The sequence below is a fragment of the Cloacibacterium sp. Arc13 genome (assembly GCF_041431305.1).
Lineage (GTDB): Bacteria > Bacteroidota > Bacteroidia > Flavobacteriales > Weeksellaceae > Cloacibacterium > Cloacibacterium caeni_B.
In genome coordinates, this window is record NZ_JASMRM010000017.1 from 1 (window position 1) to 57,671 (window position 57,671).

52 protein-coding genes and 4 tRNA genes (1 of these 56 running past the window's edge) are annotated in these 57,671 nt (G+C 32.9%); 24 read left to right on the forward strand and 32 right to left on the reverse strand.

The genetic code is table 11. From position 1 onward, the window contains the following. Positions 1-322: 322 nt before the first annotated feature. Entirely contained in the window at positions 323-859 is a 537-nt protein-coding gene (locus tag QO190_RS11390) for a hypothetical protein (RefSeq protein ID WP_371463465.1), read from the forward strand. 63 nt (positions 860-922) lie between these two features. Next, complete coding sequence (recG, locus tag QO190_RS11395) at positions 923-3,034, forward strand: ATP-dependent DNA helicase RecG (protein WP_371463467.1); 2,112 nt, start codon at positions 923-925, stop codon at positions 3,032-3,034. Here the strand turns inward: recG and QO190_RS11400 are convergent. From QO190_RS11400 to dapA, 15 genes are all read right to left on the reverse strand, one after another. Further along, positions 3,031-3,738, reverse strand: coding sequence for a hypothetical protein (locus QO190_RS11400; RefSeq protein WP_371463463.1), 708 nt, complete (start codon positions 3,736-3,738; stop codon positions 3,031-3,033). The two genes, recG and QO190_RS11400, sit on opposite strands and share 4 nt — an antisense overlap. Before the next feature lie 116 nt (positions 3,739-3,854). Then, entirely contained in the window at positions 3,855-4,952 is a 1,098-nt protein-coding gene (locus QO190_RS11405; protein ID WP_371463462.1) for a VIT1/CCC1 transporter family protein, read from the reverse strand. A gap of 10 nt (positions 4,953-4,962) precedes the next feature. Then, positions 4,963-6,267, reverse strand: coding sequence for a DUF3570 domain-containing protein (locus QO190_RS11410; protein WP_371463460.1), 1,305 nt, complete (start codon positions 6,265-6,267; stop codon positions 4,963-4,965). 30 nt (positions 6,268-6,297) lie between these two features. After that, entirely contained in the window at positions 6,298-6,516 is a 219-nt protein-coding gene (locus tag QO190_RS11415) for a DUF4266 domain-containing protein (RefSeq protein WP_371463458.1), read from the reverse strand. Between the two features lie 2 nt (positions 6,517-6,518). After that, positions 6,519-7,439 (reverse strand): FAD:protein FMN transferase, encoded by a 921-nt coding sequence (locus QO190_RS11420; RefSeq protein WP_371463456.1) that lies wholly within the window; start codon positions 7,437-7,439, stop codon positions 6,519-6,521. A gap of 1 nt (position 7,440) precedes the next feature. Then, positions 7,441-7,884: a thioredoxin family protein gene (locus QO190_RS11425; RefSeq protein WP_371463454.1), complete on the reverse strand. Its 444-nt coding sequence runs from the start codon at positions 7,882-7,884 to the stop codon at positions 7,441-7,443. A gap of 66 nt (positions 7,885-7,950) precedes the next feature. Continuing rightward, positions 7,951-9,084 (reverse strand): efflux RND transporter periplasmic adaptor subunit, encoded by a 1,134-nt coding sequence (locus tag QO190_RS11430; RefSeq protein WP_371463452.1) that lies wholly within the window; start codon positions 9,082-9,084, stop codon positions 7,951-7,953. 51 nt (positions 9,085-9,135) lie between these two features. Next, complete coding sequence (locus tag QO190_RS11435; RefSeq protein WP_371463450.1) at positions 9,136-9,702, reverse strand: cytochrome b/b6 domain-containing protein; 567 nt, start codon at positions 9,700-9,702, stop codon at positions 9,136-9,138. 7 nt (positions 9,703-9,709) lie between these two features. Further along, positions 9,710-10,930, reverse strand: a complete 1,221-nt coding sequence (locus QO190_RS11440) for a TolC family protein (protein WP_371463449.1) — start codon at positions 10,928-10,930, stop codon at positions 9,710-9,712. A gap of 126 nt (positions 10,931-11,056) precedes the next feature. Beyond that, entirely contained in the window at positions 11,057-14,227 is a 3,171-nt protein-coding gene (locus QO190_RS11445; RefSeq protein ID WP_371463447.1) for an efflux RND transporter permease subunit, read from the reverse strand. A 66-nt stretch (positions 14,228-14,293) separates the two neighbouring features. Next, on the reverse strand, positions 14,294-14,683 hold the full coding sequence (locus tag QO190_RS11450) for a hypothetical protein (protein ID WP_371463445.1): 390 nt from the start codon (positions 14,681-14,683) through the stop codon (positions 14,294-14,296). 69 nt (positions 14,684-14,752) lie between these two features. Then, positions 14,753-15,241: a GNAT family N-acetyltransferase gene (locus QO190_RS11455; RefSeq protein WP_371463443.1), complete on the reverse strand. Its 489-nt coding sequence runs from the start codon at positions 15,239-15,241 to the stop codon at positions 14,753-14,755. Beyond that, positions 15,238-16,302 (reverse strand): M48 family metallopeptidase, encoded by a 1,065-nt coding sequence (locus QO190_RS11460; protein WP_371463441.1) that lies wholly within the window; start codon positions 16,300-16,302, stop codon positions 15,238-15,240. Before QO190_RS11460 ends, QO190_RS11455 begins: the two co-directional genes overlap by 4 nt. Beyond that, on the reverse strand, positions 16,303-17,265 hold the full coding sequence (locus QO190_RS11465) for a YjgN family protein (RefSeq protein WP_104793358.1): 963 nt from the start codon (positions 17,263-17,265) through the stop codon (positions 16,303-16,305). Positions 17,266-17,364: 99 nt separating this feature from the next. Further along, a complete protein-coding gene (gene dapA / locus QO190_RS11470) occupies positions 17,365-18,237 on the reverse strand; it encodes a 4-hydroxy-tetrahydrodipicolinate synthase (RefSeq protein ID WP_104793359.1) in 873 nt (290 codons plus the stop codon). 343 nt (positions 18,238-18,580) lie between these two features. On the opposite strand from dapA, the gene QO190_RS11475 reads away from it, so the two are divergent. The 4 genes from QO190_RS11475 to QO190_RS11490 are packed head-to-tail and all read left to right on the forward strand — an operon-like array spanning position 18,581 to position 23,210. After that, on the forward strand, positions 18,581-19,330 hold the full coding sequence (locus tag QO190_RS11475; RefSeq protein ID WP_104793361.1) for a 5'-nucleotidase C-terminal domain-containing protein: 750 nt from the start codon (positions 18,581-18,583) through the stop codon (positions 19,328-19,330). Then, a complete protein-coding gene (locus QO190_RS11480) occupies positions 19,330-20,280 on the forward strand; it encodes a bifunctional UDP-sugar hydrolase/5'-nucleotidase (protein ID WP_371463438.1) in 951 nt (316 codons plus the stop codon). Before QO190_RS11475 ends, QO190_RS11480 begins: the two co-directional genes overlap by 1 nt. Positions 20,281-20,286: 6 nt before the next feature. Beyond that, the gene (locus tag QO190_RS11485; RefSeq protein WP_371463436.1) at positions 20,287-22,527 is read left to right on the forward strand and encodes a hypothetical protein; all 2,241 of its coding nucleotides are present in this window, start codon (positions 20,287-20,289) and stop codon (positions 22,525-22,527) included. Further along, positions 22,527-23,210, forward strand: a complete 684-nt coding sequence (locus tag QO190_RS11490; RefSeq protein WP_371463434.1) for a DNA repair protein RecO — start codon at positions 22,527-22,529, stop codon at positions 23,208-23,210. Before QO190_RS11485 ends, QO190_RS11490 begins: the two co-directional genes overlap by 1 nt. Positions 23,211-23,241: 31 nt before the next feature. Here the strand turns inward: QO190_RS11490 and QO190_RS11495 are convergent, their stop codons facing one another. Further along, the gene (locus QO190_RS11495) at positions 23,242-23,982 is read right to left on the reverse strand and encodes a hypothetical protein (protein WP_371463432.1); all 741 of its coding nucleotides are present in this window, start codon (positions 23,980-23,982) and stop codon (positions 23,242-23,244) included. Positions 23,983-24,056: 74 nt separating this feature from the next. On the opposite strand from QO190_RS11495, the gene QO190_RS11500 reads away from it, so the two are divergent. Next, a complete protein-coding gene (locus tag QO190_RS11500; protein ID WP_371463430.1) occupies positions 24,057-24,488 on the forward strand; it encodes an RNA-binding S4 domain-containing protein in 432 nt (143 codons plus the stop codon). Here the strand turns inward: QO190_RS11500 and QO190_RS11505 are convergent. Continuing rightward, entirely contained in the window at positions 24,466-24,987 is a 522-nt protein-coding gene (locus QO190_RS11505) for a shikimate kinase (protein WP_104793367.1), read from the reverse strand. The genes QO190_RS11500 and QO190_RS11505 overlap by 23 nt on opposite strands. A gap of 89 nt (positions 24,988-25,076) precedes the next feature. Here QO190_RS11505 and QO190_RS11510 point away from each other — a divergent pair. The 3 genes from QO190_RS11510 to QO190_RS11520 all read left to right on the forward strand — a co-directional run bounded on the left by QO190_RS11510 (position 25,077) and on the right by QO190_RS11520 (position 25,386). Further along, positions 25,077-25,149 (forward strand) — tRNA-Lys (locus QO190_RS11510). 36 nt (positions 25,150-25,185) lie between these two features. Beyond that, positions 25,186-25,268 (forward strand) — tRNA-Leu (locus tag QO190_RS11515). Positions 25,269-25,313: 45 nt separating this feature from the next. Next, positions 25,314-25,386, forward strand: a tRNA-Lys gene (locus QO190_RS11520). Positions 25,387-25,478: 92 nt separating this feature from the next. Here QO190_RS11520 and panC read toward each other — a convergent pair. Continuing rightward, positions 25,479-26,321: a pantoate--beta-alanine ligase gene (gene panC, locus QO190_RS11525; protein ID WP_371463428.1), complete on the reverse strand. Its 843-nt coding sequence runs from the start codon at positions 26,319-26,321 to the stop codon at positions 25,479-25,481. A gap of 112 nt (positions 26,322-26,433) precedes the next feature. Between panC and QO190_RS11530 the strand changes: the two genes are divergently transcribed. From QO190_RS11530 to QO190_RS11565, 8 genes are all read left to right on the forward strand, one after another. Beyond that, positions 26,434-27,204 carry a glycogen/starch synthase gene (locus tag QO190_RS11530; RefSeq protein WP_371463426.1) on the forward strand — a complete coding sequence of 257 codons (771 nt, stop codon included), beginning with the start codon at positions 26,434-26,436 and terminating at the stop codon, positions 27,202-27,204. Positions 27,205-27,229: 25 nt separating this feature from the next. Then, the gene (locus QO190_RS11535) at positions 27,230-28,771 is read left to right on the forward strand and encodes a DUF4270 domain-containing protein (RefSeq protein WP_371463424.1); all 1,542 of its coding nucleotides are present in this window, start codon (positions 27,230-27,232) and stop codon (positions 28,769-28,771) included. A gap of 6 nt (positions 28,772-28,777) precedes the next feature. Next, positions 28,778-30,628 (forward strand): glutamine--fructose-6-phosphate transaminase (isomerizing), encoded by a 1,851-nt coding sequence (gene glmS / locus QO190_RS11540; protein ID WP_371463422.1) that lies wholly within the window; start codon positions 28,778-28,780, stop codon positions 30,626-30,628. A 109-nt stretch (positions 30,629-30,737) separates the two neighbouring features. Beyond that, positions 30,738-32,144 carry a gliding motility lipoprotein GldK gene (gene gldK / locus QO190_RS11545; RefSeq protein WP_371463420.1) on the forward strand — a complete coding sequence of 469 codons (1,407 nt, stop codon included), beginning with the start codon at positions 30,738-30,740 and terminating at the stop codon, positions 32,142-32,144. A 27-nt stretch (positions 32,145-32,171) separates the two neighbouring features. Next, positions 32,172-32,858, forward strand: coding sequence for a gliding motility protein GldL (gene gldL / locus QO190_RS11550; protein WP_371463418.1), 687 nt, complete (start codon positions 32,172-32,174; stop codon positions 32,856-32,858). Between the two features lie 47 nt (positions 32,859-32,905). Further along, entirely contained in the window at positions 32,906-34,474 is a 1,569-nt protein-coding gene (gldM, locus tag QO190_RS11555) for a gliding motility protein GldM (RefSeq protein WP_371463416.1), read from the forward strand. Positions 34,475-34,514: 40 nt separating this feature from the next. Further along, complete coding sequence (gene gldN, locus QO190_RS11560) at positions 34,515-35,603, forward strand: gliding motility protein GldN (RefSeq protein WP_371463414.1); 1,089 nt, start codon at positions 34,515-34,517, stop codon at positions 35,601-35,603. Positions 35,604-35,667: 64 nt separating this feature from the next. Continuing rightward, complete coding sequence (locus tag QO190_RS11565; RefSeq protein ID WP_371463413.1) at positions 35,668-36,705, forward strand: NAD(P)/FAD-dependent oxidoreductase; 1,038 nt, start codon at positions 35,668-35,670, stop codon at positions 36,703-36,705. A 30-nt stretch (positions 36,706-36,735) separates the two neighbouring features. On the opposite strand, the gene QO190_RS11570 is transcribed toward QO190_RS11565, so the two are convergent. Both QO190_RS11570 and QO190_RS11575 read right to left on the reverse strand, forming a co-directional pair. Beyond that, positions 36,736-36,822, reverse strand: a tRNA-Ser gene (locus tag QO190_RS11570). 23 nt (positions 36,823-36,845) lie between these two features. After that, positions 36,846-37,871: an asparaginase gene (locus QO190_RS11575; protein ID WP_371463412.1), complete on the reverse strand. Its 1,026-nt coding sequence runs from the start codon at positions 37,869-37,871 to the stop codon at positions 36,846-36,848. Between the two features lie 86 nt (positions 37,872-37,957). Between QO190_RS11575 and QO190_RS11580 the strand changes: the two genes are divergently transcribed. Continuing rightward, complete coding sequence (locus tag QO190_RS11580; RefSeq protein ID WP_069799428.1) at positions 37,958-38,623, forward strand: RNA methyltransferase; 666 nt, start codon at positions 37,958-37,960, stop codon at positions 38,621-38,623. 115 nt (positions 38,624-38,738) lie between these two features. On the opposite strand, the gene QO190_RS11585 is transcribed toward QO190_RS11580, so the two are convergent. The 4 genes from QO190_RS11585 to tsaD form a co-directional block, all read right to left on the reverse strand. Then, positions 38,739-39,437, reverse strand: a complete 699-nt coding sequence (locus tag QO190_RS11585; protein ID WP_371463410.1) for a 16S rRNA (uracil(1498)-N(3))-methyltransferase — start codon at positions 39,435-39,437, stop codon at positions 38,739-38,741. Between the two features lie 127 nt (positions 39,438-39,564). Continuing rightward, positions 39,565-40,017: an IS200/IS605 family transposase gene (tnpA, locus tag QO190_RS11590; RefSeq protein ID WP_371463408.1), complete on the reverse strand. Its 453-nt coding sequence runs from the start codon at positions 40,015-40,017 to the stop codon at positions 39,565-39,567. A 154-nt stretch (positions 40,018-40,171) separates the two neighbouring features. After that, positions 40,172-41,053 (reverse strand): DUF808 domain-containing protein, encoded by an 882-nt coding sequence (locus tag QO190_RS11595; protein WP_371463406.1) that lies wholly within the window; start codon positions 41,051-41,053, stop codon positions 40,172-40,174. Between the two features lie 86 nt (positions 41,054-41,139). Further along, entirely contained in the window at positions 41,140-42,156 is a 1,017-nt protein-coding gene (gene tsaD, locus QO190_RS11600; protein ID WP_371463404.1) for a tRNA (adenosine(37)-N6)-threonylcarbamoyltransferase complex transferase subunit TsaD, read from the reverse strand. Positions 42,157-42,161: 5 nt separating this feature from the next. Here tsaD and QO190_RS11605 point away from each other — a divergent pair, with 5 nt between their 5' ends. From QO190_RS11605 to ric, 5 genes are all read left to right on the forward strand, one after another. After that, positions 42,162-46,934 (forward strand): translocation/assembly module TamB, encoded by a 4,773-nt coding sequence (locus tag QO190_RS11605; protein ID WP_371463402.1) that lies wholly within the window; start codon positions 42,162-42,164, stop codon positions 46,932-46,934. Between the two features lie 134 nt (positions 46,935-47,068). Beyond that, a complete protein-coding gene (locus QO190_RS11610) occupies positions 47,069-47,539 on the forward strand; it encodes an Lrp/AsnC family transcriptional regulator (RefSeq protein WP_213188654.1) in 471 nt (156 codons plus the stop codon). Between the two features lie 69 nt (positions 47,540-47,608). Beyond that, the gene (locus QO190_RS11615; protein WP_371463400.1) at positions 47,609-47,983 is read left to right on the forward strand and encodes a hypothetical protein; all 375 of its coding nucleotides are present in this window, start codon (positions 47,609-47,611) and stop codon (positions 47,981-47,983) included. Positions 47,984-48,046: 63 nt separating this feature from the next. Further along, the gene (locus tag QO190_RS11620) at positions 48,047-48,481 is read left to right on the forward strand and encodes an Rrf2 family transcriptional regulator (RefSeq protein WP_371463398.1); all 435 of its coding nucleotides are present in this window, start codon (positions 48,047-48,049) and stop codon (positions 48,479-48,481) included. Positions 48,482-48,575: 94 nt separating this feature from the next. Beyond that, positions 48,576-49,295, forward strand: a complete 720-nt coding sequence (gene ric, locus QO190_RS11625) for an iron-sulfur cluster repair di-iron protein (RefSeq protein ID WP_371463396.1) — start codon at positions 48,576-48,578, stop codon at positions 49,293-49,295. Between the two features lie 79 nt (positions 49,296-49,374). Here ric and QO190_RS11630 read toward each other — a convergent pair whose 3' ends face one another. The 8 genes from QO190_RS11630 to asnB form a co-directional block, all read right to left on the reverse strand. Further along, on the reverse strand, positions 49,375-50,322 hold the full coding sequence (locus QO190_RS11630; protein ID WP_104792343.1) for a transketolase family protein: 948 nt from the start codon (positions 50,320-50,322) through the stop codon (positions 49,375-49,377). A gap of 20 nt (positions 50,323-50,342) precedes the next feature. Next, the gene (locus QO190_RS11635; RefSeq protein ID WP_371463394.1) at positions 50,343-51,194 is read right to left on the reverse strand and encodes a transketolase; all 852 of its coding nucleotides are present in this window, start codon (positions 51,192-51,194) and stop codon (positions 50,343-50,345) included. Positions 51,195-51,317: 123 nt separating this feature from the next. After that, the gene (locus tag QO190_RS11640) at positions 51,318-52,874 is read right to left on the reverse strand and encodes a sodium:solute symporter (RefSeq protein WP_371463392.1); all 1,557 of its coding nucleotides are present in this window, start codon (positions 52,872-52,874) and stop codon (positions 51,318-51,320) included. 70 nt (positions 52,875-52,944) lie between these two features. Further along, positions 52,945-54,345: an MFS transporter gene (locus tag QO190_RS11645; protein WP_371463390.1), complete on the reverse strand. Its 1,401-nt coding sequence runs from the start codon at positions 54,343-54,345 to the stop codon at positions 52,945-52,947. A gap of 51 nt (positions 54,346-54,396) precedes the next feature. Continuing rightward, on the reverse strand, positions 54,397-55,494 hold the full coding sequence (locus tag QO190_RS11650) for an agmatine/peptidylarginine deiminase (protein WP_371463388.1): 1,098 nt from the start codon (positions 55,492-55,494) through the stop codon (positions 54,397-54,399). Beyond that, positions 55,487-55,849, reverse strand: coding sequence for a four helix bundle protein (locus QO190_RS11655; protein ID WP_371463386.1), 363 nt, complete (start codon positions 55,847-55,849; stop codon positions 55,487-55,489). The genes QO190_RS11650 and QO190_RS11655 overlap by 8 nt, the downstream gene beginning before the upstream one ends. A gap of 141 nt (positions 55,850-55,990) precedes the next feature. Then, complete coding sequence (locus QO190_RS11660; protein ID WP_371463384.1) at positions 55,991-56,866, reverse strand: carbon-nitrogen hydrolase; 876 nt, start codon at positions 56,864-56,866, stop codon at positions 55,991-55,993. Between the two features lie 164 nt (positions 56,867-57,030). Next, positions 57,031-57,671 carry the final stretch of an asparagine synthase B gene (asnB, locus tag QO190_RS11665; RefSeq protein ID WP_371463382.1) on the reverse strand. Its footprint extends 1,030 nt past the window's final position, so the window shows 641 of its 1,671 coding nt (coding positions 1,031-1,671); its start codon lies beyond the right edge, outside the window; it ends in the stop codon at positions 57,031-57,033.

The following is a 57,671-nucleotide window of genomic DNA, read 5'->3' on the forward strand; positions in this document are numbered from 1 at the left end:
GTTTTTTTGTTGTACAACCTCAAAGATACTTTGAGTTACTTTAATTCCTTCTTATTTTTTTATTTAGGACGCTATTGTTTAAAATTCAATTTATTCTGACTCCCCAATTTGGATATAGCATAGGTGGTTCATAGATACTCCGTAGATAGCTCATGAAGAGTGCATGAAAAGTATATTTTAAATGCGAGTTACTTTCATGTAAAATTGAAACGGTTATTTTTCCGTTTAACAAATCATAAAAATCAATTTGGCTTTAGCCAAAACATAATAAAAAAGACTTTCATTATTGAAGGTCTTTTCTTAATTTTAGAAAAAATAAAAAGTGAAAAAGTTTGATGTAAAAAAAACTCTCGCCGTATTTTTAGTTTCTATAATGGCAGCATTATTGGCGGGAATTTATGGAATGATTCATGACCATATTTCATATTCTATTTCCAACGAATATTATACAAAATATAGATTTTTACAATATGGTCTTGTAAATGAGGATGGTGATAGAATTATACATCCAAGAGTCTTTGTATCATTAATTGCTTTTTTCTCAACATGGTGGCTTCCATTTATTTCAGGGGTGGTTTTTGGATTTTTTAATTTAATTCAAAGTTCTTGGAAGAAATTATTTCAAACTTCTTTTGTAGCAATTATGATTGCAGTTTTAATCACAATTATTTCTGAATTAATAGGATTATTTTTAGGCATTATATTTTTATCTAAACTTTCCAAATCTTTTTTTGTAGATTGGTGTTTCATTCCTGATAATTTACAACATTTTGAAAACTATATTGCGGTTGGGTCTATGGATATATTTAGTTTTATTGGTGGTATTATTGGATTGATACTTGGAATTTTTTATTCTTAAAAAAAGAAGAGCTAATAATTTCTTTAAATTTCATTAATTTCACATCGTAAAACTCACAGTTCACTGCAAAGCAAATTCACATTGACATTAGACACTTCCATAGAATTTTTAAAAGGAATTGGTACAGAACGTGCCAAACTGATTGCTAATGTCTTAGATATTAGAACGGTGGAAGATTTTTTGCATTTTTTTCCGATAAGATATTTAGATAAATCGAAAGTCTACAAAATTGCAGATATTAAGGAAGATAATGTAGAAATTCAACTGAAAGGTAGGATTACAGAATTGCAGGAAATTACTTATGCCAAAGGAAAAAAACGACTTTCGGGGAAATTTACAGACGGAACAGGAACACTAGATGTAGTTTGGTTTCAGTATTCTAATTGGATGAAAGAACAGATTCCCGTAAACCGAGAAATCTATATTTTTGGGAGAGTTCAGGAGTTTAACCATAGTTTTTCTATGCCGCATCCAGAAATTGAATTAGAAGATAAAAAATCGGCAGAAGAAAGACTCAGACCTATTTATCCAAGTTCAGAAAAATTGACGAAACGTGGACTAAACCAGAAATTTTTTCAAACGGTTCAAGCCAACATCATTTCGCAGATTCCTCAGTTGATAGAAGAAAATTTGCCAGTTTCCCTCATGAAATCTCTGAAACTCATGAGTCGTCAACAAGCGTATCTTAACATCCATTTTCCGCAAAATGCAGATTTTGCCAAACATGCAGACAGAAGATTGAAATTTGAAGAAGCGTTCTTTTTTCAGTTGGGTTACGGTCTCAAAAAAAATTACAACAAAAGTTTTACCATTGGGAATCCTTTTCCGATAGTAGGCGAAAATTTCAATAATTTCTACGAAAATTTCCTTCCTTTTGAATTGACCAATGCTCAAAAAAGAGTGCTGAAAGAAATCAGAAATGATTTGAAAAAGCCTATTCAGATGAACCGATTATTGCAAGGAGATGTAGGTTCTGGTAAAACGATGGTGGCACTTTTGGCGATGCTTTTAGCGATGGATAATGGTTTCCAAAGTTGTATGATGGCGCCTACAGAAATTTTGGCAACTCAACATTTTAATTCAATTGCAGATTTATTGAAGGAAACGGATGTTAAAGTAAGATTACTCACAGGCTCTACCAAAACCGCCGAAAGAAAAGTGATTCATGAAGAACTTTTAAACGGCGAACTTTCGATTTTAGTAGGAACTCACGCGGTTTTAGAAGACATTGTTCGGTTCAAAAATTTAGGATTGGCAATTATTGATGAACAGCATCGATTTGGAGTAGCACAACGTGCGAAACTTTGGGCTAAAAATAAAATTGCACCGCATATTTTGGTGATGACGGCAACTCCGATTCCTAGAACTCTAGCGATGAGTTATTATTCCGATTTAGATGTTTCGGTAATTGATGAAATGCCTGTTGGTAGAAAACCCATTATAACAGCTCATAGAAGAGAAAAAGATAGAAATTCTGTTTATGGTTTTGCCAAAGAAGAAATTGCCAAAGGCAGACAAGTGTATTTTGTATATCCATTAATTGAAGAATCTGAAACGCTAGATTATAAAAATTTGATGGAAGGCTTTGAGCATATTTCAGAAATTTTTCCGCTTCCAGATTATAATACAACCATGCTTCACGGGAAAATGAAACCCGATGAAAAAGATGCAGCCATGAATTATTTTGCCAAAGGAAAAGCAGATATTATGGTCGCAACTACCGTAATAGAAGTAGGCGTAAATGTTCCGAATGCTTCAGTAATGGTCATAGAAAGTGCCGAAAGATTTGGGCTTTCACAGTTGCACCAGCTTCGTGGTAGAGTAGGAAGAGGAGCAGAACAAAGCTATTGTATTCTGATGACGGGCGATAAACTTTCCGCAGAATCCAGAAAACGCATCAAAACCATGTGCGAAACCAATGACGGTTTTAAAATTTCTGAAGTCGACATGCAATTGCGCGGTCCTGGAGATATTCTGGGAACTCAACAAAGCGGAATGGTAGATTTTAAACGCCTAGATTTGGTAAATGATGGTAATATCATAAAAGCAGCAAAAGAAACTGTAGAACACTTACTAAAAATAGACGGAAATCTACAGCTTGCAGAGCATCAAAGCCTTAGAAATTACTATGTTAAGCAGTACAAAGGCAAAAATAAATGGGGGAAAATCTCTTAATTTTTACTTTTAATTTTTGCTGGAGGTGGTGATGTATATACTTCTACTGTTTGAGTGCCTTCTGCTTTTTTCACTTCTACCAAACCATTAATGTATTGATCTAATTCTTTTTTATATTGATCAAAATATTTTGAAAAAGAATAAGCTGTAATTGAGCAATAACCATTGTCTGTAACATATGCATATGTTTGATATTCAAAATCTAAACCTTTTGCATTTACTAAGTACCTAAGATAAAGCACTTTTAAGCCATTTACAGTTCTATATTCAGACTCTTTTAGTCTGAAATAATCTGCTCTGCTTTGGGTAGTTGTTACAAGTAATTCTTTTAGGTTTTTTAGTGTTCCAACTTCTACTGTTTCAGAAGTGAAAATTCCAAATAGATTTGAATTTAAATTATTAATAAATGCGTATTCTAAAACTGGTGTTTTAAAAGCGTCAGTAAATTTCCATATTTTAGGATTTACATAAACTCCTGCATTTACTTTTTTGCTTCGGTATAAAAATGTAGAGGTTTTATCTTTAGTAAATGGAGTTTCATTGGTAGTGATGGTTTCTAGAACTTTTGCGTCACTGTCGTTAGCAAATTTCCAAGTTCCATTATCAAATAGAACCACTTCTTTTCCTTCGTCAGTTACCGCTTTGATTTGAGCTTCCGCTTGATAGCTCAATAAAATCAGGGCAGTGATTATTAGTTTTTTCATAGGACTAATTTACAAAAAATCCTTTATTGAAGAACTATAAGAGTGTTTTTTTGAAAAAAAATGCCATGAATTTTGTCACGGCATTTTTAAAAATTGAGTTGAAATGTTTTAAAATTTTATCCTATCACCGAAACGCCAATTAATTTACCGATTCCGAAAGTGATTGCTGCTGCTAATAATCCGAAAATGACTTGTCTGAAACCAGAATACCAAATGCTCTTTCCTGTGAAAAGTGTAATGGCAGAACCGATTAAAAATAAACCAACGGAACTAGAGATAGCACTTGCAATAATTGCTGGAGTTCCTCCTAAAAAGAAAAACGGGAAAAGTGGTAAAATGGCTCCAATTGCAAATAATACAAAAGAAGAAATCGCTGCTTCCATGGCAGATCCTTTCAGTTCTTCAGTATTGATTCCTAATTCTTCTTTTACCAAAAACTGATGTGCAGAATTTTTGTCATTCATGAGTTCTGTTGCCATTTTTGCAGCTTGTTCCGCAGGAATTCCTTTCGCTCTGTAAATCAATTCTATTTCTTTTAATTCTCCTTCAGGGTTTACTTCTAGCTCATCCATTTCTAGAGACATTTGGTTTTCGTATAATTCTTTGGAACTCTGTACCGAAATCCATTCTCCTAATGCCATAGACAATGAACCTGCCAAAAGCCCAGCTAAACCTGCGAGCAGTACTTCTTTTTGTCCGCTACTTGCTCCTGCAACTCCCATAATTAATGAAAAGTTGGAAATTAAACCGTCATTTCCCCCTAAAACAGCTGCTCTAAGTGCGTTTCCGCCAACAGAACGATGTCTTTTTTCAAAACGAGAAAGTGCATTTCCACCGATTTTAGGATTATTTTGAAGAATATTTTCTAAAATTTTCACGTGGGCAGTATCCGAAATAGATGCTTGAGTTTTTGTATTAACTCTGGCTTTTCCGATGGAATGAGAAAGTGATTTTTCTGTGTCTAATAAAGTTCCTAAAACATAATCATAACCTAAAATTCCTCCAATTTTTTTTAAAATTTTTGCTCTGGTAGAAGGCTCTGGCATGTCTTTTTCCGTGAGTCCTACTTTCTGTAAAAATGCTACTGCGTGAGATTTTTCGATGGCAGACATTTGTGAGAAAATCTCTTTAACATTTTGGTCTTCTTCTTTCTCTGCTAATAAACCGTACAGAAAAGAAGCATCTACTTCGGTTTGGATGTTTTTTAAGTTCATTTTGAGATGGTTATTTAAAGGTTATAGCAAATGTAAGATTATGTGCTGATAAACCTTCACTTCTTTTATAAAAACTATATCTGAAATCTACACTTTTAAAAATCTTAGATTCTAAAGGTAAATAATGAAGATTTAACCCAATGTTTTGGCTATTAAAACTAGATAAATCATAGTCTGAAGAATAATATTTTTCGTCAGGATTGTGTTGTCCGTAAGGTTTAAAATAATCATTACTGGTCTGATGATGATATCTGTAAAAAGGACTTAATGAAACAAATGGCGAAATTTTTATCGGGATTTCTAATTGTGCAGTATGTGCTTTGATTCCCCAATCATCAAAGAAATATCGATAATAGGTTCTGAAAATAAATGTTTCGCCCAAGAAATAATTGAGCCTCATTCCTAAGGGGATTTTCATTCTTTGCATGGGCAATTTTTCGCTGGAGACAGTATTATTGGTAAAGTAAACTCTGTTATAAGGAATAGAAAGTAAACCATCTTGAAATGCAAAATCTGCCAACAATGAAACTTGTAACCTTGGATTGATAATTTGAGAATACGCAAAGTTTACACTATAAGAATTTTTATTCCAAAGTTTGTAATTATCATCGCCTCCTTCATGTTCGTCTTCGTCATCGTCAGCTTTTTTGTTGTTTACTCCTGCATTAACTGGTCTAAGTTCTACTGGTAAAATTTCTAATCTTTGGTCAAAAAATGCCATTGCTTTTACACTGAACTCAGCATTATTATCTTGAGACGATTTTACAAAAGAAAGTTCACCACCAATGGATTGATAGTCAAATTCTCTGGAATAGTAAGCTCCAATTCCATAAGTAGTATTTCGTTCTAAATTTTTAGCAAAATAATTAATAGAAGGATAAATTCTCCAACCTACAAATTTAGAAGAAGCACCAGTAACTCCGCTAGTTCCACTAGAAGCAGCAGTTTTGGCACTTATTTTTCCAGAATATATATTGGTAGGGGAACCATCTGGAACATTATTAATTAATTTGGTAGAAGCAGAAGTGTGATGGTCTACTGCTACAGCAACGTCTAGTCTATGTTCATATTTTTGACTGTTTTTAAGTAATCTTACCTGTATAGAATTAGAAATATTGGTCAAAGCTTCATCACCTTTTCCTCCACCAATGGAAGAGTGTTCACCTTCTTGAGTGTAATATCCTGATACAAAGTTAATTTCGTCAATTTTCAGTTTTCTCGCTTCGTAAAGTGAGTCTTTTTCTTGTGCTTTTGATTTTCCAAAGAAACCAAAAGTGATGGCTAGTAAAAGTACGGATAATATGCTTTTTTTCATCGTTAATGATTGTATAGATTCGTAATTTACTTAGTTGCAACCGCAACCGCCACCGTTTTTTCCACCATCTGCACCAGAAGCTGCTTCTCTGTATAAAAGAAAATTATTTTCTGTTTTTGCAGATTTTTTGGTAGAAAGTTGCATTTCACTATCGTTCACATAGTTTTTTTCGTATTCTTTTACAGAAACGCAGTTGTGCACCATTATCGAGACGAAGAATAGTGCAAAAAATACTTTAATAGAGTTCATTTTTATATGATTTTGATGTTTTCTGAGTAATAAATATTGTTATCATCATCTATGATGATGCATTCTATATCTTTCATTTGATTAATCAAAGAAAGTCCAGCTTTTATGCCCATAATCGAAATAGGTGTTGCGAAAGCATCAGAAATTTCTGCGTTTGGACTAATTACTGTTACGCTTTTAATTCCGTGAATAGGAAATCCTGTTTTTGGGTCTATGGTATGCGAATATTTTTTGCCATCTATCATCACGAATTTTTCATAATTTCCAGATGTTGCGATGGCTAAATCTGTTACTTCAAGGGTAGAAAATGGCATTCCCGAAAAATCAGGATGCGCAATTCCTATGGTCCAAGATTTTCCGTTTTCGGGGACTCCCCAACAAGATAAATCTCCTGAAGCATTGATAATTCCTGCTTTTACGCCAAGACTTTTTAGTAGGATTTTGGCTTTTTCTGCAGCATAGCCTTTTCCAATGCCTCCAAAACCAATTCTCATTCCTTTATTTTTGAGGAAAACAGTTTTGTACTCTGCATTGAGTTCTATATTTCTGTAATCAATTAAAGCGATGCTTTTTTGAGCCAAATCTTCATCTGGAAGCGATGTCATTTCGGTGTCAAAATTCCAAAAACGCTTATCAATAGAGCCGTAAGTAATATCAAAAGCACCTTGAGTAATTTCAGAAATTTTCTTAGACCTTGCGATAATTGAAAAAGTTTCATCACTCACTTTTACTGGTTTTATTCCTGCATTTTCATTGATGAGATTGGTTTCGCTGGTAGATTGATAAGTAGAGAGTAATGCTTCTATTCTAGAAATTTCTTCTACCGCTTTTTTTAGAAAAAAATCTGCTTCTGCATCTGTTTTGGCTTCTACAGTAATTTCAAACCGATTTCCCATCAAAAGTTGGGTCAGTTTTTTTTGCATATTATTTACCAGTAGATTGATTAATTTCTTGAATCATCGTATTTACAGTCGCATTATCAAAACCTTCCCAAGTTTTTAGAATTTTGCCATTAGCATTCAATAAGACCATTTTAGGAAAAACGCCTTGTTTATTGTAAATGTCTGCTAATTCTTTATTTCTTGTAATGATATTGGCACTTAATTTCCCTTTTTTTCTAGGGAAATCTGCTTCTACATAGACTAGTTTTTTAGAAATATACTCTTGGAAAATAGGGTCATCAATCACTTTTTTTTGCAACTTAATACATGGGATGCACCAATCTGAGCCTGAAAATTTGAGTAGAATACTTTTGTTTTCTTGTTGAGCAGCGTCTTTAATTTGCTGAAACTTACTAAATTTTTCTTGTGAAAAAACGAATAGGCTGAAGAGTAGTAATATGCTGAATATTACCTTTTTAGTTCTCATTTATTTAAATTTTTAATTGTAACGTTGTAAATTGTGTAATTATTATAAAAATGTTTTAGAAAATATTTATTCTTCTACATTTTTAAGTCCCATCAATAGATAATATGCTCCTTTCGTTACAAATTTCTTGTTTTTAGCCTTTTCGTCAAGGTTCAAAATTTCTGTTCTACCATTTTCCGAATTTCCTATGGTTACAAGAAACATTTTATAGGTTTTTGGTTGTACTTGTTCAAAAATATATTGTTTGCCTTCCCAAGTAACTACTGCATCGTCTGGAACAGTGTTACCGGTTTCAGTTTGGGTTTCTACTTCTGCATTCATGTAAGTTCCAGGAATTAAACTCTTATCATATTCTATAAAATGACAATGAATAATCACCGATTTGTCTGGCTGAAAATCTCTGCCAATTAAAATGATATTTGCGGCGTATTTTTTATCAGGATTTTGATTGGTATAAGCAAAAACTCTTTGGTTCAAAGCAATTTTATTCAAATCTTTTTCAAAAACCTTTAGTGCAAGATGAATATCATCCGTGTTTACTACGTCAAAAAGTCTTTCTGTAGGCGAAACATATTGTCCCATTTTCACATTTACACTAGAAATATAACCAGAAACTGGTGATGTAACGGCTACACTTCTTTTGATATTTCCAGCGTTCAAGTTATTTGGATTTATTCCAAGAGCTCTCAGTTTTTCGGCCATTCCTCTCATCAAAATATTTTGATTTTGAGCTTCAGTTTGGGCGAGTTGCATCGCTTTATCTGATGCGGCTTTGCTTTGATTTAATTCACTTTGTCTAGCATAATCTTTTTGTGCGTAACCTAAATTAGATTTTGCCAAAAGATAATCCTGCTGCAACTGAACAATCTGTGGATCTTCTAAAACAGCTAAGGTTTCGCCTTTGTCTACGTGCATTCCTGGCATATGACGAATAAAACGCACATAACCACCACTTGGTGCAGAAACGCTTGCTAAATTCTGTGGCGGAACATCTATCGCTCCATTTAATATAATTTTTGCTGAAATATCTTCGTATCCTAAATTTCCTGTTTCTATACCCGCATTTTTGATTTGGTTATCGTTGAGTGTAATTTGGTTTTCAGCGGCTACTACTTCAAATTCTTCTTTGGCAGTTTCTTCTTTTTTGCCACAAGAAAAGAGTAGAAGAGTTATCGTTATAATTGAAATTATTTTTTTCATTTTTGATTCATTTTTTGCTTAAAAAAATTAAAATTTTCATTTGATTAAGGATTATTCTCCTCCAATCATTTTAGAAACAATTCCTTTTTTGTTGGTCAATTCGGCAATGGTAATTCCTACAAAATGAAGGACGATGAATCCTGGCATCCAATAAATGGCTAGTTTGTGAATTTCTTCGGCTTTTTCTAGAATGTCTTCTCCGGCTAATTCAAATTTTAGCATCATACCTGTTGCAGCTTCTACCGCCACTAAAATGTAGAAAATAAAATAAATAGTTCCTTGGAATTTTTCTTTTCCAGAAGCCGTTTTAGAAAAAGGATTAGGGAATTTAATGCCTTTTACCAACATATAAATTATCCTTAAAACAAAAGCAAAAACCAATATATAAGCAAAGTTAACGTGCCACTCAAACATTGGATTGATAATGGATTTTGCAATAGCACGAACGCTTTCTTCTGGTAATGCTAAACCTTTAGCGGTAAGTTCGTTATTGATAGCAGCAGAAATGGTTTTTCTGCCCATCCAATACATTCTTAAAAATCCAGTGGCTAATAATACGAACATTGAAATTGCGATAACCCAATGTATAATTCTATGTGTTGCGGTAAATTTTTTCATCTTTTAATTAATTTTCGCTTTTCAGCGCGTTGATTTCTATAATAATGTCATTGAGTTCTTTTAATCGATCTGTGTATTTGTTTTCAATTTCAAATGCTTGATTTACTAAAAGAGTCCATTCTAAATAATTGATTTCTCCGTTATAATACTGGTTATTGGCGGTTTTTAAGATGCTTTCGCTGTTTGCCAAACCTGTTTTTTGATAGTAAGAAATCTCGTTCGTTAGTTTTTGATAAAGATTAAAGTTCTGTGTGTATTGATTTTTCAGTTTCAATGAACCCAGCTGATAATTATTTTCAGCGATTTGTTGGTTGATTTTCTGAGCTTCAATCACTGATTTTTGTGCTGAATTAAAAACAGGTAAACCTATTCCGACCATACCAGAGTGAAATCTTGCCGAACGCTCATAGAACTTATCATCTGCACCATTTCCGTACATAGACATATTGTTGTAACCAATGTTAAAACTTGGAGTAAGCTTAGATTTTTCAGCTAAAAGTTTAGCATTTTGAATGTTTTTTTCTTGCTCCAATTGTTTTAAAATAATTGGATTTCCAGAGAAATTTTCGCCAAGGTTATTTACGTCTAAAACAGTGTATTTTTCTTTATCATTTTGGTAAAAAGTTCCGTCATTGATGAGGAAATTAAATTTCTGCAAAGCTATTTCTCTGTCTTTTTCGAGTGCATTGAGTTGTAATTCTGCTTGACTTCTCAAGTTTTCGGCAGTCGCTTTTTCTAGAAGATTGCTTTCTCCTTTTTTCAGTCTGAGTTCTGCTCTTTTGTAATATTGAGAAAAGATGCTGTCTGCTTTTTTGAGCAGTTTTTTCTTCTCGTCTAGATATTTTAACTCATTGTAAATCAAAGAAATTTCTTTTTTGATTTGCCATTTATGAACATCCAATTGTAGCGTAGAATTTTTATATTCTTCTGCTAAAACTTTCTTCTGACTGTTGTAAAATTTTGGCAATCTAATCGTTTGAGAAACCGAAAATTTATTGTCAACATAAGCTGAATTCATTTGCCCGATTTCTCCTGAAATCATCAATGGGTCAATAACGGTAGCAGAACGTTGCATTTTTTCTTGGTATTGTACCTTTAATGTTCCGTCTTTGATGACTAAGTTATTGTTCAGGGCTTTATTGATGGCACTTTCTAGTGAAATAGGAGTTTGTGAAAATCCTATTCCAAAAATTAGAAAAGTGAATATTTTTAAAAATTTATCTTTCATTTTAAATTAATTTTAACGCAAAGAGCGCGAAGATTTTTTTTAATATGTTATAGAATAGTCTAAGAACGCAAAGGATCATCTAAATTTATTAATTTTCATCCTTCATCCTTCATCCTTCATCCTTCATTATAACTGATAACCATCTTCGTCATCACTCATTTCATGTAAATTTCTACGAGTGTCTGGGAAGTGTTTTTCGAACCAAATGTACATTACTGGCAATAGATAAAGTGTAAGGTAAGTGGCTAATAATAAACCACCAATTACAACTGTAGCGAGTGGTCTCTGAACTTCTGCACCTTCACCTGTAGAAATTGCCATTGGCAAAAATCCTAAAGATGCAACAAATGCAGTCATTAAAACGGGTCTTAATCTCGTTCTACCACCTATGATTACTGCAGTTTTTAAATCTGGTTGTATTGTTTTTTGGCGGTTAAATTCCGAAATAAGAACAATACCATTTAAAACCGCTACCCCAAATAATGCAATGAAACCAACTCCCGCAGAAATACTGAAATTCATATCTCTTAACCAAAGTGAGAGAATTCCTCCAATCGCGGAAAGCGGAATGGCAGAGAAGATGAGCAATCCGTATTTTACTGAATTAAATGCAAAATACAGCATCAGTAAAATTAATAATAAACTCACCGGAACGGCTATTGCTAAACGTGATTTCGCTTGTTGAAGATTTTCAAAAGTTCCACCATATTTTATGGAATAACCAGCAGGAAGTTTCAGTTGTTTTTCTACATTTTGTTGTAAATTTTCTACCGTAGACTGTATATCTCGGTTTCTTACATTAAAACCAACGATGATTCTTCGCTGAGCATTTTCACGCTGAATTTGGTTAATGCTTTCCTTTAATTCCACATTTGCAACTGTGCTGAGTGGAATTTCAATTCCAGAAGGAGTAGAGATGAGTAGATTATTGACATCGTCTACATTTTTTCTTTGGTTTCCATCTAAGCGAACGACCAAATCAAATTTCTTTTCTCCTTCGAATACAGAGCCTGTAGCTTGTCCTGCAAAAGCCGTATTAACGATATTATTTACATCACTTACATTAAGCCCAAACTGTGACATGGTTTCACGTTTGTAAGTAATCACAATCTGTGGCATTCCTGAAACAGGCTCTACATAAATGTTTTGTGCGCCTTCAATTTTTTTGGAAATTTGACCTAATTTTTCAGCATAAACTTTTAAGGTGTCAAGATTTTCTCCAAAAATTTTACAAACTACGTCTTGTCTTGCTCCTGTCATTAATTCGTTAAATCTCATTGCAACAGGATATTGGAAAGAGTAAGTCACGCCAATCATATTTTTCTTCAATTCGGCGGACATTTTTTCCGAAAGTTCATCATAAGTTGTTGCAGAAGTCCATTCAGCACGAGGTTTTAAGATGATCATCATATCACTCGCGTCAATTGGCATAGGATCGGTTGGGATTTCGGAGCTTCCTGTTTTCCCTACAATTTTTTCAATTTCTGGGAATTTTTTCATTAAAATCTGTGATGACTTTTGAACAGCATCTGTAGAAGTTTTCAGATTACTACCAGGTAAAACTCTTGTATCTACTGCAAAATCTCCTTCAGGAAGACTAGGAATAAATTCTCCTCCTAATCTGGTCATTATAAAGACTGCAAAGAAAAATACACCAACAATCCCGAAGAATATTAAATTAGGAATTTTTAAAACTCTTTCTAATGATTTATCGTAGTTTTTCTCAATTTTTTCAATCATTTTATCCGAAATGGTCTTTTTATTGTCAATTTTTTTAGACAAAACAAGAGAGCTCATCATCGGGATATAGGTTAAAGAAAGAATAAATGCTCCCAATAATGCAAAAATTACAGTTTGCGCCATCGGAATAAACATTTTGCCTTCTACACCTTCTAAAGTGAGAATCGGTAAATAAACGATAAGGATAATAATTTGTCCAAACACCGCAGAATTCATCATTTTGCTGGAAGAAGTATAGACTTCGTCATCCATCATGGTTTGAGAAATGCTTTGATTTTGATAAACTTTTAAATGTTGTAATCTATGCAAAACCGCTTCTACAATGATGACGGCACCATCTACAATTAATCCGAAATCTAATGCGCCTAAACTCATTAAATTCCCTGAAACTCCAAAAATATTCATCATAATGATGGCAAAAAGCATGGAGAGCGGAATAACAGAAGCTACCAAAAATCCAGCACGCAGATTTCCGAGGAATAATACCAATACGAAAACTACAATTAGTGCACCTTCTAAAAGGTTTTTCTCAACTGTTCCGATGGCATTATTTACCATTTTGGTTCGGTCTAAGAATGCATCTATTTTTACGCCTTCTGGTAAAGTTTTTTGGATTTCTTCTATTCTTGTTTTTACTTTTTTAATGACTTCGTTTGAGTTTTCTCCTTTCATCATCATCACCACAGCTCCTGCAACTTCTCCTTCTCCGTTGTAGGTCATTGCGCCGTATCTGATGGCTTTTCCGTATTGTACGGTTCCAATGTTTTTAATCAAAATTGGAGTTCCGTCTTCTAAATTTTTAACTACAGTGTTTTCAATATCTGTAATTTTTCCCATTAATCCTTCGGTTCTGATAAATAGAACACTCGGACCTTTTTCTATATAAGCGCCACCAGTATTTTGATTGTTCTTTTGTAATGCATCAAAAACTTCGGTCATGGTTACACCCATAGATTTCAGTTGAGAAGGATTTACAGCAACTTCATATTGTTTTAAATCTCCACCAAAACTCGCTACATCTGCAACTCCTTCCGTTCCTAGTAATTGTCTGCGAACAATCCAATCTTGAATAGTTCTGAGTTGCATCGCATTGTAACGGTGTTCATAACCTTTTTTCGGGCGAACTACATATTGATAAATTTCTCCTAAACCTGTAGAAATCGGAGCCATAGAAGGCGTTCCCAAGCTGGTAGGAATATCTTTAGAAACTTGCTGAAGCCTTTCTGCAACTTGTTGACGTGCCCAATGTAAATCTACTTCATCTTTAAAAACAATAGTAATTACAGAAAGTCCGAAACGCGAAAAACTACGCATTTGTTTAATTCCTGCAATGTTATTATTAGCTTGTTCTAGCGGAAAAGTGATGAATCTTTCTACATCTGGCGCTCCCAAACTTGGGGAAACGGTAATAATCTGTACTTGATTGTCTGTAATATCGGGTACCGCATCGATAGGTAATTTTCTTACCTCAAATATTCCATAAATGATTAATCCAAGTGTGAATAAAGCGATAATCAGTTTATTCTTGATGGAAAATTCTATGATTTTGTTAAGCATTTTAATTTAATTTATAGAGTGAAACGTCTCAAAACCAAATAGTAATGAGTTTTCTATACCAATAAATTAAACCAGCTCTGGCGGTTGAAAAAATGAAAGTAAATGTGGATTGATAAAACTTTCAGCGTAATGAAAGTTCTGGTTTTTTTCTTCAAAAAACTTTTTAGTTTGAGTTAAATTCAGCTCAAAAGATTTAGGTAAATCTTGGATTGCAAAGCTAACGGAAGAAATTTCATGGGCTTTAAAAGGCAGTTTCATGTCTTTTTCATAGTCACTGTCTTTTTGGCTACCACTTAAATAATGAAGCGCGATAAACCCAACAATACTGATGTTTTTATTTTCAGATTTATGTTCCTGATAATGTTCGATTAATGCAGGAATTTTCAATACTTCTTTGACCTCTGTAAAACTAAAGAGGTAAATTGTTAAGAGAAATATTGAAAAATGTCTTTTCATCTGAATATTTCACAAAGTTAGTGAAAAAATTAATAGAGAATGTCTATGAAGTGTTAAAGATATAATAATTTATGCATTCCATTCCATCAAGTAATCATCCATTACGAAGCCATTTCCAATGTCAAAAACGCCTTCTTCATAGACTTTGAAGCCTTGAGAAAGATAAAAATGATAAGATGGATTTTGCTTATTTACGGCAAGGATAATTCTTTGGTCACCCATTTTTAGAATTTGATTTTTTAGAAATTGAATGGCTTCTTTTCCTAGACCTTTTCCTTTTCCTTCTTCGGTAATGTAGATTCTATGGAGTTTAGTAGTGTTTTCTTCATAATGATTTTCGAAGCCCATAATTCCATAGAAATTTTCTGCATCACCCAAAAGATAATAATGATAATTGGGATTATTAAATTGACGGGTAATTTCTTCTTCAGAATACATTAAATCCAGCATAAAATCTATTTGTTCATGAGAAATAATTCCTGGATAGTGACTTCTCCAAGATTTTTCTGCTAAATCTTGAATTAATGGAATGTCTTTTATGATGGATTTTTTTATCATTTTTTGAGTTCAGTAAAAAGTTGTTCTAATTCTTGATGCGGAATAGAAGTATATTCGTTTTGATGAATCAATTTTTTGGCAAAATTGATTCTGTCATTCGTAATAGGATGTGTAGAAAGGATTTTAGGAATTTCTAGGCCTTCCTTTTCTTTTAAAATCGAAAAAAGTTCTTCTAAGCCTTTAGGATTGATTTTATTTTTTCTAAGAATCTGATAACTTCCAGCATCAGAAGATTCTTCAAAATCTCTAGAATAAGATAGATTATTCAATTGATTGGCATTATCTGCAATAGTAGACATAATTCCGTTTACATCGCCAGTTACAGCAGAAACGATGATGTAGCCAGAAATAGCTCTGGAAAGAATTTTGATGCTGTGTCTTTCTTTCACATGAGTTGCTTCGTGACCAAGAAGTGCAGCTAACTGCTCATAATTAGAAATTTTATCTAAAATTCCTGAATGCACCAAGATGGTTCCATTGGGTAAAGCATAAGCGTTGACTTCGCTGTCATTCACTACTTTGAAAGTCAGTTTTCTGGAAGTTTCAAAATCGATATTTGAAGCAAATTCTTGAAGGATTCTTGATTTTTTTTTGTCTATTACAAGAATACTTTCCATCTGGTTATATTGAGAATCTCCTATTTTATTGTCAAATTCTACTGGCGTGATTTCGGTAACACGCTCACTCATCCAAGGAATCACAAAAACATAAAATAAAGCAATCGCAGCAACTACGGTAACAGTGGCAATTGCATAGAATTTAAATCCTAAATCTAGAATGTTTTGATACCAAGAAATGTTTCGAGATTTTTTAGCAGATTGGTAAATAAGATTGATAACGTAAGGATTGTCTATTCTCAAACTCTCTGCATGATTCTCTTTTCTAGTAATGTAGAGTGTATCGCTATTTTTTTCAAAAGAAACCTCCTCGAAATTCCAATTGAGCTTTCGATTATTAAAAAAAAAGGAAATTTTTTTTTCGGGCCATATTTCTAACTCTACATCATAGGGTTTAGAAGTATGGCCGTCAAAATATTTACCATATGCTTTAGTAAAACTCATTTAGATGACTCCGCTTAAATCCATTACATCTAATGCTTCGTCTCCGAAAGCGTTTTTGTATTCTGCTTCAGTCTGTTGAATCGCATCTAAATCGATATCGCCATAAATCTGAAGTTTAGAAAACATAGTAGTTAAAGTTCTCACTTCTGCAAAAGCATAACCTAATCCTAACGTGAAAACAATAATAATTAAATTGATAATTAATAATTCAAAAATATCTCCTGCACTAAGGTGAGATTTGAACTTAACCTTTTTATCATTGTGATGAAGACTTAAATGGTCAAAATAAAAGTTAATGATGTCTCTTTGGAACCAAAAACTGTAAATTCCTAGCGTAATATAGGTTAAAATTATTCCTTTAAGATTAAGGAAAAAATAATCATCACCATTTGCATGATGTTTAAATGATGCGCTCCCAAATTTTACATTGCTCAAGGTGTAATTTCTAAGGTGAATTGTCATCCAAGAGCTATAAATTCCGAAGGTAAGAATGGTCAAAAATAAATCTCTGAAATATATTTTTACCAAAGTGCTTCTGTCTCCTCTGTATCCAAATCTTATTCCTCTCCATGAAGTTCTAGACATTCTATATCTGTAAAATCCGTGAATAGCAAAAGGAATAATGCCTAAAATAAATGCATAGAATAAAAGAAGAATTATCACAGAAAGCGCAGCGTTTTGTGATTGTGCAGCAAATAAAAATGCTAAATACAGGAATAAAAACATTCCAAATACTTTAATAAAACCTACGAACATTTCTTTTCCCGTTCCAGAAAATTGAAATCTGTCATTTTCTAGGTAAGTATTTGCGTACAAATATTTTAGGGTTCTTTCTTTTGCCCAAGGATAGTATAATCCCAAAGTAATAACGGTCAATAGCCAGTTGATAACAACTACGCCAAAAAATTCGCTACCTTTTCCTCTGAAAGAAGAAGAGTAGTTTCTCATGTCAGTTTTCTCCATAAAAGTTTTCTTAGTTTATATAGTTATGATTGTTTTTTTTTATAAAAGTTGAGACGCGAAAAAATCGCGCCTCAATATAGTAAAAAATTGTTTTTCTGATTAAATTTTTGCCATTTCTGCTTTTATTTTGGCTTGTAAACCTTCAGAAGCAACAACTAGAGGCAGTCTTAAGTAGTTTTTGATGATTCCTTTCTCTGCTAAAACGGTTTTAATTCCGCAAGGATTTCCTTCAGCAAAAATAAGTCTGGTGATTTCTACCAATTTGTTATGAATTTCATAAGCTTCTTTTACTTTTCCTTCGAAAGCAAGTTGTACCATCGTAGAAAATTCCTTAGGATAACCTTGTCCAATTACGGAAATTACACCGTCTCCACCCGCTAAAGTTACAGGAAGTGTATATTCATCATCTCCAGAAACTAAAGAGAAATTTGCAGGTTTTTTTCTTAAAATATCAAAATATTGTAAGATGTTTGGTGCAGCTTCTTTAATCATAAAAAGATTAGGGAATTCATTCGCTAAACGCAATGTGGTAGAAGCCTCTATGTTTTGACCAGTTCTTCCCGGAACGTTATAAATAATAATTTGTTTTCCCGTAGAAGCTAGCATTTTGTAATGTTGATAAAGTCCTTCTTGGTTTGGTTTGTTATAGTAAGGAGATACTGATAGAACTGCATCGAAATCCGTTAAATCTGCTTCTTCAATTTGTTTTTTAACTTCTAGAGTATTGTTTCCACCGATTCCTAAAACCAATGGTAAACGTTTATTATTAATCTTTATAACGTGTTTTATAACTTCTTGTTTTTCTGCTGCAGAAAGAGTAGCAGCTTCTGCTGTGGTTCCTAGAACTACTAAATAATTGGTGCCGTTTTCGATGTTGTATTCTACTAATCTCGTTAGCGAATCAAAATCTACTGATAAATCTTCGTTGAAAGGTGTTACTAATGCTACACCTACTCCTTTTAAGTTACTCATTGTTAAATTGTGTTATAAAAATTAATTTGTTCAAAATTAGTGAAAAAATTTTTTTCAGGAGCAAGAAGTTTACTAATTCTCATCACTTTTGGACCCGCTATTCGCTGCAATCTTTTAAAATTTTTTCACTCAGGTTTCATAAAATGAAAAAACCTGAAAATTTTAAAAGGATTTCCGCTTCAAAACGAGGCACGAGTTTCGCCGATTCCTTTAAAAATATAAAAAAAACAAAGAGGCAATCGGGGCTATTTTTTACGCAAATTTCTTCGGTTCACACCCGCAAAAAAATCTATTCATAATAACACAGAATCAATTATATTTGCATTACAATTTTTATAAAATCATGAAAAATAAAATTTGGTTGTTGGCCATCGTTGCGCTCACTGCTTCTGCATGCAGAACTCCACTTCAAGTGGCTCAAGTTCAACCGCAGAAAAATACTTCTATCACTTCTGAAATTGCAGAAAATCAGAATTTTGTTTCCGTTATTGCTCCTTACAAAGCAGAGTTGGAGAAAAAAATGAATTCTAAAATTTCTTATACTTCTGTAGACCTTAATAAATCGGGAGACAATTCCAATTTAGGGAACCTTTTGGCAGATTTCACTTATGAAGGAGCAGAAGAATGGGGAGAAAAAAATAATATTGATGTAGATGCTGCGGTAATTAACATTGGCGGAATTCGTTCTACGATTGGAGCAGGAGATATTTTGACCAAACATGTTTTCGAAGTAATGCCTTTTGAAAATGAAGTGGTAATTGTAAAAATGAAGGGTAGTGATTTAAGAGGTTTATTTCAATATTATTTAGAAACACAGAAAAATAACCCCGTTTCTCATCTTTATATCGAAACAGAAAACGGTAAAATCAATCAAGCCTTAATCGATGGCGAGAATGTGGAAGATGATGAGGTTTATTACATCGCTACGTCTGATTATCTTGCTTTAGGTGGTGATAATATGAAGTTTTTCAGCAAAGGAGAACTCATTTCTACAGGAATTAAATTGAGAGATTTGTTTTTAGAATATTTCAAGAAAAATCCAGAAGTAAAAGCTAATAAAGACATTCGTTTAAATTTTAAAGGGAAAAACTAATGAACAGAAAAGAATTTTTAAAAACAGTAGGAGGCGGAACATTAGCACTTTCTTTAGCGCCTAATTTAGTTTTTGCCAGTCAAAAAAGTTTTCTAGATAAAAATGCGGCTTATAAATTGACCGTTTTACACACCAATGACCAACACAGTAGAATAGAACCGTTTGATTCTAGTTACTCCAGAAATCCTAATCAGGGAGGTTTTGCAAGACGTGCTACTTTAATTCAGCAGATTAGAAGCCAAGAAAAAAACGTTCTGTTATTAGATGCAGGAGATATTTTTCAAGGAACACCGTATTTTAATTTTTATGGAGGCGAATTGGAATTTAAATTAATGTCTATGATGGGTTATGATGCTGCAACTATGGGAAATCATGATTTCGACAATGGTTTAGAGGGATTCTTGAAGGCTTTACCGAATGCTAAATTCCCTTTTATCACTTCTAATTACGATTTCAGCAATACCATTCTTGATGGAAAAACCGAAAAATATAAAATCTTCAAAAAAGATGGAATTAAAGTTGGTCTTTTCGGAGTGGGAATAGAGTTAGATGGATTGGTGGGCAAGAAGCAATATCAGGAAACTAAATATTTGAATCCAGTAGAAATCGCACAGCATTACGCAGATTTTCTGAGAAAAGAAAAAGGTTGTGATTTGGTAATTTGTCTATCACACATTGGTTATGATTATAGAGATGATGCGGATAAAATTTCTGATAAAAAATTAGCAGCTCAGACAGATAATATTGATTTAATTTTAGGAGGTCACACCCATACTTTTTTACCAGAACCACAATCTTTTACCAATAAAAGTGGCAAAAACGTTTTGGTGAATCAAGTAGGTTGGGCTGGATTGCTTTTAGGAAGAATAGATTTTTATTTTGACAAAAACAAGAGCTTACAAAATATTTCATGGAATAATCAAGTTATAGATGATAGCATTTTAGGTTAAAAATTGATGGTGAAAAAAAATATATTAGTCTTTTTACTGCTTTTGTCGTATTTTTTAGTGTTTTCGCAAAGCACCAATAGTAAGTGGAGCGATTTGTTCTCTTACAATAATGTTTTGGCTTTCAAAGAAAAAGACGGAAAAATCATTGCAGCAACCGAAAATGGAGTTTTTTATTACAACACCATTTCAGGAGAAATCACCAAACTTTCTAAAGCCAATGGTTTGCACGAAGTGAAAATTTCGGCGTTTGACTATGACGCTGCAACCAATACAGCTATCATAGGTTATAAATCTGGTAATTTAGATGTGGTAACTGCAGATGGTGTAACGTATGTGGTAGATATTCCGCTTTCTCAAAGTTACACAGGAAGTAAAACGATTAATAATATTTCTATCAATGGAGACAAAGCCGTGATTTCTGTAGGTTATGGCGTTTCTGTTTTTAACATTACCAAAAAAGAATTTGGAGATACTTGTTTCTTTTTTAATGGTACTTCTTACGAAAAAGTTTTAGAAGCAACCATAAAAGACAATACGGTTTATGCGATTACAGGAACCAGTCTTAAATATCATCCTATAGATGTAACTTTTTCGGTGTACAGCAATTGGAATTCCGTAGCAGGAAATTATACACAAATAGATTCTAAATCTACTTTGGTATTATCTAATAACAATACGGTATATTATGGTAATGTGGGAAGTTTAAATTCTATTCCGCAAAGTTTTACCAAAATTAAAGACATTAAAATTACGGATTCCCAAATTATTGTTGCAGACCAAACCAAAGTATACGCGTATACACTTACAGGAACTTTGCAAAAAACAATAGATATCGCAGAAGAAGTAAATACGGCTTTCGTAGTAAACAATCAAATTTATACAGGAACTAAACTTTCTGGAATTTATGATGAATCTAAAAACTCTTATAAACCAGATGGACCTTACTCTAATGTTTCGTATAAGATTAGCTTGTTAGATAATCAAATATGGGTTTCTACAGGAGGAAGAGATGGTTATAATGGTCCATTTTATACAGGTTTAGGATATTATCATTTTGATGGTAATAAATGGAATTATCCCAATTATTTTAAAAGCTCTCCTTTCGTTTGGAATATTTTAGATGTAGTTCCTAATCCTTCTAAACCTTCCGAAGTTTTCTTTACTAACTATTCTTGGGTACAAGGGCAAAAAGGAGTTTATAAAATGGAGAATAATGTCTTTGTAAAGGCATATGCTCAAACAGATTCTAATAATTTATACAATAGACCTGCAGGTTGTGTTTTTGATGAAAATAATCAACTTTTTTGTTCCGTTGGACTTTTGCAAAATCAGAAATATACAGAAGGTGTCTATGTTTATGATAAATCTACCGATCAGTTTGTTATTAATTCATTAATTTCTGCGGGTAGTATGCAGAAGCCACTTGTAAAAGAAGGCAAATTATTTATTCCATCTCCTTACTATAATCCAGGAGGTTTGATTATTTCTGATTATAAAAATACACCACTTAGTTTTTCAGATGATAAAACCATACTGATTAATTCAAAAAATGGATTGGCAGCTTCTGGAACTGTTTCAGCAGCGATAGATAAAAATGATGACATTTGGATAGGAACTAGATTAGGTCTTAGAATTTTACCAAACGCTTCTAATGCAATTAATAATACTGATAATAAAGCAGAGCCTATTGTTATTACTCAAAACGGAATTCCAGAAGAGCTTTTTAAAGATTTGGTGATTCTTCAGGTAGAAGTAGATTCAGGAAATCAAAAATGGGTTTCTGTAGAAGGAGGAGGCGTATTTTACCTCAGTTCTAATGGCGAAAATACCATTTCGCATTTTACAAAAGTAAATTCTCCATTGCCAAATGATATTGTTACAGATATAAAAGTAGACCCTAAAACAGGAAAAGTATATTTTGTAACCTTTGATGGAATTGTGGTGTATCAAGGAGATGTAATCAATGTTTCTAGTGATTTTTCTGAGATAAAAGTTTATCCAAATCCAGTCGTTACAAGTCAATACAGAGGAAATGTAAAAATTACAGGACTTGCCGAAAAAACCAATATTAGAATTACAGATGCAGCAGGAAACGTAGTGCATCAAGCAGTAGCTAGAGGAGGTTATTACGAATGGAATCTCAATAATCAAAAAGGTATAAGGGTAGCTTCGGGAATTTATTTTGTCTTAATGACCAATGAAGATGGAACCGATAAAGCTACCGCTAAAATTGCAGTGGTGAATTAATGGATAAAAACACAGGATTTTTACTCTCATACATTAAATACGGAGATTATGATGCTATTCTGCATTGTTATACATTAGAAAGCGGTTTTCAGTCGTTTTTCATGAGAGGAATATATTCTGCTAAAAACAAAAAGAAAGCTTTTCTCTCGCCACTTAATGAGCTAGAAATTACTTTTTCAAGTCATCATGGCAATCTTCCTACCATTAAAAAAGTAGAACTAAGCGAGAAATTACCAGATGAGGTAAATGTTCATCAAAACGCAGTGATTTTCTTTCTTTCTGATTTTCTCAATCAAATTTTGAAGAATGAAAGTCAGCACGTTGTTCTTTATCAAGAAATTAAATTTTTTAAACAGAAAATTTTAGAGAAAAAGATGCATGCACATTATTTTTTTCTTATTAGGATGCTTCAGTTTTTTGGAATTTCTCCATTGTTATCCGGAGAAAAATTTTTAAATATTGAAAAAGGAATTTTTCAAGAAGAGATTTCACAAAAAGAAGTAGATGAAGAACTATCTTTTCTCTGGAAGAAAATTTTAGACAAAGAAATAGAAGAAGATTTTATAATTGAAAAAAAATACAGAAAACCATTATTAGATTCTATTTTACAATACTATAAAATGCACTTTCCAGAATTTTATTCGCCTAAGTCTTTGCCTGTAATTTTAGAAATATTTGAATAAAAAAACCGCCTAATTAGGCGGTTATATTTTTTTAGTCTTCTGCAGATGTTCTCGTTTCTGTTTTAAACACTTGGAAGTTGAAAACAAATGTTCTATTTCTGAAACTAAAAGCAGAATAAGCAAAATGTTCATCTCTTGCAAATGCAGCTCTAGAAGGTACTATAATTACGCCTTGTAAGTTGTAGTTATCCGTGTCATTTAATTCACAACTTTGGAAATTTTTAATCGCCTCTTGGAAACCTTCCATTTCATAGAATGCTCTGGTTTTAGTAGTGCTATTGTCTGTGTTGTACTTGTTTAAAACACTCGTTCTCACGTAAAAATAAGCTGGGTCTATTTCTGGTGTTCCTGTAGTAATAATAGTGGTTCTAAAAGGGTATTTCGAGTCGAATTTCACTACATTATCGCTTCCTTTTACAGCTACATACGTATAAGTGTTGTGCATTAACTTTATTTTATCAGTAGCTACGATGGCTTTTCCATTGGTAGGAGTGTATCTGCTGATATAAATTACTCCAGAATTTAGTTTTACGGGATTGTAATCAGATAGAGGTTTTTCATTATCATCTGTGGTAGAAGTACTGCTAAATGCTACGATATTTCCTCTAGAATCAAAATAGTTGTCTTTTAAAAATTTTTGAATGGCCTCATCATCATATGTATTCTGAGTTTCTATACTCACTTCTTCTGTAGTGCTGTTATTGTCATCATCATTATTACATGATGTGATAGCTAAAGAAGCTAAAGCAAGAAACAAAAATATTTTTTTCATAAGTTTTTTATCCTTTAGATTTGTTTAATTAAATTGCTCGATATTTTCAATAACTGCAAAAGTATAAATAAATTATGAGAATTGATAAATTTTTATGGAGTATTAGGTTTTATAAAACAAGAAATATCGCGGCCGAAGAAATTAAGAAAAATAGAGTTTCTATAGGAGAAAATACCGTAAAATCTTCCAAAGAAGTAAAAGAAGGAGATGTTATCAAGATAAGAAAAAATCAAATCGACTATAAAATTAAGGTTTTACAAATTCCCAAAAGTAGAATAGGAGCCAAATTGGTTGCCCTTCATGTAGCAGACATGACCGAGAAAGAGCAATATGAATTGCTAAAACTCAGAAAAATGTCTCAGGATTATTATCGTACCAAAGGAGAAGGAAGGCCAACCAAAAAAGACAGAAGAGATATGGATGATTTCTTAGAGACAGACCATGATGAAACTTCCGTGACAGAAGATGATTGGGATTCTTTCTTTAAGGATGTAGCTGAAGAATAGTAGTAATTTCCTCTACTATTTCTTCTGGCGTTTTATGGTCAGTGTCTACAATATATTGTGCTTTATTGTAAAAAATATTTCTCTCAAAAAGGTGTTTGGCGATAAATTCTGGTAAATCTTCATCACTTATTCTCGCAATAAGAGGCCTTTTTTCTTTTTGTTTAGATAATCTTTGAACTAGTGTGCCAATATTTGCTCTGAGATAGATGGTAATAGAATTATTATTAAGAATTTCCATGTTATTATAATACACAGGAGTGCCACCACCTAGACTGATGATGCAATTTTCTTGGGTGGCAAGAAGCTCTTCCAAAGTTTCTTTTTCTGACTTTCTAAAGTAGATTTCACCCTTTTTTTCAAAAATTTCGGGTATAGTCATGTTTTTTTTCTTAGAAATTTCTTTGTCGAGGTCAAAAATTTTAAAATTTATTTTTTCTCCCAATATTTTGGAAATGTGAGATTTACCGCTCCCCATGTAGCCTACAAGTGAAATAATCATAATTTTATTTTGCACAAAGTTCTTAAAAAATTTTGAGAATTTAAAAAAAGGCGTATCTTTGCACCACTTTTTAACAGAGATGTTAAGGAGACCTGGTAGCTCAGCTGGTAGAGCAATACACTTTTAATGTATGGGTCCTGGGTTCGAATCCCAGCCAGGTCACAACAAAATTCCGTATATCCTTTACGGATTTTTTTTGCCTACGTGGTGAAATTGGTAGACACGCCATCTTGAGGGGGTGGTTTCCTAAGGATGTGCTGGTTCGAGTCCAGTCGTAGGCACGAAGAGCAAAAAATAAAAACTTAGAAATTTTTTTAAATTTCAAAGACCTGGTAGCTCAGCTGGTAGAGCAATACACTTTTAATGTATGGGTCCTGGGTTCGAATCCCAGCCAGGTCACAATTTACGAAAGTAAATTTTTTTCATATTAATATTTTGTGATTTGGTGTTTAAAAGCCTTCAAGTTACCTTGAAGGCTTTTTATTTGTTTTTTATCCTAAATGCATATTGTCTATTAATCTTACTTCACCAGCATACGCTACGATAAAGGCTCTGTATTCTTTATTTTCATCTATAGCATTTGCTTCTTTAAGCGTTTCTTCATCTGCAATGACAAAATATTCTAATTCGAAATTAGAATTTCTAAAAATATCAGTCACCCTTTGTTTAATTTCTTCCAGAGAAATCACTTTAAACCATTCTTTTACTTTTGTAAGTGTTTCGTAGATGATTGTTGCTTCTTTTCTTTGGGTTTCTGTAAGTCTTACATTTCTAGAACTCATGGCAAGTCCATCTTCTTCTCTTAAAGTCGGAACTCCATGAATTTTTACGGGTAGTTTTGTTTTTTCTACCATTTTTTTGATAATGGCTAATTGCTGGTAATCTTTTTCGCCAAAGTAAGCATTGTGTGGCTGTACTTGTCTGAAAAGTTCTTCTACGATGGTTCCTACTCCGTCAAAATGACCTGGTCTGTATTTGCCTTCCATTTCGTTTTCGAGTCCGTCGAAATCATATTTTTTGCTGTTTAGTCCATCTGGATACATTTCTTCTACATTAGGAACGTAAACTGCGTCTACTCCTGCTTTTTCTAAAAGTTCTATGTCTTTTTCTAAGGTTTTCGGGTACTTTTGAAAATCATCAGGATTGTTAAACTGGGTGGGATTTACAAAAATGGAAGAAATAACTTCGTCGTTTTCCTTTTTAGCAGCTTTGTAAAGAGAAAGGTGACCTTGGTGAAGTGCGCCCATTGTAGGAGCAAATCCTATCTTTTTGCCCATTTCTCTCTGTCTTTCAACATAATCAATCAGTGTTTTTTTGCTTTTCAGAACTTTCATAAAAATTGTATTTAGGGTAAAGTTATAAAAAATTGTTAATTAAAAGAAATTCGGTTATTTTTTTGTATTTTTGCATAATTAACCGTCTTTGTATAGAGAAGAAAAAAATATTATGCCGAATCAAAAGATTTTATACGTCACCACAGAGATGTTTCCATATCAGGAAGATAGTAATATGGCGATGATGGTGAACAAGATGGCACTGAAGATGCACCAAGAAGGCAATGACGTAAGAGTTTTTATGCCGAGATTTGGATTTATCAGCGAGAGAAAATTTCAGTTGCATGAAGTGATTAGATTATCTGGAATGAATATCATTATCAATGATTTAGACCAGCCTTTAATCATAAAAGTTGCTTCTTTGCCAGGAGAAAGATTGCAGGTTTATTTCATAGATAATGAAGAATATTTCAAGAGAAAACAATATTATCAGGATGAAGATAATCAACCGTTTGATGATAATGATGAACGAGCAATTTTCTTTGCAAGAGGTGTAATTGAAACCATTAAAAAACTAAATTGGGTTCCAGATATTATCCATTTTAATGGATGGATGGCTTCATTTATCCCGATTTACCTTAAAAATTACTATAAGACAGATTCTTATTTTAATGATACTCAACTTGTACTTTCTGTGTACAATGAAAAAGATTTATCTCTAGGTCACAATATTACTGAAAAATTAAAGTTTGATAATATTGAAAACCTTAAAGCATTAGAAGAACCTACCATTCAAAGTTTTGTAATAGAAAGCATGGACTTGGTAGATACTATTGTAAAAGGAGATGAATTTTTAGAAGAAAAATTAGACAAGGCCTTTGAAGAATCTAAAACACCTAAAAACGAATATGTAGACGGCGGTTCTATAAGCGAAATTTACTAATCACAAATCACATATAATTACTTAAATGATAAAAGAAATTCAGAATATCTTTAGGCTATTTTTTATTTTATTTTCGGGAGCTGCTATTACAGTAGCTTGTGAATCTGAGCCAGACGAATTAGGAATGCAATTTTTCCAAAATGGCACAGCTCAAGGAACAGAAGCAAGTTTCGATGTAGTAGCCTGTAATGTTTATAATAATGATGCGCTAGAAGCAGATAATGATAAACTTTCAGAAGCAACTTTAGGTGCTTTTGATGAGTCTAACTTCGGGATGCAGAAATCATCGTATGTTACCCAAGTAAGATTATCTTCTTATGATCCAGATTTTGGTGCTAATGCTGTAGTAGATTCTGTAGTTTTACAGATGAAACCTCTTTACCAAACTGCAACCGATTCTGTAGTGACTAAAACTTACGAAGATTACGTACATCCAGATAATATCGCTGCAAAAAAAGTAGTAACGAGTTATCCTATTAAAAAATACGGAAAAGCGAAAAGAAATTTTACCATCAACGTACATGAAGTTACAGATTTCTTATATTCTACAGAAACTAACTTTTATTCTAATCAACAAGTTAATACAGGAACTTTATTAGGAACTAAATCTTTTGATGGATTCATTAGATCTATTAAAATTACCAAAGACTCTGATAATTCTGAATTATTCAGCAGAGATGCAGGTTTAAGAATACCTTTAGATAAAGATTTTTTTCAATCTAAAATTATTGATAAAAAAGGTTCTTTTGAACTAAAAGATGTTGCAAGTTTTATTAGATATTTTAGAGGATTAAAGCTTTCTGTAGCAGAAAATGATGGTTATATTTTTAATTTTAATCCAAATGAATTATCAGTAACTATTTATTATAAATATGATAAAACAGAGAATAGTACTATCACAAGAACTCAAGGAAGTTATACACTAGATTTAGGTTCATCTAATGTTCATTTTAATCAAATTCAATATAATAGAAGTAATACATTTGTAAACCATGTTCCTAGTACTCCAAATACTAATGGTGATACTAAACTTTTCCTTCAAGGCATGGGAGGACCAGGCGCAGAAATTTTAATTCCTGATGCTACTATTGCACAACTAAAGAATTTATACAAAAATGAAAAGGTAGGATTACTTTCTGCTAAAATTAGACTGTATTCTGATGGTTCATTATGGAATAATTCTTACTCAAAACCAGATACATTTACACCTGTTGTCAAAACAGTAGACACGGATAATAAAGTCACATATTCATTTTTCCCAGATAAAGATGTTTTTGCTTATTCAGGTGTTTACAAAATGGTAAAAGGCGTAGATTTAGATAAAAATCCTGCTTACTATGAAATAAGTATTACTCAGTTTGTTAAAAATATTATAGAAAAGGAAGAAGCGAATAAACCTATTTCTATTAATATAGGAAGCTTTCAAACTTCTAGTTCAACCGGAGCTCTTTTAGGAACAGAATATACAACTAAAGCGTATACTCCGAATAGAATTGTTTTAGTAGGATCTGATGCTAATAATACTCAATATAAGGCTCAATTAAAAATAATTTACTCAAAAAAATAAATAACTATGTGCGGAATTGTAGGTTATACAGGTTTTCAAGACGCTTATGATATCGTTATCAACGGCTTGAGAAGATTAGAATATAGAGGTTATGATAGTGCAGGAATTGTACTAGAAGATACAAATAATAGCTTCGAAGTTAAAAAAACAAAGGGTAAAGTTTCTGATTTAGTAGAAATTTCTGAGAATCTAAAAGCAACTTCTCATGTAGGAATGGGACATACAAGATGGGCCACTCACGGTGTTCCTAGCGATAGAAATTCTCACCCACATGTTTCAAATGATGGCAAAATTGCTCTTGTACATAATGGTATTATCGAAAATTATGATACGATTAAGACTATGCTTATAGGCAAAGGATTTACCTTTTCTTCTGAAACAGATACAGAAGTTCTTGTAAATCTTATCCAATATATATTAGATACCCAAAAAATTAATTTTTCCGAAGCAGTAAGATATGCTCTAAACGAAGTTTATGGTGCGTATGCAATTACTGTAATGCACAAGGATTATCCTGGCGTTTTAGTTGTAGGAAGACTAGGTTCTCCGCTTGCTATTGGTTTAGGAGATAAAGAGTATTTCATCGCATCGGATGCTTCTCCATTTGTGGAATTCACTAAAGAAGCAGTCTATTTAGAAGATGGACACATGGCTACTATTTCTCTAGAAAAAGGAGTAGAAATAAGAAGTATAAAAGAAAATGAAATAATAGAACCTGCCATCCAAGAGCTTAAATTATCATTAGAACAAATAGAAAAAGGAGGTTATGAGCATTTCATGTTGAAAGAAATTTTCGAACAGCCAAAATCTATTCATGATACATTAAGAGGTAGACTACTCGTAAATGAAGGCATTATTAAAATGGCTGGAATCTGGGATCACCTTGATAGAATTAATAAAGCAGAAAGAATCATCATCATTGCGTGTGGTACTTCTTGGCACGCTGGTTTAATCGGAGAATATCTTATCGAAGAATTTGCAAGAATTCCGGTAGAAGTAGAATATGCTTCAGAATTCAGATACAGAAATCCTATCATTACCGAAAAAGATATCGTAGTAGCTATTTCTCAATCAGGAGAAACTGCAGATTCAATGGCAGCGATTAAATTGGCTAAAGAAAAAGGAGCATTCATCTATGGAATTTGTAATGTAGTAGATTCATCTATTGCAAGATTCTCAGATGCAGGTTCTTATACTCATGCTGGTCCAGAGATTGGAGTGGCTTCTACCAAAGCATTTACAGCTCAATTAACTATTTTATCACTTATCGCCCTTAAATTAGGTAAGCATAACGGTAATCTAAGTAATGCAGAGTTCATGAGACTCATCACGGAGTTAGACAATATCCCGAAAAAAGTAGAAGAGGTTCTAAAATCTACACATGATTATGTGAAAGAAATTGCACATGATTTTGTGAATTCTACTAATTTCTTATACTTAGGTAGAGGATTTAATTTTCCTGCAGCATTAGAAGGAGCACTTAAATTGAAAGAGATTTCTTATATTCATGCAGAAGGTTATCCAGCAGCAGAAATGAAACATGGTCCTATTGCTTTGATAGACGAAAATATGCCAATTGTAATCATTGCTCCTAAAAAAGGTCATTATGATAAAATTGTAAGTAACGTTCAAGAAATTAAAGCCAGAAAAGGTAAGGTAATCGCTGTGGTAAATTATGGAGATGAGCAAGTAGCTTCAATGGCAGATTATGTAATAGAAATTCCGGAAACTTCAGAATGTTTTTCGCCAATAGTCGCATCTATTCCGTTACAATTATTAGCTTACTATATTGCTGTTTACAGAGGTGCCAATGTAGACCAACCAAGAAATCTTGCAAAATCTGTAACTGTAGAATAAATTTTAATTAAATACAAAATATTTTAATTTAATTTTCGTTTAAAAAAAATCTTAAAGATTTGTTAAAGAAATTAATTATATATTTACCGCTTTAAACTATTATAGTATAATGAGAAGAATGTTTCTTTTGCTGCTTGCAGCATCTTTTGTGGTTTCATGTTCTAAAGGAGGAAGAGCAAATTCTGGAAAACCAGATTCTAGAGGAGAATTGATACCAAAAGAAAGTAAAAAATCTTTTGTTGCACAAAGACCTTTCGGAATGGTAGCTATACCAGGTGGTTCTTTCATTATGGGGCAAGCTGATGCAGATTTCACAGCTACCCCAGAGAAAGCTCCCCTGAAAACTGTGACCGTGTCTTCGTTTTTTATGGATGAAACGGAAGTTACCAATTCAGAATATAGACTCTTTGTAAATTATGTAAGAGACTCCATTGCAAGAACATTATTAGCAGAAGCTGCAGGAGATGATACTAATGATGATGGAATAGGAAGATATGCTTTTTTAGCAAAAAAGGCGGGCGATGATGCGAATGCTTACCAAAAATATTTAGAATCGCAAGGAGACAGAGATGGTTACAATGATTCTAAAAAATTAGATTGGAAAGCTCCATTATACTGGAAAACTAATCAATATCCTGATGAAAAGTATGCAGAAGTAATAGAGTCGCTTTATTTACCTCCAGCAAAAAGAATTAATAATGAAAGACTTTTAGACACTCAGAAATTAAAGTATTCTTATCAGTGGGAGGATATTGCTACAGCAGTAAAAGATAATAACAGAAATGCAGAATATCTTAAAAAAGAAAGTATAGCAGTTTATCCAGATACTACAGTTTGGGTTAAAGATTTCAACTATGCATATAACGAACCTTTATTTGATAGATATTTTTGGCACCCAGCTTATAAAGATTATCCTGTAGTTGGAGTAACTTGGGACCAAGCAAGAGCTTTTTGTGATTATAAAACTAAAGCAAAAAGAGACTATGTGAAATCTGGTAAAAAAAGAGGAGAAGCACCAAGCAGATTTAGATTACCTACAGAAGCAGAATGGGAATATGCTGCAAGAGGTGGTCTAGAAAATGCAACTTATCCTTGGGGTGGCCCTTATCTTACAGATGATAGAGGTTGTTATTTAGCAAATTTTAAACCTAAAAGAGGGAATTATATAGAAGACGAAAAGAAAGGAACGTATCCTTATACAGCTCCCGTAAAGAAATTCCACAGAAATGGTTTTGGGCTTTATGATATGGCAGGAAATGTTGCAGAATGGACAGAGTCTCCTTATAGTAATTCAACCTATCAATTTTCATCTACTCTGAATCCTTATTTGTCAAATCAAGCTTATAGAGAGGTTAAAAAATCTGTAAGAGGAGGTTCTTGGAAGGATGTAGGTTATCTTTTAATGACTGGATATAGAGATTGGGAAAGAAAGGATTCTGCTAGAAGTTATATAGGTTTTAGAACAATACAAGATATTCCTGCGGGAACTGCAAAATTAAGAAGAACAAGTAAGTAAAAAAATATAAATATAAAAATCAAAGATATGTTAGGTAATCCGTTTAAAACTAAAGATTCATCTTTAAACTTTATTTATTCTGCAGGCGCGGCTGTTGTAATTTTAGGAGCATTATTTAAGTTAAATCACTGGAATATTGGAGCGTTAACTGGGACTTGGATTCTGGCAATCGGGTTAGGTGTAGAAGCTTTAATTTTCTTAATTTTCGCATTTGACGCTCCAAAAGAAGAAGCATCATACGCTTGGGAAAATGTTTATCCAGAATTATTAGATTCAGATGCTCAGCCTAAAGCTAGAAAAGTAGCTGCGGTAGAAACTTCTGACTTAGACGTTACCTTGTCAAATAAATTAGATAAAATGTTAGCTGATGCTAAACTAGATGTAGAATTATTCGAAAGACTAAAAACAGGAATTGATAAATTCTCAACTTCTGTAGAACAAATTAATTCTACTGTAGATGTTTCTCAAGCTACTTCTAAGTATAATGATCAATTAACTTTAGCTGCTAGTCACCTAGAAAGTATGAATGCATTGTATTCACTACAATTAGAGCATGGTAAAGCACAAAGCGAAATGAGTAAAAAGTATGTAGAAGATATTCAAAAATCTGCAGACCAATCTCAGAAATTTAACGAGGAATTAGCAGGTCTTACATCTAATTTAAATAATCTTAATAGAGTTTACGGAGGTATGCTTTCTGCAATGAAAGCTTAATTTTCTTTCAATATTTTAATCAATAAAAATTTTAAAAAAGAATTAAAATGGCTAAAGGAAAACAAACACCTCGTCAGAAAATGATTAACTTGATGTATCTGGTTTTCATTGCTATGCTTGCAATGCAGATAGACCAAGAAATCATAAGGTCATACCAAGATACTAATCAATCTCTTACCGATTCTAGAAAATCTTCAGAAGAGAAAAACAGTATTTTCGAAATTACCCTAAAACAAAAAGCTGATAATTCACCTGAAACTTTTGGTTTGGTAAGTCAACAATACCAAGGAATGAAGTCAAAAGCTGATGAGTTAGTTGGTTTTATTGAATCAATTAAAGGACAACTGAAAACGGAAGCAGGTTTTGATGCTAACAAAACTGTAGAAGATAATTTTTCTTCTCTAAACAATACAGACGCTGTAACTAAAAAGTTCTTTAAAGGCGGTGATGCTGAGATGCCATCTAATAATTCTGAGGATTTAAAGTCTAAAATGGCTGCTCTTCAAAGCTACATCATTCAAAATTTTGGAAACAATAAAGATTTAGTTTCTGTAGTTGAAAGAGCTAAAGAGAGATTGTCTACTGATGACGCACTTTATAAAAATCAAGGAAAAAATTGGATACAATACAAATTTTATAATCAGCCTTTAATTGCTGCGCTATCTAACTTAGAAGTTATTCAGTCAGAAGCGAGAAACTTACAATCAGATGCTCTTTCTTTAATGTTAAGAGAAAAAGTAGATGCAGATATCAAATTTGATGCTTTCGAAGCTGTAGTTGCTGCTCCAGATGTAATTATTCAAGGAGAACCAGCTGAAGCGAAAGTATTTATTGGTACTTATGATAGCAATTTACCAGGATTTGGTGTTGCTGGTGCAGACAGAACAGAAAACGGAATTGGTTATAAATCATTAGTTTCTTCTACTCCAGGTGAATATACTTTTAATGGCGTAGTTTCATTTAACGATGCTAATGGTAAAAAATTAGAATACAAATTCTCTCATCCATATAGAGTAGTTCCAGGAGCTAAAGAAGTAGCCTTCGAAAGTGGAGCTTTATTATCTGCTGATAAAATGAACGTTTTATACCGTGGAGTGCAGAACCCTATTTCTGGTTCTATCCTTGGTGCTGATAATAGCCAAACTACACTTACAGCAACTGGCGGAACGGTTACTAAAAAAGGAGGTGGTTCTTGGGTAGTAACTCCAGGTTCAGGAAATACTACTACATTAACCATTTCTGGAAAAGGACCAAAAGGTCAAGTAATTACTCAGAAATTTGAGTTTAGAATTAAAAATGTACCAAGACCACAAGGACAAATTAGAGGGGAAAATGAACTTACAATGCCAGCAAGTTCTATCGCAAATCAAACTGTAGGAGCAGGAATCCCTGATTTTGATTTTCCAGTTACATTTGAGGTTACTGGTTTTAAATTTAAAGTTCCAGGTAGAGCAGCAATGTTTATAAATGGAAACTCATTAAGCTCCGTCGCTAGTCTTACTAAGAATTTAAGAACTGGTGATATTTGTTACATTGCTGACATTCAAGCTACTGCGTCAGGTTTAGGAGGGCAGACACTCAAGAAAATCAGTCCAGTTGTAATAAATGTTCAATAAATGAGTTATTAAGAATAACATTATTTCATATCATTATAAAATGAAAAAGATTTTAATTTTACTATTAGCATTAAGTGTTTTCTCTGTAGATGCGCAGACTAAGAAAAGAGCTACGAAGAAGACTGCTAAAAAAACTACTGTTGCTAAAAAAGAAACTCCAGCAGCTGAAGTAGTAACTTCTACTCCAAATACTAATGTTAATATTGAAGTTACGCCACAACCAAAAGAAGAGCTAGAACCGATTAACTCACTTTCTATTCTAAATGCTAAATCACCTGAAGCATTTAGAGTATACAGAGATATGGGAAAGGTGAAAAAAGGAGATTCTATAGTTTCTTCTAGAAATGTACCCCTTAGTTATGGTTATATTGACGAAAAAGATGTGCTAAGAAGTATGGTGGTTTGGGAAATCATAGATATGAATGAAAAGATTAATCAACCATTTTATCATAATGCAGACGGTATAGTTTCTAGTAATAAATCCCTCTATCAATTACTGATAGAAAACATAATGAGTGGGAAGATTAAAGAAGTTTATGATGATGAAATGTTCATGACCAAATTGTCTCCAGAAGCAATTAAACAAAGACTTTCAATTACTAAAGAATCAGATTGGTTAATTGATAAAAGAAATGCTGGAGAAAAACTTACACCAGAAGACATCAAAGCTGGAACAGATGTTATTGAAACCAAAACCGAAAACGTAAAACTTCTTAAAATTAAAGGAATGTGGTACGTAGACAGAAGAGATGGTCAAATGAAATACAGACTGTTAGGTATTGCTGCGATGGGTCCGGATCCTACTATGATGGCAGAAAAAACTGCAGATGGAGTTTCGTTAGGTAATAAAGATGAATTGATTGATCTTTTCTGGGTGTTCTATCCAGATGCTAGAGAAGTTCTTGCCAATTCAGTAGTTTTTAATAACAGAAACTTATCTTCAGATTTAACTTATGATGATATTCTTAATGCGAGAAGATTTTCTTCAATTATTTATAAATCAGATAATGGTTTAGGAACAGGAATTATCAAAGACTATATTCCTAATGATGCTGAAGAACAATTAGAGGAATCTGACAGAATTAAAAATCAAATTCTAGAAATGGAAAACGATATGTGGAATTATTAATCCAAATATCCTTATATAAACAAAAACCTAAGTATCTTTGCTTAGGTTTTTTTATTGACAATTTATGACGAAATCCGTAGAATATATTATCGTAGGAGATGGTTATGCAGCCATGTTTTTAGCGCATCAATTCATTAAAAATAACAAATCATTTTTACTTTTTACCGAAGGAAAGAAAAGCGCATCAATGGTTTCTGCAGGAATGATAAATCCTGCGGTTCTTAAACGTTTTACCACGTTTTGGTTGGCGCAAGAACAAATCGATTCCCTTAAAAATACCATGACCGAAATAAAACAATATACAGGTCAAAATTACTTGATAGAAAAACCTATTCTAAGAGTTTTTCATGACGAAAAAGAAAAAGAACTATGGCTGAAAAAATCAGATGACGAAAATTTGAAACCTTTTCTTTCCAAAGATTTTGTAAAACTTAATTCTGTCAAAAATCCATTTGAATGTGGAGTGGTGAATCAATCGGCTCGGTTAAATGTAAGTGGTTTTTTCACAGATATGATGAACTTTTTAGAAAGTCAAAATTATCTTATCAAAGAAAAATTTGATTATCAGTTATTGAAACCAAATGATTCTACCTACAAAGATCTTTCGTTTATAAAAATAATCTTTGCCGAAGGAATGGCGGTCAAAGAAAACCCATTTTTTGCTGAAATTCCAGTACATCAGAATAAAGGTCATCATTTAGAAGTTCAACTTTCTGTGCCTTTAGAAGATGGGTTTACGATTAAAAAGAAGCATTTTATTTTTTCACTAAACAATGGGAATTATTATTACGGCGGAACGTATGATCGTGAACAAATCCATCATAAAATTGACGATACTGCGGTAGAAAAACTCATCAATGCTTTAGCAGAGTTTTATCCTCATGATTTCGAAGTAAAAGAGGTGAAATTTGGCTTTAGACCTACTGTTAAAGATAGAAGACCGATTTTAGGAAATCATCCAGAATTTGGTAATTTATATGTATTTAACGGATTGGGAGCAAGAGGAATTCTCAATGGAAATTATTTCTCCATTAACCTTTATCATCATTTAGAAAACGGTGAAGAAATTCATCCAGAAGTAGATTTAAAAAGATTTCAATAAAAAAATCCGCAAGAGTTTGCGGATTTTTTGCAGAAAGGAAGGGATTCGAACCCTCGATACAGTTACCCGTATACTACCTTTCCAGGGTAGCTCCTTCAACCACTCGGACACCTTTCTTTTTCAGATGGCAAAGGTAGAATTTATTCTTCAATTTCCGAAATTTCTCCGCGCAGATTTTTCTTAAAATTTTCAGCAAAATCACCTGAGTAATTTGGATTATCAATTAAATGCATGGCTTTTGCCAAGGCACTTTCGGCAGTGATGTCATGACCGCTTATTGCGCCAATCTTTTTGAAAATGTTACTGTTATTGTATTTCCCTATGCTTATTCCACCAGAAACACATTGAGAAATCACCACGATTTCAGTTCCGTTATTTCTGATTTTTTGAAGCACTTCTTCCGTTTTTTTATTGCTGAAAATCGTTCCAGAACCGAAAACTTGAAGAATTAAAACCTTGATTTTAGGAATTTGAGGTAAACTTTCTAAATTGATTCCAGGGAAAATTCTCCACAAAAGAATGCTGTCATTCAAATGTAAATCCACCGAAAAATCTTCTTGATGATGCGTTCTGTACAGCATGGCTTCTTCCACCTTCAAGTGAACACCAGATTCTCCTAAAATTGGGTAATTTGGACTGATAAATGCATCGAAATTCTCAGCAGAATATTTTAAACAACGGTTTCCTCTCAATAATTTATATTCGAAATAGAGCGCCACTTCTTGTACCACCGCTTCATTATTTTGATATAAACTCGCGTAATAAAGACTGGTGAGCAAATTTTCTTTGGCATCAGTTCTTAAATCCCCGATTGGTAATTGCGAGCCCGTCAAAATCACAGGTTTTCTTAAATTTTTGAGCATGAAACTCAGTGCAGAAGCCGTGTAAGCCATCGTATCTGTTCCGTGAAGAATCAAAAATCCATCAAAAAGTTGATAATTTTTTTCAATTAATTGCGCGATTTCCTTCCATTCTTCTGGTCCTACATCTGATGAATCCAATGGTTCTGAAAACTGATGAACGCTTACTTCACATTCCAGAAGATTCATCTCTGGGATTTTATTGAAAATATGATTGAAATCAAAAGCGCGAAGACTATTGGTTTCATAATCTTTTTCCATTCCGATGGTTCCGCCTGTGTATATGATGAGGACTTTTCTTTTCATGTAAAATTTTCTTTTTTGTAGAATTTTTCAGACTTTAAAGTTAAAAATTTAAAGTTAATTTCTAAAATATTTTGCAATTTTGCCAAATGATTCCTAAAAACAGACTTCAAGAAACTTTTGATTATCTAAAACAATTTCTTACTGATGAAAGATTGAGTAAAATAGAGCATTTTTCTCAGGAGAGTTCAGATTTTGTGCTTCCGGTGATGGAAGATGTGTATCAGTTTCGTAATGCAGCAGCGATTGTAAGAAGTGTGGAAGCCTGCGGTTTTCATCACGTAGTTGCTTTGGAAGAAGAAAATGTTTTCAACCCAAATTTGAAGGTGACGAAAGGTGCAGAAACTTGGGTGAAAGTTGAAAAAATGCCCAATAATTTAGATTCTTTGAAGGAAATCAAAAACAGAGGTTATAAAATTTTGGCGGTTTCTCCAGAAAATAACGCGACCATGTTGCCCGATTACGAAGTAAAAGAGCCGATTGCATTGGTTTTTGGGACTGAATTGGAAGGTGTTTCTGATGAAATTTTAGATTTTGCAGACGAAACTTTGGCCATTCCCATGTATGGTTTTACGAAAAGTTTTAATGTTTCTGTTGCCGCCGCAATTTGTATGTACGAATTGAAGCAAAAGCTTATGAAATCTGGAATTGATTATAAATTGTCCGAAGAAAAATTATTGGAAATGAAAATCAGATGGACAGTAAATTCCATCAGAAGTGGCGAAGAACTTTTGGAAAGATTTTTGAAAGGTTAGTCCCGCAGATTATACTGATGAAATATCAATAATTCTCCGCTAAAGAGAATTTGCTAAATCTGCTGAATCAGCGAGAAAATTTTTAAAATTCACTTTTTCCGAAGGAAAAAATTGACTATTCACTTATTGACTTATAGTAATTCCACGCTGCTACGAAAATCCCTGCGGTTTCTGTTCTTAATCTTTGGTGCCCCAGTGAAACAGCTTTAATGCCTTTTTCGGCTAACATTTTAATTTCTTTTTCGGAAAAATCACCTTCTGGACCAATAAGGAAAGTAGGATTGGTCAATTCTGGAATTTCACTGAGGTTGATGCGTTCAAAAGCAACATCGCAATGCGCCACAAAAGTCATTTCCGGATTTACATTTTTAATAAAATCTGAAAGTTTTGTAACATCATTAATTTTTGGAAAGAAGAATCTTAAACTTTGTTTAGAAGCTGCAACAGCTTGTTTTCTAAGTTTTTCGATGTTCAAGTTTTTACGTTCTGTTTTTTCAGTATTCAGAATGGTAATTTCGGAAATGCCCATTTCTGTTGCTTTTTCCACGAAAAATTCTATTCTGTCGATGTTTTTAGTAGGAGCAATCGCAATATGCAATTGTCTGGTAAGATTCGGAAAATATTCTTGAACTTCTGTAACGTTCAGACTGACTTTTTTCCCTTCAAAAACGAGGTTTCCTTTGGCGAGATTTCCTTTTCCGTCTGTCACAAAGATTTCTTCGCCTTCTTTCATGCGAAGAACTTTCACGATGTGCTGTTGCTCTTCGTCATTAATTTTTACATCTGGAATAATTTCGCCAAAGAAAAGTTTCATTTTTTTATTAAATATTTTTGAAATGTTTTGTACTTGTAATAAGCCACGAAGTGGCGATATCATTAGCAAAGGGCTTTAGCCCTTTGTATAATTAAAATTGAATTTTCGAAGCCACGAAGTGGCGAAATCAATCCCAAATATATTTTTCATCAAACTCAATTTCATAATTTTTCAAAAATAGCAAAAACTCTTCTTGAAAACCTTTTGTTCTATGATGTTCTTTTTGATTCTTAATATAATCAACTACTTTATCAACCTCTCTCGGATTCACAGAAAAACTTCCATAACCATTTTGCCAATAGAAAATTTTAAATTTATCTCCTTTAGTTTTAATCCATTTTGATGAGTGAGACTTTATTTCTTCAATTAAATTTGATAGCGCCACGTTTTTATGTAATAAACACAAAATATGAACATGGTTTTTGTACCCACCAATTTTCAGAGGATTACATTTTAAATTTTTGCAAATTCCTCCTATATAATTGTAGAGTTCTTCTTCAATATCTTCAGTAATTAAATTATTTCTATTTTTGGTACTAAACGTGATGTGGATATAATTTTTTACTAAAGATTGTCCCATTTTAATAGTTTTTTAGATTTCGGTGCTTTGCACCTTTTTTGGTATGGCTTATTTTTGCCAAAGTGCTCCACACTTTGCTATTGATTTCGGTACTTTGTACCTAATTTTCTTTATGTTCAGCAAAAATCCTTAAAATCTGCGTTATCAGTGTTCATTACTTTTTGAACAGTGAAATGATTTTTTTGCCAATTGTAATCAAAATTACCATCAATAAACCGCCAATAATTCCAGCGCCAAATTCATTGACAATAGAAGGAGTAGGTAAATTTTCAACCAAATGATGTAAATATTCTACATTGTGTAGGAAAATTCCTCCAGCTACTAAAATTAAAGCAATAGTACCTACTACTCCTAAAATTTTAATTACCCAAGGTAACATATTGATAAGCAATTGACCAATATTAAATAAAATTCCGCCTTCTTTTTTAGATTTTTTTTGCAGTTTATATCCAGCGTCATCCATTCTTACAATTAAAGCTACAATTCCGTAAACTCCAATTGTAGCGATGATTGAAACGACTGTAACGGTTAGAATTTGGTTAAGAAGCGGTTGGTCTAATACAGAACCTAAAGCAATAATTACAATTTCTAAGGACAAAATAAAATCAGTAGTGATAGCAGATTTTACTTTTGCTTTTTCTGCAGTGATAGGATCGTCCATCACATCTAGAGCTTCTTCGTGTTCTGTTTTGTGGTCATTTTTATGAAAGAAAAATTCTATAATTTTTTCGGCACCTTCATAAGCCAAATATAAACCACCAATCACCAAAATGATTTTGATGGCTGCAGGAAATAACCAGTTTAACCCAAAAATAATGGGTAAAATAATCAATTTGTTAAGAAATGAACCTTTGGTAATTGCCCAAAGTACAGGTAATTCTCTAGAAGAAAGGAAGCCTGTCGCTTTTTCGGCGTTTACAGCCAAGTCGTCTCCTAAAATTCCTGCTGTTTTTTTGGTTGCCAGTTTACTAGCAACTGCTACATCGTCCATCAATGCAGCGATATCATCTAAAATTGCAAAAAAGCCTGAAGCCATAATTGTTGAGTTATGAGTTAAAAGTTATGAGTTTGTTTAAAAATTTAAAATTACGATATATTATTATTTTTCATCATCCAACATCCTTACATATCGTATCTCGCAGTTGCGCTGGTTCTTAAATCTGTAAATTCTCCACGTTCGAATTTCAGTTTTGCAACCATGGCAATCATTGCTGCATTGTCTGTAGTGTATTCAAATTTCGGGATGTAAACGTTCCAGCCTAATTTTTCTACATTATTCTGCATAGCTTCTCTCAAACCAGAATTTGCAGAAACGCCACCTGCAATCGCTACTTCTTTTACATCGTAATCTTTGGCAGCCTTTTCTAATTTTTTCATGAGAACATCAATAATGGTTTTTTGAACAGAAGCACAAAGATTTTCTACATTTTCTTGAATAAAATTTGGGTTTTCTTTCAATTGTTTTTGAAGGAAATATAAAACCGAAGTTTTAATTCCACTAAAAGAATAATCGTAATTTTCGAGTTTAGGTTTTCCAAAAATGAAAGCATCAGGATTTCCTAATTTAGCGAGTTTATCAATAATTGGACCTGCTGGATAATCTAATCCCATTATTTTTCCGATTTTGTCAAAAGCTTCACCAGCTGCATCGTCAATGGTTTTTCCAATGATTTCCATGTCGAAATAATCTTTTACCAAAACAATCATGGTGTGTCCACCAGAAACGGTAAGACACAAAAATGGAAATTTAGGGGGCATCGGATTTGCATCTTCGATAAAGTGACAAAGAATATGCGCCTGAAGATGGTTAACTTCAATCAATGGAACATCTAAACTCATCGCTAAAGATTTGGCAAAAGAAGTTCCTACAAGTAGAGAACCTAAAAGTCCAGGTCCGCGAGTAAATCCTATGGCAGAAATATCTTTTTGTTGTATATTTGCTTTAGTGAAGGATTTTTCCACTACAGGAATAATGTTTTGTTGGTGGGCTCTAGAAGCCAATTCTGGAACTACGCCACCATATTCTTGATGTACCGTTTGATTCGCTGCTATATTAGAAAGGATTTTATTTCCGTTAATAATGGCAGCAGAAGTATCATCACAAGAAGATTCTATTCCTAAAATAATTGGTTCATTCATAATTAATGGCAAATTTAGAAAATAATAACTCCGAAAACAACAAACCAATTTCAGAAAAAGTTGGTGAAAAAATAACTGATGTTGCAGAAGGCGTAAAACACACCATAGAACATCCTGTAGAAGCCGCCAAAGAAACTGTAGCTCAGGCTGTAGAAGATGTACAAAAGTTTTCTTGGTGGGCCAAATTGTTCCTTTGGTTTGCCGCAATTGCGTCTTTTTTATTTCTTACTTTTTTAATCATTATCAATCTTCCTGCAACCAAGGATTATGCAGCGAGTAGAGCTTTAGGATTTTTGGAAGAAGACTTTGGAGTAAAAATTTCCAAAGAAAAAGTAGAAGTAAATATTCTTGGCGATGTTATCATTCATGGCCTTAGAATTAAAGACGATAGAAATAATGATTTAATTTTTGCCAAGCAATTTAGAGCAGATTCTGACTGGTTATCAATCTTGAAAATTGGAAAATCTAGACAACTTGATTTCTCTACGTTGACGCTTTCTGAGGCAGATGTAAAAGTGGTGACTTATAAAGGTGATTCTATTGATAATTTCAACAGATTTATTACCAAATTTGATAGTGGAAAACCAAGTGATCCTAAAAAACCACCTTTCAAACTCAATTCTAGAGTAGTTATTTTAAATTCTAAAATTTCTATCATCAATCAAAATCACGAAGGTGATGAAGGAAAATGGCTACAAGCAGAAAATGTAAATCTTATTGCACCACATCTTAATATTTCTGGACCAGATATTTCTGCCAGAATTAATAATCTGAGTTTTAAGACTAAAAGATGGGGGAAAATACACACTTTAGATACTTTTTCTACAGATTTCTCGATGTCTAAAGAATTTTTGAGTTTAAAAGATTTAACACTTTATACCGATCATTCGCTTTTACAAGGTGACCTTACTTTTCATTTAGATAAAGAAACCAAGTGGCAAGATTTCAATAATAAAGTGAATTGGGAAATGAAAATGAAGCGCGGAAGTGCAGTTTCAGGTTATGATATTTCCTATTTTGCAACAAAATGGGACAATTATACTGCCATCAATCTTTCGGGAGAGATGAATGGACCCCTGAATAATTTCAGACTCAGTGATTTCCTTTTATCAGGAGAAAATGTAAATATTTATACACAAAATACTAAGTTTAAAGATTTATTGAAAGGGAATTTCAATATTGTAACCAATAATATTTCTACCAATTTTACTTATCCTGCACTTCGAGCGATGTTTCCGAGTTTTGTAGCTAATAAAATGAAGAATTTCGCGGATCCTTTTGGAAGAATTCAGTATAAAGGAGCAGTAGATGTTACGCCAAAAAGAGTGATTGCCAAAGGAAATGCCATTACAACTATTGGTAGAGCCAATGCAGATATTGTTTTGTCTGATATTGACCTGCAAAATCCTCGATATGTTGGTGTTTTAGATGTGAAAGACTTCAATACTTCTGCGATTACTAAAAACAATGCGGTAGGTTTAATTTCGGGGAGATTTAATTTTGATGGAAAAGGTTTTGATGTCAATACGTTGACTTTAAAAACCAAATCTAATATTTCTAAAATTGATATCACAGGAAAAACCATTAATAATCTCTATCTAGACGGAACACTTAATCAAAAACAATATAACGGAATTATCACCATCAATGATGAAGAAGCAAAAGGAAAAATAACTGGAAAAATTGACTTTTCTACGCCAAGACTTTTTGCGGATATCAAAGGAAATATAGATTATCTTAATTTAAGTTATTTTGGAGTTCAAGGTAACGGAAAATCAGTTTTTAGTGGAAATATTGATGGGAAATTAGCTTTCAAGGATTTGAATGATATGAATCTTGATGCGCAACTCAACAATGTAATTTTCTATGCAGGTGAACAAAAAATAGACGTTCCGAATGGTAGCGTAAAAGCCTACTTCGAAAACGGAAATAGAATTGTAGATGCAGATATTCCGAATGTGGTAAAAGGAAACATTTCTGGAAAATATAATTTGGGAGATTTAGGAAAAATGTTCCAAAATGGTTTTGATAAAATTTTGGTCGGAAATCCACAAAGAAGATTGTACAAAGGTCAACAGTTTACCTATAATTTTGATGTGAGTCAAAAACTAGTGAATTATTTTGAACCGAATTTAAAAATTCCAGAAGGTGCCAAAATTGACGGTTCGTATAACGGAAACACCAATGATTTAGTGCTGAATCTTAATTCGACTTCACTAAAATATATTTTGACTAAAAAACTAGAGATTTCTCAAGCAGACAGACTTTTGGCGCAAGCAAATCCAGAATATAAACTAGACGAAAATAAGGTGACCAAAGATTCTGCGATGATTAATAATATCACCATCAGAATCAATACAGCAAATCCTTCTGAACAAATTTTCGCCAATATTGGTAGGGTAGAATACAGCAAAAATGTATTAAAAGATGTAACACTTTTTGGGGAAAATGAGAATGATGAAAGATTGCATTTGATTGCTAATTTTAAACTTGGAACGCTAGAAGATGAGCAAAATGATGCCATGAAATCTTATGCCATTAATCTCAATCAAAGTGTAGATGCAAATGGAGATTATGTGGTGAAATTTAATCCAACAGAGCTGAAACTGAACAATTTTACTTGGAATGTAGACACCTCTCCGGAACTTAATCATAGCATAACTTATCGTAAAAAAACGGGAGATTTTCTCATTAAAAATCTTCGATTGTATTCTGAGGAAAGCGAATTATTTGTAAAGGAAGCGACTTATAAAGATGCTAAAGATTTCACCGCAGATATAGATGTGAAAAATGTAGAAATTTCTAAAATTATTGATTTATTACCGAGTCAAAAAGGAAATCTTGACCTAAAAGGGATTGCCAATGGAAACATAGAGTTGAAAATGAGCAAAACCAGCTTCGAACCTTTGATTGATTTAGAAGTTAAAGATATTTTCTTAAGCGGAAAACAATTGGGAGATATGGTAATTTCTGCGAAAAATAGTGCTCAATCTAATATTTTTGACATTAATGCAAAAATCCTTTCTTCTGAATTTTTAGGAAAAAATCAATTAGAAGTTACGGGAACTATAGATAATAATACCACTTCTCCTACTTTAGATTTAACCGCAGATTTGCAAGAGTTTAATCTTGGCTTTGTACAGGCATTTGTGACTAATATTTTCTCTAATTTCCGTGGGAAAGCAACTGGAGTTGTTTCGATTAATGGTCCTATGAATGATATTAATTACGGCGGAGATATTGCTTTAAAGGATTTTGGTCTGAAAGTTAATTTTAACGGAGTAGATTATACTTTTGCTGATGCTACCGTATTGTTACAAAATGGAAACATCTTAGTTACTGAACCTGTAAAAATTAGAGACGGAAGAAATAATTCTTTGGGAACACTTTCATTGGCGCAGATTAATTTGAGTAATCTTTCTAATATTGGAGCCAACGTCTTAATTACTTCGGATAATTTAATGCTTTTGGATACCAAACAAAGCGATTTTGATTTATTCTGGGGTAAAATTTATGGAAAAGGCGACTTGTATGTAGGTTTTGATAATGGAAAACTCAGTATTACTGCAGGTAAAGATACGCCAACAGATTCAGAGCCTTTCCAAATTTTGAATAACAGTATTTTTACGTTAAATAGTAATACCACTTCTTCTGTCGATGAGTTTAAAATGCTAAGATTCTTAAAAGAAGACAAAACGGGTGTTGTAAGTATTGACGAAGGAACGAAAAAAGGGGTAAATATGGATATTAACCTTCTTTTGAGTGTTGACAAAGGTTCTACCGTAAGTGTTTTGGTGGGATATGATATCGGAGATATTGTGGTGAGAGGAGATTCAGATAAATTAAAATTTGTCATGAAACCTAATGGAAGAATTTCTCTTGACGGAACATATTCTGTAGAAAGCGGAACGTATATTTCTAAAGCAATTCTAGAAAAAACCTTCCAAATTGATAAATTTAGCAGCATTTCTTGGGATGGAGATCCATTTAATCCAGCATTAAATATTACAGCAAATTATTACAGAACAGTTTCTAATGCTACAGAATATTTAGGCGTAGGTAATTTGCCGCCGATTAATGTAATGCTTCAAACGAAAATCACCCAAAATCTTAGAAATCCTAAAATTGAGTTTGATGTTCAAGCTCCAGATGTTTCTTCACAAGTAAAAGAAGCTTTGACGGTAAGAATGAGCAATAACGACGAAAAAACGTTGCAATTTGGTTCTGTATTGCTTCTTAATAATTTCAATACTTCTAGTACAGGTGGATTTGGAAATATCAATATTGGGAATGTGGGTTCTGATTTGGGGTATAATTTGGTTTTAAAACAATTGGGCAACGTAATCAATACGATTAGTGAGCAGTTCCAAATTGACTTAAATTACATCAAAGGTGACCAAGCTTCTAATACCGCAGATAGAGCCAATATTGGTGGTAATTTTATTCTTTCGCCAAGAGTTACACTTAAAACTGGTTTTGGAATTCCTATTGCGAAAACTGAAAATACCTACGGAAATTATCTTTCTGGTGAAGGAATTATAGAATATGATGTGTCTAAGAAAAATGATGGTTCATTAATCCTAAGAGCTTATTCTAAGCCTTCTAACTTAGGTTTAGGAACTACGCTAAATTCTACAGCCAACCAAACTTATGGAGCAGGTGTAGTGTATAGTAAAAGCTTTAATAATCTTTTCAAAAAGAAAAATAAAGTGAAAGATTCTTTAAAGAATTCTAATAAAAATAAACCCGAAACCATTAAAATTGATTCTGCTAAGTAAGAGATTTTTAGAAATTTTCTGATAAAAATCAATGTTTTTTTGTCAAAATAATATTTTATCATTTCAATTAAATTTCATAAATTTGCAAAAAAAGATAGCAATTTTTATAAATTTAATAATCTAAAAATACTGGTATGAATTATCAATTAGATGAAATAGACAAAAAAATCTTAGATTTTTTAGTAGAAAATACAAGAATGCCTTTCACTGAAATCGCTAAACAGATGGATGTGTCTGCAGGTACTATTCACGTAAGAGTAAAGAAAATGGAAGATGCAGGAATTATCTTGGGTTCTTCTTTAAATATAGATTATGGTAAATTAGATTATCATTTTACTGCATTCATTGGAATTTTATTAACCAAATCTAACAAAACTCAAGAAGTTCTTACAGAATTAGCGTCTATTCCAAATGTGGTAGAAGCAAGCGTAATTTCTGGTAAGTATAACATCTTCTGCAAGGTAAGAGCTAAAAATACAGAAGACGCTAAAAGAATTATTTATCAAATAGATGACATTCAAGATGTTATGAGAACAGAATCTATGATTTCTATGGAAGAATTCCTAAGTGATAAAAATAGATTAATTAATGCTATTTCTGTTTAATAATTTATTATTTTCGCAAAGTATAAAGCTTTTGAATTTTCAAAAGCTTTTTTTATAAATTTATTAAGAATGGAAGATAATTATTTTGACAAAAATCCTCAAAAAACCACTTTTTTTTATGTTGCCATTTTCTTTATGGTAGCATTATCTTTTTTAGGAATAGGAGTAGATCTTACCGAGTATTCTCAGAAAACGGATATTAATATTCCAGTTTGGTACTTTTATTTGATTTTCACGATAGATATTATCGGACTTTTATCAATTGTGGGGATTTATTTTTATAGAAAAATAGGTGTAATCTTATTCCCAGTAGCAATTCTGTTTCATTTTTACTTGCATGAGTTTTATCTTTCTACCATGCTGTATTCAGATTTGTTTACGCTGTTTTCTTATGTGGCATTAGGTTTATTGGCAATCATACCAAAATGGAATTTTTTCAAATAAGATAAAAAAATCCGAATAAATTGCTTAACTTTGATGTCGTAATGATGATTAAAATGATTAAAAATGTTTTCTAAAGCTTGCGAATACGCTATAAAATCGGTAATTTATATAGCACAAGAAGCTCTTGCTGGTAAAAAAACCAATGTAAAACAAATCGCTGAAGCTACAAATGCTCCAGAAGCTTTTGTTGCAAAAATTTTACAACCTCTTTCTAAGAAGGGAATATTGATATCTAATAAAGGAAAACAAGGTGGTTTTTCGGTAGAATTAGACAAGATTGATAAGATTAAACTCATAGAAATTGTACTCGCTACAGATGGAGCAGATATTTTAACGAGATGTGCATTTGGCTTAGAAAAATGTACTTCAGAGAAGCCTTGTCCTTTTCATGATAAATTCAAAGGAATAAGGGAAGAATTAAGAGATTCTCTCAGTGAAATATCAGTCTATGATATGGCGCTTAAAACAGAACAAGGTATAGCCTTCTTAAAGAACTAGAGATAGTTCTTTTTTTTATTTCTTAAATTTAATTCGGATAAATTTGTCCTATTAAAATATTTTTGTATTTTTGTCTTGTCAAAAAAGAAAAGTTATGGAAATAAAAGACAAAACAATAGGCGGAATTGTAGCCGAAGATTTTAGAACAGCAGCTGTATTTAAAAAATACGGAATCGATTTTTGTTGCAAAGGAAATAGAAGTATAGAAGAAGTTTGTGCAGTGAAAAAGAAAAATCCAGAAGATATTTATGCAGATTTAGAAAGAGTAACGCAAAACGCAACTCAGAATATTGATTTTAAAACTTGGGATTTAGATTTATTATCAGATTATATCGAGAAAACGCACCACCGTTATGTAGAAGAAAAAACCATTTATTTGCTTCAGTTTTTAGATAAATTAAGAAGAGTAAAAGGCGATAGATATCCAGAGTTAATTGAAGTTCACGAATTGTTTAAACAATCTGCCGAAGATTTAGGTGCTCACATGAAAAAAGAAGAATTGGTATTATTCCCATTCCTTAGAAACATGGTAGAAGCTAAAAGAAGAGGCGTAGAATTACCAAAACCACATTTTGGCGCAGTAGAAAATCCAATTGAGATGATGAAACACGAACACGAAAATGAAGGAGATCGTTTCGAAAAAATTGCCCAACTTTTAAATCAATATACACCACCTTCAGATGCTTGTAACACGCATCAAGTTACTTATAAAATGCTTCAGGAATTCGAAGAAAATTTACATACACATATCCATCTAGAGAATAATATTCTGTTTCCAAAAGCAATTGAATTGCAAAAAGAATTGCAAAATTAAATTCACTTTAATTGTTTTTTTTCAAAAAATAACCCTAGAAAAACTTCTAGGGTTATTTTATATGCTGTGATAAGTTAAATTATCTTGCTAAAACTCTTTTTACCGCTTTTACTACAGCTTCTGCATCTATTTCGTATTTATGCATTAATTCAGCTGGAGTTCCACTTTCTCCGAAAGTATCATTTACGGCAACAAACTCTTGTGGAGTTGGTCTTTTTCTAGATAACATTCCTGCTACAGATTCACCTAAACCACCTAAGTAATTGTGCTCTTCTGCAGTAACAATTTTACCCGTTTTTTCTACAGATTTTAGAATGATTTCTTCATCTAAAGGTTTGATGGTGTGAATGTTAATCACTTCACAAGAAATTCCTTCTTTTTCTAATTCTTCAGCAGCTAGAAGAGATTCCCAAACTAAATGTCCAGTTGCTACAATCGTAACATCTTTTCCTTCTTGAAGTAAAATTCCTTTACCAATTTCGAAAGGCATATCTTCTGGAATGAAAACAGGAACTACAGGTCTACCAAATCTTAAATAAACTGGACCTTCATATTCAGCCGCAGCTAGAGTAGCTTGTTTGGTTTGGTTATAATCACAAGGATTGATAACTACCATTCCTGGTAACATTTTCATTTGACCGATATCTTCTAAAACTTGGTGAGTTGCACCATCTTCTCCTAAAGTTAAACCAGCGTGAGAAGCAGCGATTTTCACATTTTTATTAGAATAAGCGATAGATTGACGAACTTGGTCTAAAACTCTAGAAGTAGCAAAATTAGCAAATGTTCCTGCGAAAGGAATTTTACCAGCAGTAGCCAGACCAGCAGCAATACCCATCATATTTGCTTCTGCAATACCTGTCTGTACAAATCTTTCTGGAGCTTTTTCTATGAATTTCTCCATTTTTAGAGAACCGATTAAGTCTGCACAAAGTGCTACTACATTTGGATTTTTGTCTGCTAATTCAGCTAAACCTGCTCCAAAACCGCTTCTTGTATCTTTTTTTTCTGTGTATGTAAATTTCATGTGTATTAAATTTAGAAGAATTAATAATCTGCTTCGGTTTCTACATAAAGTTGAGAAAGTGCGCTTTCTAACTGTGCATCATTCGGAGCTTTTCCGTGCCAAGAGTGAGAACCCATCATAAAATCTACACCTTGTCCCATTTCTGTATGAAGAATGATGGCAACTGGTTTTCCGTTTCCTGTTTTAGATTTTGCATGTTCTAAAACTGCAATTACCGCTTCTAAATCGTTGCCGTTTTTCTCTTCTAAAACTTCCCAGCCGAAAGCTCTTAATTTAGCATTTAAATCTCCTAGAGATAATACATCATCTGTATCACCATCGATTTGTCTTCCGTTATAATCTATTGTAGAAATTAAGTTGTCTACTTTTTTAGCAGCAGCAAACATTAATGCTTCCCAGATTTGTCCTTCTTGTAATTCTCCGTCTCCATGAAGGGTATACACTAAAGATGAATCTCCATCTAATTTTTTAGCTAAAGCTACTCCTATTCCTACAGATAAACCTTGACCAAGAGAACCAGAACTCATTCTGATGCCTTCTAAATGTTCGTGTGTAGTTGGGTGACCTTGCAATCTAGAATTTAATTTTCTAAAAGTAGAAAGTTCAGAAATTGGGAAAAATCCGTTTCTCGCTAATGTAGAATAGAAAACGGGAGAAATGTGACCGTTAGAAAGGTAGAAATGATCTTCGCCTTTTCCTTCCATAGAGAAAGGGAGTTTGTAGTTCATTACTTTACCATAAAGCGCTGTGAAATATTCTGTACAGCCAAGACTTCCACCTGGGTGTCCTGAATTTACGGCGTGAACCATTCTTAAAATGTCTCTTCTGATTTGTGTTGCCTGAGCTTTTAACTCTTCAATAGATTTACTCATGATTTATAAAATAAGTTTTGCAAATTTACTAAATTTAGGGGGGAAGAAAGAATTAAAAATGAAAAGATTTCTCACTTTTTGAAATAAAAAAAATCGGCAATGATTTACCGAATTTTTTAAAATTTATTTATTTCTTACTAACCATAGTCCTATAAAGGTTAGGAGTCCGTTTAGAATAATCAATTCTACTCCAATTTTATAGTCAGTGAAATTACTTACCACATAATTAATTAGATACGTGAAAATTGGTGCGAGTATGGTTACTGATAGAATTGCATATTTTTTAGAAATCGTATGCTTTGTAAAAATACCAAAAGCAAATAAACCTAAAAGTGGACCATAAGTATAACCCGCTACTTCCATGATAAGATAAACAATAGATTTATCATCAATCCATTTGAAAATCATAATGAGAAGGAAGAATACTACAGTGAAAATTAAGTGAATTTTCATTCTCAATGTTTTCTTTTGTTTTTCTGTTCTGGTAGTATCTTCGTTTAAGTTTAATAAGTCTACACAGTAAGAACTTGTAACTGCAGTTAAAGCGCCATCAGCAGACGGAAAAAGAGCAGAAGTAAGCCCGATAATGAAAATAACAGAAATAAACATAGGAAAATAACCTTGCAAAGAAAGTGCTGGGAATAAATCGTCTCCCATAATATTGTTAATATTTCCCACAGCGTCTTTAAACCCAAAAATATTGGTAATATTTTCTTTACCATTGACTACATCTACCAATTGCGAGTATTCTGCGCCATTTTGCATCGCAAAAAGATACAATAAACCTCCTAAAAATAAGAATGCCAAGTTAACCAACAATAGCGTTCCAGCAAAAGTGAGCATGTTCTTTTTAGAATTCTTAAGGTTATCTACAGAAATGTTTTTTTGCATCATTTCTTGGTCTAGACCTGTCATGGCAATGGTAATAAACATTCCGCCTAGAACTGTTTTTAAGAAAAATGTTTTAGAATTGATATCAGTATTAATGAAATGGGTGTAGTCTTTATCCGCCAAAATTTGGAAAGCTTCAGGAGTAGAAAGATTAAGATTTGATAAAATATAAATAATACAGGCAACTAGGCTGATAATCATAAATGAAGTTTGCAATGTATCTGTAATAACAATGGTCTTTACACCACCTTCATAGGTGTAGAGCAGTACCATTAAAAGTATTACTGCTGCAGTAACCCAAAAAGGGACACCAAGATTTTCTAATAAAAATAATTGCAAAACATTAACCACTAAATATAATCTTGCAGTGGCACCAATAGCTCTAGAAATGATGAAAAATAAAGAACCAATTTTATGTGCTTCTACATTAAATCTTTTTCCTAGATAGGTGTAGATAGAAGTAAGATTCATCTTGTAATAAAGAGGAAGTAAAATAGCTGCAACAATAAAATATCCGATGAAAAAGCCAATCACCATCATGTAATATTCAAATCCGCCAAAAGGATAATTACCGGCAGTCATTTTACCTACGGTTCCCGGTACAGAAATAAAAGTTACACCGCTTAAACTGGTGCCAATCATTCCAAAAGCAACGAGCCACCATTTACTTTTTTTGTTCCCGATGAAAAAAGATTGATTGTCTGAATTTCTACTGGTTAAATAGGAAATTACGAGAAGCCCTACAAAATATACAAATACAAAAATTAGCAACACCTTTGCTGAATCCATTCTTATAAAATTTAAGTTGAGCAAATATAGTTTTTTTAGCGTTTTCAGAAAGTTATTTCAAGGAAAGATTTTAAGATTTCATATTATCACCATCTCTAAAATGGAGTCTTCTAAAGACAAAACCAGATAAAATAGTGAGAGTTCCCATCACCAAAAAAGTATATCGAAAAGCACTGTGAATGTTTCCTTTGATAAGTTGCGTATCGCCTTCAAAAAGTTTTAAAATGATTAAACCAAATGCAATTCCAAATCCTATGGCAATTTGTTGATTTACAGAAATTAAAGAGTTTCCACTACTCGTGTGACTATCTCGTAAATCCGAAATAGAAATAGTATTCATAGAGGTAAATTGAATAGAATTAAAAAATCCTAAAACCAAAATTAAAGGAATAAACCAATAAATAGACGTATTAATTCCAGGGATTGCCATTAAACAAATGAGTGTGCCAATAAGAAAAGTGTTGAACATCAATGTTTTTCGGTAACCAAAACGATTCAGGATTTTAATAACGGCAGATTTTCCAAACATGGCTGTAATCGCCATAGGTGCTACAATCCAGCCAGAAACTACTGCAGATTGTCCGTAAGCAATTTGAATCATCAAAGGAATTAATAACGGAATTGAGCTTATGCCTAATCTCGTCGCTAAATTTCCTAAAAATCCCACTCTGAAGGTTCTTACCATGAATAATTCTAAAGGAAAAATAGGATTTTCTTCTTTTTTGGCGTGTCTGTAATAGAGATAAATAAAAATAAAACTCATTAAAAATACCAATAGAACAGGAGTTATATTTTTAGCATTACCCATCCATTCTAGAGAAATGGAAAGCAACAATGACGCTGCAGCAAAAAATAGAAAACCTTTAAAATCAAAATCTATGATTTTTGAAAAATAATTTGGCATATATTTTACACTCAGCACAATTCCTAAAACTCCAATTGGTAGATTTATTAAAAATATCCAATGCCAAGAAAGATAATCTACCATATAACCTCCAATTAATGGACCGAGAACTGGGCCAATTAAAGCAGGGATAATAGCAAAATTCATCGCTTTCAGTAATTCACTTTTGTCAAAAGTTTTGATAAGTGCTAATTTACCAACTGGTGTCATTAAACTTCCTCCAATTCCTTGTATTACCCTCGCAATCACCAAAAAAGTTAAGTTTGGAGAAAGTGAACACAAAAGAGAACCTAAACTGAATAGGATTAAAGAAATAATAAATACTTTTTTCGTTCCGAATTTATCTGCCAAAAAACCACTAACAGGCATAAATAAAGCCAATGTCAAAACATAGCTGATAATAGCATTTTGCATATTGAGTGGTGACTCGTTCAAATCTTTTGCAATGGATGGTAGAGAAGTGTTGAGAATAGTAGAATCTAACATCTGCATAAAAATAGCAGTAGCCAATATTAATGGAAGAATTTTTTTGGTGGTTTCTACATTTTCAATCTGTGATGTTTTCATTTCATCAAATTTACAAAAAATAAAACCTGCAAATTTGCAGGTTTTGATAGTTTATACTAATGGTTCTTGTTGGCTTAAACAATGAAAACTGCCCAATCCCCAAATAATTTCTGTGGAATCTATACCTACCACTTTTCTTTCTGGGAAACAGTTTTGGATAATTTCTAATGCTTTTTCGTCCTTATCACATCTGTAAGTTGGCACAATAACGTGCTTGTTCGAGATGTAAAAATTAGCATAAGAAGCTGGCAATCTTTGGTCTTCCCAAATTACAGGATCTGGCATTGGCAATTCAATAATATTTAAAGGAGAGCCATCTAAAAGTTTCATTTCTTGCAATTCTCTGAGGTTGGTTTGCAAGATTTCGTAGTTTTCGTCTTCAGGATTGTCTTCTACAACGGTTAAAACAGTGTTTTCATTCACAAAACGAACGGTGTCATCAATATGTCCATCAGTGTCATCACCAATAATTCCGTCACTTACCCAAAGAACTTGCTCTTGTCCGTAATAATTTTTAAGATATTCTTCAATTTCTTCTTTTGAAAGATGAGGATTTCTATTTTTATTCAAAAGACAAGATTTTGAAGTCAAAATAGTGCCTTTCCCGTTAAATTCTACGCTTCCACCTTCCATTACGATTCCTGGATGAAAAACAGGAATGTCAAATTCCTTTCCGATTTTTGTAGGAATTACATCATCCAAATCAAATGGAGGATATTTATTTCCCCAAGCATTATAACCCCAATCTACGATTGCTTTTTCTGGTTCTTCACCATTTTTATTAATCAAAAAAGCGGGACCGTGATCTCTGCACCATGCATCGTTGGTTTCGTGGAAATAGAATTCAATATTTTCGAGATTTGCACCAGCTTGCATGATACAATCCATCGCAAATTTTCTCATTTCTTCGTCTTTTACATTAATTCTCACGAATTCGTCTTCGGAAAGAATTTTAATAAATTGACAGTAATAAGGATAAATTTCTTCTAATTTACCTGGCCAAGATTCTTCCTTATGAGGCCAAGAAAGCCAAGTAGCTTCGTGTTCTTCCCATTCTGCTGGGAAAATGTAGCCTTGTGATTTCGGGGTTTTATGAATGTCCGAATGTCCGGAAGTCGGAAAGTCAGAAAGATGATTTTCGTTATTCATTTTTATCTAATGATTTTTTTAAGGCATTAATCATTACCACAATTTCTTCGCATTTTTTAGAAAAATTGTGTAATATTTGTTCTGAAATAATTTCTCTTTTGTAGGCAAGATGTAAACATCCAACCACTTCTATAGCAGAGCGAAGAGCAATAGAAAGGAATCTTTTAAATTCCGGATTTGTTTGCCCTGTTGATCCTTCTGCAATATTTAGTGAAACTGAATCTGCAGCTCTTTTTATTTGAGAAGTTAAAATATATAGCTCTTCTTTAGGGAAATTTTTAGTTAATAAATGTATTTCAGATGATAAATCAACTGACTTTTGCCAAACTAATAATTTTTCAAATTTAAAAGCCATAGTTTTTTATTTAAATGTCTGAAGTCCAAAAAAAGTATGGAAGTACTAATATTTGAATGTATTTAACAATTTATTTAAGTTGAAAGGCAAAAATAATCACTTTTCATCTTCCTGTCTTACTGACTTCCCAACTTCCCGACTTTATTCCTCGTCAATAAATCTTTTAACAATAGGTTGATAAGAATCTATTCTTCTATCTCTAAGGAAAGGCCAGTGTTTTCTGAAATAATCAGTTTGAGATAAATCTAATTCAGTAACTACTACTTCTTCTTGGTCGTGAGAAGCGAGATACAATAATTTACCTTGTGCATTAGCAACGAAACTTCCGCCCCAGAATTTCATAGCGCCATCTTGCTCAAAGCCAACTCGGTTTACAGAAACAACAGGGACTCCATTTGCAACAGCGTGACTTCTTTGTATGGTTTGCCAAGCGTTGTATTGGTCTGCGTTGGTTTCTTCGTCTTGGTCTGTTGCCCAACCAATTGCGGTAGGGTAAAAGAGGATATCAGCTCCCATCAATGCAGTGATTCTAGAAGCTTCTGGATACCACTGATCCCAACAAATCAGAACGCCAATTTTTGCAAATTTGGTCTGAAAAACTTTATAACCTAAATCTCCAGGCGTAAAATAGAATTTTTCGTAAAAAGCAGGATCATCCGGAATGTGCATTTTTCTGTATTTTCCAAGATAAGTTCCGTCTGCATCTAAAATTGCAGTGGTGTTGTGGTACAAACCTTGCGCTCTTTTCTCGAAAAGGGAAGCAATAATTACCACGCCTAATTCTTTGGCAACTTCACTCAAAGCATTGGTAGAAGGTCCAGGAATGGCTTCTGCCAAATCGAAATTATCGTAATCTTCTACATCACAAAAATAAAGTGACGTGAAAAGTTCTTGTAAACAAACAATTTGAGCACCTTTTGCAGCAGCTTCTCTTATTTTTTCGATGGCTTTTTGCAAGTTGGTTTCTTTATCTTTTACACAGGTCATTTGCACTGTGCCTACTTTTACTTTTGACATTTTTTTTGGAATTTTTAAATTTCTATTTTGATACAAATTCTATGCAAAAATATGATTTTTTTAATGCTTAATCAAATTATGGTTTTTAGTCTTATAAATTACAAAAAAGCCTGCCCTAATTTTAGAACAGACTTCTCTTCATATCAAATTTTGAATAACAATTTCTAATAAGAATCTTCATGAACGGAAATTACGGCTCTTCCGCTCGGATCATTCATTTTTTTGAAAGCTTCGTCCCATTCCAAAGCAATTGGCGTAGAACAAGCTACTGATGGAACGGAAGGAACGGTTAAAGCAGCGGTTTCACTTGGGAAATGCTCCTCAAAAATAGTTCTGTATCTGTATTCTTCTTTGTTTTGAGGAGTATTTTGTGGAAAACGGAATTTTGCATTCGCCATCATTTCATCAGTCACTTCTTTTTCGGCAACTTCCTTTAAAGTGTCAATCCAGCTATAACCTACACCGTCAGAAAACTGTTCTTTTTGTCTCCAAGCAATCGATTCTGGTAACAAATCTTCAAATGCTTTTCTCAATAACCATTTTTCAATTTTGGGTTCGTGAGCAGTAACCATTTTATCCGCTGGATTTACGGTCATAGCAATATCCATAAATTCTTTGTCTAAGAAAGGAACTCTTCCTTCAATTCCCCAACTCATCAATGCTTTGTTGGCTCTCAAACAATCGTACAAGTGTAATTTTCCTAGTTTTCTTACCGTTTCATCATGGAATTCTTTAGCATTGGGAGCTTTGTGAAAATATAAATATCCACCAAAAAGTTCATCGCTTCCTTCACCAGAAAGTACCA

Coding starts and splice junctions, on each gene's coding strand:
- QO190_RS11400 (WP_371463463.1), bottom strand. CDS start 3,738: ATGAAAAAACTAATAATCACTGCCCTGATTTTATTGAGCTATCAAGCG.
- QO190_RS11405 (WP_371463462.1), bottom strand. CDS start 4,952: ATGAACTTAAAAAACATCCAAACCGAAGTAGATGCTTCTTTTCTGTAC.
- QO190_RS11410 (WP_371463460.1), bottom strand. CDS start 6,267: ATGAAAAAAAGCATATTATCCGTACTTTTACTAGCCATCACTTTTGGT.
- QO190_RS11415 (WP_371463458.1), bottom strand. CDS start 6,516: ATGAACTCTATTAAAGTATTTTTTGCACTATTCTTCGTCTCGATAATG.
- QO190_RS11420 (WP_371463456.1), bottom strand. CDS start 7,439: ATGCAAAAAAAACTGACCCAACTTTTGATGGGAAATCGGTTTGAAATT.
- QO190_RS11425 (WP_371463454.1), bottom strand. CDS start 7,884: ATGAGAACTAAAAAGGTAATATTCAGCATATTACTACTCTTCAGCCTA.
- QO190_RS11430 (WP_371463452.1), bottom strand. CDS start 9,084: ATGAAAAAAATAATTTCAATTATAACGATAACTCTTCTACTCTTTTCT.
- QO190_RS11435 (WP_371463450.1), bottom strand. CDS start 9,702: ATGAAAAAATTTACCGCAACACATAGAATTATACATTGGGTTATCGCA.
- QO190_RS11440 (WP_371463449.1), bottom strand. CDS start 10,930: ATGAAAGATAAATTTTTAAAAATATTCACTTTTCTAATTTTTGGAATA.
- QO190_RS11445 (WP_371463447.1), bottom strand. CDS start 14,227: ATGCTTAACAAAATCATAGAATTTTCCATCAAGAATAAACTGATTATC.
- QO190_RS11450 (WP_371463445.1), bottom strand. CDS start 14,683: ATGAAAAGACATTTTTCAATATTTCTCTTAACAATTTACCTCTTTAGT.
- QO190_RS11455 (WP_371463443.1), bottom strand. CDS start 15,241: ATGATAAAAAAATCCATCATAAAAGACATTCCATTAATTCAAGATTTA.
- QO190_RS11460 (WP_371463441.1), bottom strand. CDS start 16,302: ATGAGTTTTACTAAAGCATATGGTAAATATTTTGACGGCCATACTTCT.
- QO190_RS11465 (WP_104793358.1), bottom strand. CDS start 17,265: ATGGAGAAAACTGACATGAGAAACTACTCTTCTTCTTTCAGAGGAAAA.
- dapA (WP_104793359.1), bottom strand. CDS start 18,237: ATGAGTAACTTAAAAGGAGTAGGTGTAGCATTAGTAACACCTTTCAAC.
- QO190_RS11475 (WP_104793361.1), top strand. CDS start 18,581: ATGAAAAATAAAATTTGGTTGTTGGCCATCGTTGCGCTCACTGCTTCT.
- QO190_RS11480 (WP_371463438.1), top strand. CDS start 19,330: ATGAACAGAAAAGAATTTTTAAAAACAGTAGGAGGCGGAACATTAGCA.
- QO190_RS11485 (WP_371463436.1), top strand. CDS start 20,287: ATGGTGAAAAAAAATATATTAGTCTTTTTACTGCTTTTGTCGTATTTT.
- QO190_RS11490 (WP_371463434.1), top strand. CDS start 22,527: ATGGATAAAAACACAGGATTTTTACTCTCATACATTAAATACGGAGAT.
- QO190_RS11495 (WP_371463432.1), bottom strand. CDS start 23,982: ATGAAAAAAATATTTTTGTTTCTTGCTTTAGCTTCTTTAGCTATCACA.
- QO190_RS11500 (WP_371463430.1), top strand. CDS start 24,057: ATGAGAATTGATAAATTTTTATGGAGTATTAGGTTTTATAAAACAAGA.
- QO190_RS11505 (WP_104793367.1), bottom strand. CDS start 24,987: ATGATTATTTCACTTGTAGGCTACATGGGGAGCGGTAAATCTCACATT.
- panC (WP_371463428.1), bottom strand. CDS start 26,321: ATGAAAGTTCTGAAAAGCAAAAAAACACTGATTGATTATGTTGAAAGA.
- QO190_RS11530 (WP_371463426.1), top strand. CDS start 26,434: ATGCCGAATCAAAAGATTTTATACGTCACCACAGAGATGTTTCCATAT.
- QO190_RS11535 (WP_371463424.1), top strand. CDS start 27,230: ATGATAAAAGAAATTCAGAATATCTTTAGGCTATTTTTTATTTTATTT.
- glmS (WP_371463422.1), top strand. CDS start 28,778: ATGTGCGGAATTGTAGGTTATACAGGTTTTCAAGACGCTTATGATATC.
- gldK (WP_371463420.1), top strand. CDS start 30,738: ATGAGAAGAATGTTTCTTTTGCTGCTTGCAGCATCTTTTGTGGTTTCA.
- gldL (WP_371463418.1), top strand. CDS start 32,172: ATGTTAGGTAATCCGTTTAAAACTAAAGATTCATCTTTAAACTTTATT.
- gldM (WP_371463416.1), top strand. CDS start 32,906: ATGGCTAAAGGAAAACAAACACCTCGTCAGAAAATGATTAACTTGATG.
- gldN (WP_371463414.1), top strand. CDS start 34,515: ATGAAAAAGATTTTAATTTTACTATTAGCATTAAGTGTTTTCTCTGTA.
- QO190_RS11565 (WP_371463413.1), top strand. CDS start 35,668: ATGACGAAATCCGTAGAATATATTATCGTAGGAGATGGTTATGCAGCC.
- QO190_RS11575 (WP_371463412.1), bottom strand. CDS start 37,871: ATGAAAAGAAAAGTCCTCATCATATACACAGGCGGAACCATCGGAATG.
- QO190_RS11580 (WP_069799428.1), top strand. CDS start 37,958: ATGATTCCTAAAAACAGACTTCAAGAAACTTTTGATTATCTAAAACAA.
- QO190_RS11585 (WP_371463410.1), bottom strand. CDS start 39,437: ATGAAACTTTTCTTTGGCGAAATTATTCCAGATGTAAAAATTAATGAC.
- tnpA (WP_371463408.1), bottom strand. CDS start 40,017: ATGGGACAATCTTTAGTAAAAAATTATATCCACATCACGTTTAGTACC.
- QO190_RS11595 (WP_371463406.1), bottom strand. CDS start 41,053: ATGGCTTCAGGCTTTTTTGCAATTTTAGATGATATCGCTGCATTGATG.
- tsaD (WP_371463404.1), bottom strand. CDS start 42,156: ATGAATGAACCAATTATTTTAGGAATAGAATCTTCTTGTGATGATACT.
- QO190_RS11605 (WP_371463402.1), top strand. CDS start 42,162: ATGGCAAATTTAGAAAATAATAACTCCGAAAACAACAAACCAATTTCA.
- QO190_RS11610 (WP_213188654.1), top strand. CDS start 47,069: ATGAATTATCAATTAGATGAAATAGACAAAAAAATCTTAGATTTTTTA.
- QO190_RS11615 (WP_371463400.1), top strand. CDS start 47,609: ATGGAAGATAATTATTTTGACAAAAATCCTCAAAAAACCACTTTTTTT.
- QO190_RS11620 (WP_371463398.1), top strand. CDS start 48,047: ATGTTTTCTAAAGCTTGCGAATACGCTATAAAATCGGTAATTTATATA.
- ric (WP_371463396.1), top strand. CDS start 48,576: ATGGAAATAAAAGACAAAACAATAGGCGGAATTGTAGCCGAAGATTTT.
- QO190_RS11630 (WP_104792343.1), bottom strand. CDS start 50,322: ATGAAATTTACATACACAGAAAAAAAAGATACAAGAAGCGGTTTTGGA.
- QO190_RS11635 (WP_371463394.1), bottom strand. CDS start 51,194: ATGAGTAAATCTATTGAAGAGTTAAAAGCTCAGGCAACACAAATCAGA.
- QO190_RS11640 (WP_371463392.1), bottom strand. CDS start 52,874: ATGGATTCAGCAAAGGTGTTGCTAATTTTTGTATTTGTATATTTTGTA.
- QO190_RS11645 (WP_371463390.1), bottom strand. CDS start 54,345: ATGAAAACATCACAGATTGAAAATGTAGAAACCACCAAAAAAATTCTT.
- QO190_RS11650 (WP_371463388.1), bottom strand. CDS start 55,494: ATGAATAACGAAAATCATCTTTCTGACTTTCCGACTTCCGGACATTCG.
- QO190_RS11655 (WP_371463386.1), bottom strand. CDS start 55,849: ATGGCTTTTAAATTTGAAAAATTATTAGTTTGGCAAAAGTCAGTTGAT.
- QO190_RS11660 (WP_371463384.1), bottom strand. CDS start 56,866: ATGTCAAAAGTAAAAGTAGGCACAGTGCAAATGACCTGTGTAAAAGAT.